The sequence below is a fragment of the Streptomyces sp. CB02980 genome, assembly GCF_014451325.2.
Lineage (GTDB): Bacteria > Actinomycetota > Actinomycetes > Streptomycetales > Streptomycetaceae > Streptomyces.
The window spans coordinates 400,542-458,212 of the sequence record NZ_JACSCH020000002.1 but is presented as its reverse complement, the minus strand read 5'-3'; the positions used below and the strand labels follow the sequence as shown (position 1 = coordinate 458,212).

Here is a 57,671-nt window from a genome sequence, read left to right as displayed (position 1 = left end):
GACCATCTCGACCTGCCCGCCGACCACCCCCGCCGCGCCGGCTCGGCAGCCCCCGCGGACCTGGTCGCCCTCGACCTCGACGCGGCCACCCACCGCCGCCTCGCCGAGCTCGCCCGTGCCACCGGCGCCAGCACCTTCATGGTCGTCCAGGCCCTCGTCGCCACCCTGCTGACCCGGCACGGCGCCGGGACCGACATCGCCCTCGGCACGCCCGTCACCGGCCGCCCCGAGGACTCCCTGGACGCCCTCGTCGGCTTCTTCACCAACACCCTCGTGCTGCGCACCGACACCTCAGGCGACCCCACCTTCGCCGAACTCCTCGCCCGCGTCCGCACGAGCAACCTCGACGCCTACGCCCACCAGGAGCTTCCCTTCGAGCGGCTGGTCGAGGTGCTCAACCCGGCCCGCTCCACCTCCCACCACCCGCTGTTCCAGGTCATGATCTCCATGGACAGCTCGGAGCGGTCACTGCCCGCCACCGAAGGGCTCGCGCTCGGACTGGTCGACGTGCCCACCGGCGCCGCCAAGTTCGACCTGTCGTTCAACATCCGCGAGCACCGCGCACCCGGCGGCGACGAGGCCGGCCTGCTCGTCGCCCTGGAGTTCCGCACCGACCTCTTCGACCGCACCACCGCCGAAGCGTTCCTGGCCCGCTTCGCCAGGCTCGCCGAAGCCGCCACGGCCGCCCCCGGCACCCGCATCGGCAGCGCCCCGCTCCTCTCGGACGAGGAGATCCACCGGCTCCTCGTCGCATGGAACGACACCGCCGCGCCGGAGACCATGACCGACGCCGTCGCCCGCGTCCGCGCCGTCGCCGCCGAGCACCCCGAGGCCGTCGCCGTCACCGACGACCATGGCGACGTCACGTACGCCGAACTCATGGACCGCGTCGACCGGCTCGCCGCCCGGCTGCGCGCCCGCGGCGCCCGGGAGAACACCGTCGTCGCCGTCCTCGCCGACCGGGGCGCCGCCGCGGTCACCGCCTTCCTCGGCATCCAGGCCGCGTCCGCCGCCTACCTCCCGCTGGACACCCGCGCCCCGTACGAGCGGTCCGCCTCCCTGCTCGCCGACGCCTCCGCCGTCTGGCTGCTCACCGGGCCCGGCCACGAGGAGACCGCCGCCGCCGTCGTCGCCGGAACCGGCGCGAGGGCCATGCCGGTCGACGACCCGGCCGACCCCGCTCCGGCCGCCGACGCCACCGCACCGGCCGGTGACCAGCTCGCGTACGTCATCTTCACCTCCGGCTCGACCGGCCGCCCCAAGGGCGCGATGGTGCACCACCGGGGCATGAACAACCACCTGCTCGCCAAGGTCGACGACCTCACCCTGACCGACGCCGACACCGTCGTCCTGAACGCACCCCTCACCTTCGACGTCTCCGTCTGGCAGATGATCGCCCCGCTGCTCACCGGCGGCCGCGTCCTCGCCGTGAACCAGCTCCTCGCCGCCGACCCGCTGGGCCTGTTCCGGCTCGTCGGCCACGACGAGGTCACCGTCCTCGAGGTCGTCCCCTCCCTGCTGCGTGCCGCCCTGGACATCTGGGACGAGGGCGCCGAGGTCCCTGCCCTGCCCGCCCTGCGCCGGCTCGTCGTCACCGGCGAGGAACTTCCCGCCGACCTGTGCCGCCGCTGGTTCGCCCGCTTCCCCGGCATCCCGATGATGAACGCGTACGGGCCCACCGAGTGCTCCGACGACGTCACCCACGCCGTCCTCACCCCCGACACCCTCGACGAGCGGCGGACCACCGCCCCCATCGGCCATGCCGTGCGCAACACCACCCTCTACGTCCTCAGCGACGAGAAGCAGCTCGTCCCGCCCGGCACCCCCGGCGACCTGTACGTGGCCGGCGTCGGCGTCGGCCACGGCTACCTCGGCGACCCCGAACGCACCGCCGCCGCGTTCGTCCCCGACCCGTTCGCCGACGACGGCAGCCTCATGTACCGCACCGGTGACCTCGTCCGCCACCGCCCCGACGGGCAGCTGGAGTTCATCGGCCGACGCGACTCCCAGGTCAAGATCCGCGGCCAGCGCATCGAACTCGGCGAGGTCGAGGCCCATCTGCGGGCCCTGCCCGGCGTCACCGACGCCGCCGCCGCGGTCGTCCCCGGCCCCGGCGGACACCGCCACCTCGTCGGCTACGTCGTCGGCGCCGACGACGTCCGCGGCCTGCGCGAGGCCCTCGCCGCCGCACTGCCCGAACACCTCGTCCCCGCCGTCCTCGTCGCCCTGCCCGTAATGCCGCTCACCCCGAACGGCAAGACCGACCGGAAGGCCCTGCCCGCCCCCGACTTCACCACCGTCGAACGCCGCACCCCGCGCACCCCGCAGGAGGAGATCCTGTGCGGCGTCTTCGCCGACATGCTCGGCCTCGACCGGGTCGGCCTCGACGACGACTTCTTCGCCCTCGGCGGCCACTCCCTCCTCGCCACCCGCCTCGTCGCCCGGATCCGCACCGCCCTCGACGCGGACCTGGAGGTCGCCGCGCTCTTCGAGACGCCGACCGTCGCCGGCCTGGCCGCCCGGCTCACCGACGCAGGACCCGCCCGCGACGCCGTCGCCCGCCGCGAACGCCCCGACAGGCTGCCGCTGTCGTACGCCCAGCGCGGCCTGTGGTTCCTCAACCGGATGGACCCGGCCGACGGCACCTACAACATCCCCCTGGTGCTGCGGCTCTCCGGCCCGCTCGACCACGACGCCCTGCGCCGCGCCCTCGCCGACGTCGCCGGCCGGCACGAGAGCCTGCGCACCGTCTTCCCCGAGACCGACGGCGTCCCCCGCCAGCTCGTCCTCGACCCCGAGCAGGCCCGCCCCGTCCTCGACGTCGTCGAAGCCGCCGGACGCGACGCCGACGCCCTCGTCGCCGACGCGGTCGGCCGCGGCTTCGACATCACCCGCGAGGCCCCGCTGCGCGCCCGGCTCGTCGTCGTCGGACCCGAGACGCACGTCCTCGTCGTCGTCGTCCACCACATCGCCGGTGACGGCTGGTCCACCGCGCCGCTCGCCCGCGACCTCAGCCTCGCCTACGCCGCCGCCCTCGAAGGCCGTGCCCCCGACTGGTCCCCGCTGCCCGTCCAGTACGCCGACCACACCCTGTGGCAGCGCGAGCGGCTCGGCGAGGAGAGCGACCCGGACAGCGTCGTCTCCGCCCAGATCGCCTACTGGAAGGACGCCCTCGCAGGCATCCCCGAGGAGCTCGCGCTTCCGACCGACCGGCCCCGGCCCGCGCTGCCCAGCCACCGCGGCGGCCTCGTGCCCTTCCACCTCGGCCCCGAGACCCACCGCGCGCTGCTGAGCCTCGCCCGCACCCACGGCGTCACCCCGTTCATGGTGCTGCACGCCGCACTCGCCGCCCTCCTCACCCGCCTCGGCGCCGGCACCGACATCCCGATCGGCGGCTCGGTCGTCGGCCGGGGCGACGAGGTCCTCGACGACGTGGTCGGCTTCTTCGTCAACTCCCTGGTGCTGCGCACCGACACCTCCGGTGACCCCACCTTCGCCGAACTCCTGGAGCGCACCCGCACCGCCGACATCGCCGCCTTCGCCCACCAGGACCTGCCGTTCGAACGGCTCGTGGAGGCGCTCAACCCGCGCCGCTCGCTCAACCGCCACCCGCTGTTCCAGATCAAGCTCGTCCTGCAGAACCTCGACCGCCCCGAGGTCGACTTCCCCGGCCTGCGCGCCGACGTCGCCCAGATCGACCCCGACATGGCCAAGTTCGACCTGCTCCTCTCCGTCGCCGAACGGTACGACGAGCACGGCGAACCGCAGGGCGTCGAGGCCGCCGCCGGCTACTCCGCCGACCTGTTCGACCGGCCCACCGTCGAGGCGCTCGCCGGCCGGTTCGTCCGGCTCCTCGAATCCGCCCTCAGCGACCCGCACCGGCCGCTCGCCCGGCTCGCCGTCATGGACGGCAGCGAACGGCACGACCTGCTCGTCACCCGCAACGCCACCGACCACGACACCCCGGACGCCACCCTCCCGCAGCTCTTCGAAGCCCAGGCCGCCCGCACGCCGGATGCCCCCGCGGTCCTCTGCGGCGCCGAACGGCTCAGCTACGCCGGGCTCGACGCCCGCGCCAACCGCCTCGCCCACCTGCTCCTGGAACACGGCGCCGGCCAGGACACCCTGGTCGCCCTCGCCCTGCCCCGCTCAACCACCGCCGTCGCGGCGATGCTCGCCGTCGGCAAGGCCGGCGCCGCCTACCTGCCGCTCGACCCCGAACACCCCGGCGAGCGCGTCACCCGGCTCCTCGCCGACGCCCGCCCCGCCCTCGTGCTCACCACCGCCGCCACCCTGGACGCCGCCCCGCACCTGGACGGCGCCGGCGCCCGCGTCCTCGTCCTGGACGCCCCCGACATCGCCGACGCGCTCGCCCGCGCCCGCACCGACGCCCCGGCCGAAGCCGACCGGACCGCGCCCGTCACCCCCCTCGACGCCGCGTACGTCGTCTACACCTCCGGCTCCACCGGCGCGCCCAAGGGCGTCGTCGTCGAGCAGCGGGCCCTGGTGGACTACGTGGTGCGCTGCGCCGCCGAGTACCCCGGCCTGAGCGGACGCACCCTCCTCCACTCGCCGCTCTCCTTCGACCTCGGCCTCACCACCCTGTACGGCACCCTCCTCGCCGGCGGCTGCCTCCATGTCGCCGACCTCGACGAGACCCTCGACGTCCCCGGCGGCCTGACCTTCCTCAAGGCCACCCCCAGCCACCTGCCGATCCTCGACACCCTGCCCGACGAACTCTCCCCGACCGCCGAGCTGATGACCGGCGGCGAAGCCCTGCACGCCGAACAGCTCGCCGCGTGGCGCGCCCGGCACCCGCAGGTCGCCGTCGTCAACCACTACGGCCCCACCGAGACCACCGTCGGTGTCCTCGACCACCGTGTCCCGGCAGGCGCCCCGCTTGCCGCCGGACCGGTCCCGCTCGGCCGCCCCATGTGGAACACCCGCGTCTACGTCCTCGACGCGGCCCTGCTGCCCGTGCCCGACGGCGTCACCGGCGAGCTGTACATCGCCGGAACCGGCCTGGCGCGCGGCTACCTCGGCCGCCCCGCCGGCACCGCCGAGCGGTTCGTCGCCGACCCCTACGGCCCGCCCGGCGCGCGCATGTACCGCACCGGCGACCGGGTCCGCTGGAACGCCGCCGGCGTCCTCGAGTACGTCGGCCGGGCCGACCACCAGGTCAAGGTCCGCGGCTTCCGGATCGAACTCGGCGAGGTCGAGGCAGCCCTGCTGTCCGCCCCCGGCGTCCGCCAGGCACTCCCGCTGGTCCGCGAGGACCAGCGGGACGACAAGCGGCTCATCGGCTACGTCGTCGCCGCCCCCGGCGAGCGGCTCGTGCCCGACCGCGTCCGCGCCCATGTCGCCGGGGTGCTCCCCGAGTACATGACGCCCACCGCCGTCGTCGTCCTCGACGCGCTCCCGCTCACGGCCAACGGCAAGGTGGACCGGGCCGCGCTGCCCGCCCCCGAGGCCGCCGGCGGGCCGGTGACCCGCGCCCCGCGCACCCCGGAGGAGGAGATCCTCGCCGGCCTGTTCGCCGACGTCCTCGGCGTCGCACGCGTCGGCGTCGACGACGACTTCTTCGCCCTCGGCGGCCACTCCCTGCTCGCCATGCGGCTGCTCAGCCGGATCGCCTCCACCCTCGGGGTCCGCGTCGGCGTCAAGGCGCTGTTCGACGCCCCGACCGTCGCCGGCGTCGCCGCCCGGCTCACCACCCCCGGCGAGACGCGCCCCGCGCTCGTCCCCGCCGACCGCGGCGACCGCGTCCCGCTGTCCTTCGCCCAGACCCGGCTGTGGTTCCTCAACCGGCTCGAAGGCCCCAACGCCACCTACAACGTGCCCCTCGTGCTCCGTCTCGACGGCACGCTCGACCGTGCCGCCCTGCGCGCCGCGCTCCGCGACGTCAGCGACCGCCACGAGAGCCTGCGCACCGTCTTCCCGGAGACCGACGGCGTCCCCCGCCAGCACGTCCTCGGCCCGGTCGAGGGCGCCGTCGTCCTCGACGAACGCGCCGTCCCGGCCGACGAGCTGGAGCAGGCGATCACCGACACCGTCCTCGGCGGCTTCGACCTGACCGTCCAGCCGCCGCTGCGGGCCCGCCTGCTCACCGCCGACGGCTCCGACAGCTCCGGCGCCTGCGTGCTCGTCCTCGTCACCCACCACATCGCCAGCGACGGCTGGTCCCTCACCCCGCTGCTCGCCGACCTGTCCCGGGCCTACACCGTCCGTGCCCGCGGCGCCGCACCGGCCTGGGAGCCGCTGCCGGTCCAGTACGCCGACTACACCCTGTGGCAGCGGACCGTCATGGGCGACGAGACCGACCCGGACAGTCAGCTCACCCGGCAGCTCGACCACTGGAAGGCCGCCCTCGACGGCCTCCCCGAGGAACTCGACATGCCCGCCGACCGGCCCCGGCCCGAGGTCGCCACCTACCGCGGCGACAACGTGCCGCTGGAGCTCGACGCCGAGACCCACGCCGCGCTCGCCGCGCTCGCCCGCGCTCACGGCGTCAGCCTCTTCATGGTCCTCCAGGCCGGTCTGGCCGCCCTTCTGACCCGGCTCGGCGCCGGCGGCGACATACCGATCGGCACGCCCATCGCCGGACGCACCGACGACGCCCTCGACGAGCTGGTCGGCTTCTTCGTCAACACCCTGGTCCTGCGCACCGACACCTCCGGCGACCCGACCTTCCGTGAACTGCTCGCCCGGGTCCGCGAGACCGACCTCGCCGCGTACACCCACCAGGACCTGCCGTTCGAGCGGCTGGTGGAGGAGCTCAACCCGGTACGGTCCCTGGCCCGCCACCCGCTCTTCCAGATCATGCTCATCCTGCACAACACCGACCGGCCCGAGATCGACCTGCCCGGACTGCGGATCGAGGTCGAGGGCGCCGACGCCCCGGTCGCCAAGTTCGACCTGTCCGTCAGCCTCTGGGAGCGGCACACCGCCGACGGCGCCGCCGACGGCATCCTCGGCCGGATCGAGTACGCCCTCGACCTGTTCGACCGCTCCACCGCGGAAACGGTCGCCACCCGGCTCCAGCGGCTCCTCACCGCCGCCGCGCACGCCCCCGAGTTGCCGGTCAGTGGCCTCGCGGTCCTCGACGACGCGGAACTCCACGACCTCCTCGTCGTCCGCAACGCCACCGGCCACCCGCGCCCCGAGGCCTCGCTGCCCGAGCTGTTCCGCCGGCAGGTCGCCCACACCCCCGAGGCGACCGCCCTCGTCCGCGGCGACCTCTCCCTCACCTACTCCGAACTCGACGCGCGCTCCGACCGGCTCGCCCGCGCCCTGCTCGGCCGGGGCGTCCGCCCCGAGGACCGGATCGCGCTGCTCCTCGCCGACCGGGCCGCCCACGTCGTGGCGACCCTCGCCGTCGCCAAGGCCGGCGGCGTGTACGTACCGCTCGACCTGCGCAGCCCCGAGGTCCGCACCCGCCGGATCCTCGACGGCACCGCGACCGTCCTCGTCCTCGCCGAGACGGCCACCGTCGCCCGCGTCCCGGACGGCTCCGCGCCCGTCCTGCTTCTCGACGACGCGCTCCCGCCGGCCGACGCGCCCGACTCCGAACTGCCCGCGATCCACCCGGACCGGCTCGCGTACGTCATGTACACCTCCGGCTCCACCGGTGAGCCGAAGGGTGTCGCCGTCACCCACCGCAACGTCGCCGGGCTCGTCCGCGACCGCTACTGGGGCCACGGCGCCGACGACCGGGTGCTCATGCACTCCCCGCCGTCCTTCGACGCCTCCACGTACGAACTGTGGGGCCCCCTCCTCAGCGGCGCCCTGATCGTCGCCTCCGACGGCGACGCCACCGACATCGCCTCCCTGGCCGCCACCATGACCCGGCACCGCGTCACCGTCGGCCTGTTCAGCGAGGGCGTGTTCCGGCTCCTCGCCGAGAACCACGCCGACGCCTTCCGCGACCTGCGCGACATCTACGTCGGCGGCGACACCGCCTCGGCGACCGCCGTCCGCAAGGTTCTGGAGCAGACCGCCGGAGCCCGCCTCACCAACAGCTACGGCCCCACCGAGACCACCCTGTGCGTCGTCCACCACGCCCTCACCGACGAGGACGTCGCCCGCAACGCCTTCCCCATCGGCCGCCCGCTCGACAACACCCGCGTCTATGTCCTCGACACGGCCCTGCGGCCCGTCCCCGACGGCGTCACCGGCGAACTGTACGTCGCCGGCGAGGGCCTGGCCCGCGGCTACACCGGCCGTCCCGGCCTCACCGCCGAACGCTTCGTCGCCGACCCGTACGGCCCGCCCGGATCGCGCATGTACCGCACCGGCGACCGGGTCCGCTGGCGGGCCGACGGTGCCCTGGAGTTCGCCGGCCGCGCCGACGCCCAGGTCAAGGTCCGCGGCTTCCGCATCGAGCTCGGCGAGGTCGAGGCCGCCGTCGCCGCCCACCCGGCCGTCGCCCAGACCGTCGTCGTGGTCCGCGAGGACCGGCCCGGCGACAAGCGCCTGGTCGCCTACGCCGTCCCGGCCGCCGGCCACCCGCTCGACGCCGACGCGCTGCGTGCCCACGTCGCGGCCCTGCTGCCCGACTACATGACGCCCGCCGCGTTCGTCGAACTCACCGAACTGCCCCTGACCCGTACCGGAAAGCTGGACCGCAGGGCCCTGCCCGTACCCCGGTACGAGGGCGGCGGCGGCCGCGCCCCGCGCAACGAGCGCGAGCAACTGCTGTGCACGCTCTTCGCCGACCTGCTCGGCGTCACCGAGGTGGCCGTCGACGACAACTTCTTCGCCATGGGCGGCGACAGCATCGTCTCCATCCAGCTCGTCAGCCGGGCCCGCGAGGCCGGACTCGTCCTCACACCGCGCGACATCTTCCAGCACCAGACCGTCGAGGCCCTCGCCCTCGCCGCGACCGCCCCGGGCGCCGACACCGCCGGCGCCCCCGACGACGGCACCGGAGCCGTGCCCGCCACCCCCATCATGGAATGGCTGCGCGGCCTCGGCGGCCCCGTCGCGGGCTTCAACCAGTCCGTCCTGCTCCGCACCCCCGCGGGCCTCGGCGAACGGGCCCTGGTCGCCGCCGTCCAGGCCGTCCTCGACGGACACGACCTGCTCCGCGCCCGCCTCGACCGGACCGGGGACGGCCCCTGGACCCTGGACGTCCCGCCCGCCGGCAAGACCGACGCCGCCGACCGCGTCACCCGGGTCGAGATCACCGCCGTCCCCGACGGCGCCCTCGCCCCGCTCCTCACCGACCACGCCGAGACCGCCCGCCGGTCCCTCGACCCCGACCGGGGCGACATGCTCCGCGCCGTCTGGTTCGACGCCGGACCCGACCGCGCCGGACGACTCCTGCTCCTCGCCCACCACCTCGTCGTCGACGGCGTCTCCTGGCGCATTCTCGTCCCCGAGCTCATGACCTGCTGGGCCGACGCCGAAGCAGGCCGCGAGACCGTGATCGCACCCGCCCGCACCTCCTTCCGCACCTGGGCCCGCCGCCTCGCCGACCGTGCCCTCACCGGCACCGTCGAGGCCGAACTCCCGCTGTGGGAAAGGATGACCGCGGAAGCCGACCCGCTCCTCTCCGACCGCCCCCTGGAACCCGCCGCCGACACCCATGCCACCACCCGCCGTCGCGCCCGCACCCTCCCCGCCGACCGCACCGAGCCCCTACTCACCGCGGTACCCGCGGCGACCGGCGCCGGCCCCGACGAGATCCTGCTCACCGCCCTCGCCCTCGCCCTCGCCGAATGGCGACGCGGTCGCAGGCGCGGCGCACCGGGCGCCGGGCCCGTGCTCCTCGACGTGGAGGGCCACGGCCGCACCGACGACGACGGCGCCGAACTCTCCCGCACCGTCGGCTGGTTCACGGCCATGCACCCGCTGCGCCTCGACCCCGGTGTCAAGTGGCACGAGGTCCGCGGCGGAGCCCCGGCCGCAGGCGAGGCCCTGCGCCGGGTGAGCGGCCAGATCCGCGCGATTCCCGCGAAGGGCGCCGGATACGGCCTGCTCCGCCACCTCAACCCGCGCACCGCGGACCTCCTCGCGGGCGGCGCCACACCGCAGATCGGCTTCAACTACCTGGGCCGCGTCCGCACCGACCACTCCGCCGGCCCCGCCGACTGGGGCGCCGCGCCCGAGGACGTACGCATCGCCCCGACCGACCCCGACCTGCCGTTCGCCCACAGCCTGGAGGTCAACGCGGTCACCCACGACCGGTCCTCCGGACCCGAACTGACCGTGACCTGGACCTGGCCCGGCGGCCTCTTCGACGAGGCCGACGTCGACGCCCTCACCGGCCTCTGGTTCGAGGCCCTCGACGCCCTCACGCGGTACAGCACCGCACACGCCGCCCCCGCCGGCGGCGCCCCCCGCAGTCTGACGACATCCGACCTCTCCCTGGCAGACCTGGACCAGGGCGAGATCGACGAGCTCGAGGCCGACCTGGCCGACCTGGAGGATCTGACGTGACGCACACCAGCCGACCGGCCCGCAAGCCGTCCGGACTCGAGGGCGTCCTGCCCCTGTCCCCCCTGCAGGAAGGCCTCCTGTTCCACTCCCTGCTCGACGACGGCGAAGGCCCCGACGTCTACGCCGTCCAGCTCGCCGTCGACCTGGAGGGACCGCTCGACGCGGCCCGGCTCAAGGAGGCGATGGCCGCCCTGCTGCGGCGCCACGCCAACCTGCGGGCCGGATTCCGCTCCGTACGCTCCGGAAAGCCGGTGCAGTTCATCCTCCGCGAGGTCGAACTGCCCTGGCGCGAGGCCGACCTCACCCACCTGCCCGCGGACGAGCGGGAGGCCGAACTCGGCCGGCTCGCCGACGAGGACCGCGCCGAGCGCTTCGACCTGGCCGCGCCGCCGCTGATCCGCTGCCTCCTGATCCGCCGCGAGGACGCGCTGCACCGGCTGGTCGTGACCAACCACCACATCCTGCTCGACGGCTGGTCCATGCCGGTCGTGCTGCGCGAACTGTTCACCGTGTACGAGAAGGGCGCACAGGCCCTGCCGCCGGTCACCCCGTACAAGAACTACCTCCAGTGGCTGGCCGCGCAGGACCGCACCGAGACCGAGCAGGTCTGGCGACGCACCCTCGCCGGCGTCGAGGAGGCCACCCGCCTCGCCCCGGCCGGCGCCGGCCGAGAGGCACGCATGCCGGAGCGCGTCGAGGCCCTGCTCCCCGCCGACCTCGGCGACGGCATCGCGGAACTCGCCGCCACCGGCGCCGTCACCCTCAACACCGTCGTCCAGCTCGCCTGGGCCGTCGTCCTCGGCCGCCTCACCGGCCGCGACGACGTCGTGTTCGGCACCACCGTGGCCGGCCGCCCGGCCGAGGTGCCCGGCGTCGAGTCCATGGTCGGCCTCTTCATCAACACCGTCCCGGTCCGCGTCGCCCTCGACCATGACGAACCGTGGTCCAAGGCCCTCGCCCGCGTGCAGAACGAACAGGCCGACCTCGGCCCGCACCAGCACCTCGGCCTCGCCGAGATCCAGGCGCTGGCCGGCGGCGGCGAACTCTTCGACACCACCGTCCTCGTGGAGAACTACCCCGTGGACCCGGCCGCCGAGGGCGCCCGGCTCGATTCCGGGCTGCGCCTCGTCGGCGCCAAGGGCCGTGACGCCACCCACTACCCGCTCACCCTCGTCGTCTCCCGGACGGCGGCCGGCGTGCAGATGCGCCTCGACTACCGCCCCGACCTCTTCGACCACACGGCGGCCGAACGGATCGTGCGACGACTGGAGCGTGTGCTGCGCGCGGCGGTCATGGACGCGGACCGGCCCGTGGGTGCGGTCGACGTCCTCGACGCCGTAGAGCGTGACCGGCTGGTGAGCGGTGTGAACGCGACGACCTCTGTGGTGCCGGTGGATGTGCTGCCGGTGTGGTTCGCGGAGTGTGCGGCGCGGGCGCCGGAGGCGCCGGCGGTGGTGTGCGGTGAGGTGCGTCTGTCGTACGGGGAGTTGTGGTCCCGTGCGGTGGGTGTGGCGAACGAGTTGACCGCTGCGGGTGTGGGTCGTGGTGCGGTGGTGGCGTTGGCGGTGCCGCGTTCGGTGGACACGGTGGTGGCGATGCTGGGCGTGGGTCTCGCGGGTGGGGCGTTCCTGCCGGTGGACCTGGACTTCCCGGCCGACCGTATCGCCTACATCCTCTCCGACGCCGAGCCCGCGGCGATCCTGTCCACCAGTGACACCGCGGACCGTCTGCCCTCCGAAACGACTGTGCCGCTGGTGCTGCTCGACTCCGTCGAGCCTGCCGCCGAGCTGGTGGGGGAGTGCCGGGTGTCGGCGGAGGACGCGGCGTATGTGCTGTACACGTCGGGTTCGACGGGCCGCCCCAAGGGCGTGGTCGTACCGCACGGCGCGCTGCGGAACTTCCTGTGGTCGATGGGCTCGCAGGTCGGGCTGTCGGCGGGGGAGAAGTGGCTGGCGGTGACGACGTTCGGCTTCGACATCTCGCTGCTCGAGGTGTTCCTGCCGCTGGTCTCGGGCGCGGTCGTGGTGATCGCGGACCGTGATGTGGTGCGTGATCCACAGCGCTTGGGCGCTCTGGTGCGCTCCGAGGGTGTGTCGGTGATGCAGGCGACGCCCAGTCTGTGGCGCGCGCTGGCCGAGACGGACCCGGAGGCCGCGGAGGGTCTGAAGATCCTGGTCGGTGGCGAGGCCGTGGACGCCGCTTTGGCGGGTGTACTGGCGCAGGCCGGCGTATCGGTGTGGAACATGTACGGTCCGACCGAGACGACGATCTGGTCGACGACTGCCCTTCTGACGGGTGACGGTGGTACGCCGATCGGCGCGCCGATCGCCAACACCCAGGTCTACGTCCTCGACAGCCGGCTCCGCCTCGTGCCGCCCGGCGTCTCCGGCGAGCTCTACATCGCGGGCGACGGTGTGGCCCGTGGCTACCTGGGGCGGCCCGGCCTCACCTCGGAGCGGTTCGTCACCGATCCGTTCGGTGAGCCTGGCGCGCGCATGTACCGGACGGGTGACCTGGTCCGTTGGACGGAGTCGGGTGTTCTGGAGTTCGTCGGCCGCGCCGACGACCAGGTGAAGGTGCGGGGCTACCGCATCGAGCTCGGCGAGGTCGAATCGGCACTGTCGAAGGTGGACGGTGTCGCCCGTGCCGTGGCCATGGTCCGTGAGGACTCCCCGAACGACCGCCGGCTCGTCGGCTACGTCGTCCCCGCCGAGGGAGTCTCCCTCGAACCGGAGTCGGTCCGTCGTCGAACCGCCGCGCTCCTCCCCGAGTACATGGTCCCCTCCGGTGTGGTCGTCCTGGAGTCCGTGCCGTTGACGCCGAACGGGAAGACGGACCGCAAGGCACTGCCCGCGCCCATCGCCTCGGGCGTCGTCCGCCGTGAGGCGCGTTCGGCTCAGGAGGACATCCTCTGCGGGCTGTTCGCCGAGATCCTGGGCCTGGCCCGGGTCGGGATCGACGACAGCTTCTTCGACCTCGGCGGGCACTCCCTGCTCGCGACCCGGCTCGTCTCCCGGATCCGCACCGTCCTGGGTGTCGAACTCCCCGTCCGCGCACTGTTCGAGACCCCGACCGTCGCCGCCCTCGCCCGTCACCTCGACGGCGGCGGCGCGGCGGCCGCCCGAACCGCGCTCGTCCCGCAGCGGCGGCCGGCCGAGATCCCGCTGTCGTACGCGCAGCGGCGGCTGTGGTTCATCAACCAGCTCGACACCGACAGCCCGCTCTACAACATCTCCCTCGGCCTGCGCCTGCACGGCCCGCTGGACGCCGTCGCGCTGGAGGCCGCGCTCGCCGACGTGGTGACCCGCCACGAGTCCCTGCGTACGGTCTTCCCCGCACCCGACGGCACGCCCACGCAGGTCGTGCTCGACGCCGAGACCGTCACGGGCCGCATCCTGCGGACCGCCGACGTCACGGAGGACGAGGTGGCCGCGCAGGTCGCCGCGACCGTCCGGCACGGTTTCGACCTGGCCGAGCAGACCCCACTGCGGGCCACGCTGCTCACCGTCGGTCCGGACGAGCACGTCCTCGTGCTGGTGCTGCACCACAGCGCCGGCGACGCCTGGTCCATGCGGCCGCTCGCCCGAGACCTGGGCGATGCCTACACCGCCCGGTGCGAGGGCGCCGAGCCGCAGTGGTCCCCGCTGCCCGTCCAGTACGCCGACTACGCGCTGTGGCAGCGTGAGGTACTGGGCGACGAGGCCGACCCGGACAGCGAGATCGCCCGGCAGCTCGCCCACTGGACGCAGACCCTGGCCGGCCTGCCCGACGAGCTGACCCTGCCCACCGACCGCCCGCGCCCCGACGCCTCCTCGCACCGGGGCGAGCGGATCCGCTTCGCCCTGGACGCCGCGCTGCACCGGCAGCTCCTGACCCTCGCCCGGGAGTCCGGCACCAGCCTGTTCATGGTCCTCCAGGCGGCCCTGGCGAGCCTGCTGACCCGCCTCGGCGCGGGTACGGACATCCCGATCGGCACCCCGATCGCGGGCCGCACCGACGACGCCGCGGAGGAGCTGGTCGGCTTCTTCATCAACGAGCTCGTGCTGCGCACGGACACCTCGGGGAACCCGTCCTTCCGTGACCTGCTGGCCCGGGTCCGGGAGACCGACCTCGCCGCCTACGCCCACCAGGACGTGCCGTTCGAGCGCCTCGTCGAGGCCCTGAACCCGCCCCGCTCCCTCGGCCGCCACCCCCTGTTCCAGATCGTGCTGGCCCTGCAGAACACCGCGCACCCCACCCTGGAGCTGCCGGGTCTGACCGTCGGAGCCGAGCCGGGCAGCGGCGGCGTGGCCCGCTTCGACCTGTCCTTCGGCCTCAACGAGCGCCTCACCGCCGACGGCGCGCCCGCCGGCCTCGACGCCCTCGCCGAGTTCGCCACGGACCTGTTCGACCGCGCGACGGTCGAGGCGATGGCGGACCGGTTCGTCACCGTCCTGAAGGCCGTGGTCGCGGACGCCGACCGGCGGATCGAGGACCTCGACATCCTCGACGCCGCCGAGCGCGAGCTGCTGCTGTACGGCTGGAACGACACCGCCCGCCCCCTGCCGGACCTGCTCGTGCCGCAGATGATCGAGGCCCAGGCCGCCCGCACCCCGGACGCAGCGGCCGTGACCGGCGGCGACGTCACCCTGACGTACGCGGAGCTGAACGAGCGCGCGAACCGGCTGGCGCATCTGCTGATCGGGCGGGGCGCGGGTCCCGAGTCGATCGTGGCGATCGCGGTGCCGCGGTCGGCGGAGATGGTCGTCGCCGTCCTCGCCGTACTGAAGTCCGGCGCTGCCTACCTGCCGGTCGACACCGAGTACCCCGCCGACCGCATCGCCTACATGCTGGCCGACGCCGCGCCCGCCCTGGTCGTCACCACCCGGGACGTCGTGCCGCACCTGCCCAAGGCCGCCACCAAGCCACTCCTGGCCCTCGACGCCCCGGCGACCGCCGCCGAACTCGCCGGGCAGCGTGCGGACGACCCCGCCGACGCGGACCGCACAGGACCGCTGCTGGCCGACCACGCCGCGTACGTGATCTACACCTCCGGCTCCACCGGCACCCCGAAGGGCGTCGTCGTCCGTCACGCGGGCCTCGCCGACTACGTCGCGGGCGCCGCCGCCGACTACCGGGGCGTCGCGGGAGCGGTGCTGCTGCACTCCTCGGTCTCCTTCGACACCACGGTGACCTCGCTGCACGTCCCGCTCACCGTCGGCGGACGCATCCGGCTCACCGACTTCCTCGAAGGAGCCGTCGAGCAGGACTTCAGCCTGCTGAAGGTGACGCCCAGCCACCTCGGCCCGCTCACCGACTCCGTCGAGCCGGCCGAGGTCGACGCCGAACTCCTCGTCGCCGGCGAGGCCCTCACCTCGGCCGCCGTCGCCCCCTGGCGCCGTCGGCACCAGGACGGCGCGGTCTTCAACGTCTACGGCCCCACCGAGACCACCGTCAGCGCCGTCCAGTTCCGCATCGCCCCCGGCGAGGAACTGCCGGACGGAGCCGTCCCGATCGGCCGTCCGTTGCGCAACACCCAGGCGTACGTGCTCGACCGGCGGCTCAACCCGGTCCCGGCCGGCGTCCCCGGCGAGCTGTACCTCGCCGGCGACGGCGTGGCCCGCGGCTATCTGAACCGCTCCGCGCTCACCGCCGAACGCTTCGTCGCCGACCCGTTCGGCCCCGTCGGCACACGGATGTACCGCACCGGCGACGTGGTCCGCCACCGCCACGACGGCGCCCTGGAGTTCGTCGGCCGCGCCGACGACCAGGTCAAGGTCCGCGGCCACCGCATCGAGCTCGGCGAGGTCGAGTCCGCGCTCTCCGCGGTCCCCGGCGTCGCCCGCGCCGTCGCCGCCGTACGCGAGGACACCCCCGGCAACCGTCGTCTGGTCGGTTACCTCGTCCCCGTCGAGGGCGCGGCCCCGGACGCCGAGGCGGTCCGCCGCCATGTCGCCGCCGTGCTGCCCGAGTACATGGTCCCCTCGGCGGTCGTCATCCTCGACGCGGTGCCGCTGACCCCGAACGGCAAGACCGACCGCACGGCCCTGCCCGCGCCGCAGCAGACCGCGGCGGTACGGGGCCGGGAACCGCGCACCCCGCAGGAAGCGATCCTGTGCGGTCTGTTCGCCGAGGTCCTCGGCGTCGGCCGGGTCGGCATCCACGACGGCTTCTTCGCGCTCGGCGGCCACTCGCTGCTCGCGACCCGGCTGCTCAGCCGCATCCGCTCGGTCCTCGGCGTCCAGCTCGGCATCCGGGCCCTCTTCGAGGCCCCGACCGTCGCCGGTCTTACCGAGCGCCTCGACGGCGCCGGCTCGGCCCGCCCGGCCCCCGCCCCGGCCGAGCGGCCCGACGCGGTCCCGCTGTCGTTCGCCCAGCGCCGCCTGTGGTTCATCAACCAGATGGACCCGACGAGCCCGCTCTACAACATCCCCATGGTCCTGCGCCTGTCCGGAGGCCTCGACCGGGCGTCCCTCGACGCGGCGCTCGCAGACGTGACACAGCGCCACGAGAGTCTGCGGACGGTCTTCCCGGCCACCGACGGCGAACCCCGTCAGGCCGTCCTCCACGGCGAGGCGCAGCCCGTCGGCCTCACCGTCCTGGACGCCTCCGAGGAGAGCTCCGCCGACGCCTCCGACCCGCAGAACAGGATCGCCGAACTCCTCGGCCGCGGCTTCGACCTGACCCGGGAGGTCCCACTGCGGGCCACCCTGCTCGCCACCGGCCCGGACGAGCACGTCCTCGTCCTCGTCCTGCACCACATCGCCGGTGACGCCTGGTCCCTCGCCCCACTCGCCACGGACCTCTCCACGGCCTACACGGCCCGCCTCCGGGGTGACGCCCCGCAGTGGACGCCGCTCCCCGTCCAGTACGCCGACTACACGCTGTGGCAGCGCGAGCTGCTCGGCGACGAGGCCGACCCGGACAGCGAGATCGCCCGCCAGCTCGCCCACTGGACCGACGTGCTCGCCGGTCTGCCGGAGGAGCTCGCCCTGCCCACCGACCGGCCCCGGCCGCTGACCGGCGCCCAGCGCGGCGCGAAGCTGCGCTTCGCCTTCGACGCCCAGTTGCACCGCCGGCTGCTGGCCCTCGCCGGCTCCACGGGCACCAGCCTCTTCATGGTCCTCCAGGCCGGACTGGCGTCCGTCCTCAGCCGGCTCGGCGCGGGCGACGACATACCGATCGGCGCCCCGATCGCCGGCCGCACCGACGACACCCTCGACGACCTCGTCGGCTTCTTCCTGAACACCCTGGTCCTGCGCACCGACACCTCCGGCGCCCCGTCCTTCCGCGAACTGCTCGCCCGCGTCCGGGACACCGACCTCGCCGCGTACGCCAACCAGGACCTGCCGTTCGAGCGGATCGTCGAGGCGCTCAACCCGCAGCGCTCGCTGACCCGTCACCCGCTCTTCCAGGTGACGCTGACCGTGCAGAACTCCCGCGACGCCGCGCTCGAACTGCCCGGCCTGACCGTGTCCGCCGAGGCCGGCGCTTCCTCCTGGGCGCGGTTCGACCTCTCCCTCGGCCTCGGCGAACGGCACACCGCGAACGGCGTCCCGAACGGCCTCGAAGGCGTCGCCGACTACTCCGCCGACCTCTTCGACCGCGACACCGTCGACACCGTCGTCGACCGACTGGAGCGCCTGCTGCGTGCCGTCGTCGCCGACCCCGACCGCTCCATCGGCGACATCGACATCCTCGACGCCGCCGAGCGTGGGCGGTTGGTGAGCGGGTGGAATGCGACGGGTGCTGTGGTGCCGGTGGGTGTGGTGCCGGTGTGGTTCGCGGAGTGTGTGGCGCGGGTGCCGGAGGCGCCGGCGGTGGTGTGTGGTGAGGTGCGGTTGTCGTACGGGGAGTTGTGGTCGCGTGCGGTGGGTGTGGCGAATGAGCTGACGGCTGTGGGTGTGGGTCGTGGTTCGGTGGTGGCGTTGGCGGTGCCGCGTTCGGTGGATGCGGTGGTGGCGATGCTGGGTGTGGGTCTTGCGGGTGGGGCGTTCCTGCCGGTGGATCTGGACTTCCCGGCCGATCGCATCGCCTACATCCTCTCCGACGCCGCTCCCTCGGTGATCCTGTCGAACCATGAGGCTGCTGACCGGCTGCCGGAAGGGTCCGCCGCCCCCGTACTGCTCCTGGACGGCATCGAGCCTGCCACGGAGTTGGTGGGGAAGTGTGAGGTGTCGGCGGGCGACGCGGCCTATGTGCTGTACACGTCGGGGTCGACGGGTCGGCCGAAGGGTGTGGTCGTGCCGCATGGCGCGCTGCGGAACTTCCTGTGGTCGATGGGTTCGCAGGTGGAGCTGTCGGCGGGGGAGAAGTGGCTGGCGGTGACGACGTTCGGCTTCGACATCTCGTTGCTCGAGGTCTTCCTGCCGCTGGTGTCCGGTGCCGTCGTGGTGATCGCGGACCGTGATGTGGTGCGTGATCCGGCGCGGTTGGGCGCTCTGGTGCGGTCCGAGGACATCGCGGTGATGCAGGCGACGCCGAGCCTGTGGCGTGCGCTGACGGAGACGGACCCGGAGGTTGCGCAGGGTCTGAAGATCCTTGTCGGTGGCGAGGCCGTGGACGCCGCCCTCGCCGATGTGCTGGCGCAGGCGGGTGCGTCGGTGTGGAACATGTACGGGCCGACGGAGACGACGATCTGGTCGACCAGCGCGCTGCTGTCGGGTGACGGTGGTACGCCGATCGGCGCGCCGATCGCCAATACGCAGGTCTACGTCCTCGATGGTCGTCTGCGTCTGGTTCCGCCGGGCGTGTCCGGCGAGCTGTACATCGCCGGTGAGGGAGTCGCCCGCGGCTACCTCGGTCGTCCGGGGCTGACCTCGGAGCGGTTCGTCACGGATCCGTTCGGTGAGCCGGGTTCGCGGATGTACCGGACGGGTGACCTGGTGCGGTGGACGGATTCGGGTGTTCTGGAGTTCGTCGGCCGTGTCGACGATCAGGTGAAGGTGCGGGGCTACCGCATCGAGCTCGGCGAGGTCGAGTCCGCACTGTCGAAGGTGGACGGTGTCGCCCGTGCCGTGGCCATGGTCCGTGAGGACTCCCCGAACGACCGCCGGCTCGTCGGCTACGTCGTCCCCGCCGAGGGAACGGCACTGGAAACGGAAGCGGTCCGCCGTGCGGTGGCCCGCCTGCTGCCGGAGTACATGGTCCCGTCGGCGGTCGTGGTCCTCGACGCGGTGCCGTTGACGCCGAACGGGAAGACGGACCGCAAGGCACTGCCCGCGCCCATCGCCTCGGGTGTCGTCCGGCGTGAGGCGCGTACGGCCCAGGAGGACATCCTCTGCGGGCTGTTCGCGGAGATCCTGGGCCTGGCCCGGGTCGGGATCGACGAGAGTTTCTTCGACCTCGGCGGGCACTCCCTGCTCGCGACCCGGCTCGTCTCCCGGATCCGCACCGTCCTCGGTGTCGAACTCCCCGTCCGCGCACTGTTCGAGACCCCGACCGTCGCCGCCCTCGCCCCGTACCTGGAGCGAGGAGGGGAGACCAGGCCCGCGCTCGTCCCGTGGCAGCGGCCGGCCGAGATCCCGCTCTCCTACGCGCAGCGCCGCCTCTGGGCGCTGAGCCGGCTCGGTGCGACGGCCGGCACGTACAACATCCCGATGGTCACCCGGCTCCGCGGCCCGCTGGACGCGGTCGCGCTGGAGACCGCGCTCGCCGACGTGGTGACCCGCCACGAGTCGCTGCGCACCGTCTTCCCCGCGACGTCCGACGGCACGCCCTCGCAGGTCGTGCTCGACCCGGCCGAGGCGCGTCCCTATCTGCACGTCGTCCAGGTCGAGGAGTGCGCCGTCGAGGCGGCCGTAACCGCCGCGCAGCGCACCGACTTCGCCCTGGACACCGATCTGCCGCTGCGCGCCCAGCTGTTGGAGCTCGGACCCGAGGACCACGTCCTCGTGCTGGTGCTGCACCACATCGCCGGCGACGCCTCCTCGATGGGGCCCCTGGTCCGGGACCTGGCCGCCGCGTACACCGCGCGCGCCGAGGGCGGCGCGCCGCAGTGGGCGCCGCTCCCGGTCCAGTACGCGGACTACGCGCTGTGGCAGCGCGAGGTACTGGGCGACGAGGCCGACCCGGACAGCGAGATCGCCCGCCGGCTCGCCCATTGGAAGCAGACCCTCGCGGGCCTGCCCGAAGTGCTGGCGTTGCCCACCGACCGGCCCCGCCCGGAGGAGGCAGGCCACGAGGGCGGACTCGTGCCGCTCACGCTCGACGGCGAGCTGCACGCCGGGCTGCTCGACCTCGCCCGCTCCAGCCGGACCACGGTCTTCATGGTCCTCCAGGCGGCGCTGGCGAGCCTGCTGACCCGCCTCGGCGCGGGTACGGACGTCCCGCTCGGCACGCCGGTCGCGGGGCGCGGCGACGAGGCGCTCGACGACCTGGTCGGATTCTTCGTCAACACGCTGGTGCTGCGCACGGACACGTCCGGCAACCCGTCCTTCCGCGAGCTGCTGGCCCGGGTCCGGGAGACCGACCTCGCCGCCTACGCCCACCAGGACGTGCCGTTCGAGCGGGTCGTGGACGCGGTCGCGCTGCGCCGGTCGACCGCGCACCACCCGCTGTTCCAGGTCATGCTCTCCCTGGACAACGTCTCGCGGGCCGATGTGCGCCTCGCCGGACTGACCGTCGACGCCGTCGGCGAGCCGGCCGGCGACGGGGCCGGGCGCGCCAAGTTCGACCTGTCGGTGCGGCTCTCCGAGCAGCGCTCCGACGAGGACGGACCGGCCGGTCTGCACGGCACCGTCGCCTACGCGGCGGACCTGTTCGACCGTGCGACGGTCGAGGCGATGGCGCAGCGTCTCGTCACCGTCCTGAAGGCCGTGGTCGCGGACGCCGACCGGCGGATCGAGGACCTCGACATCCTCGACGCCGCCGAGCGCGAGCTGCTGCTGTACGGCTGGAACGACACCGCCCGCCCGCTCCCGGACCTCCTCGTCCCGGAGCTGATCGAGGCCCAGGTCGCCCGCACCCCCGACGCGCCCGCCCTGTCCGCGGGCGACGTGACCCTCACGTACGCGGAGCTGAACGAGCGGGCGAACCGGCTGGCGCATCTGCTGATCGGGCGCGGCGCGGGTCCCGAGTCGATCGTGGCGATCGCGGTGCCGCGGTCGCCGGAGATGATCGTCGCCGTGCTCGCCGTGCTGAAGTCCGGCGCTGCCTACCTGCCGGTCGACACCGAATACCCGGCCGACCGCATCGCGTACTTCTTCGAGGACGCCCGGCCCTGCCTGGTCGTCACCAGCACCGACGCCGAGGAGCGCGTGCCGTCCGCGGTCGCCGCCGGGCGGATCGTCGTCGATGCGCCGGACACCGTCGCCGCACTCGCCGCCCAGCAGGCGCGGAACCCGGTCGACGCCGACCGGACCGCCTCGCTGACGGCCCGCACGCCCGCGTACGTGATCTACACCTCCGGCTCCACCGGTCGCCCCAAGGGCGTCGTCGTCGAGCACGGCGGCATCCCCAACATCGTCCTGGCCCGGACCGGTCCGTACGCGATGGGCCCGGGAAGCAGGGCGCTGCAGTTCGCGTCGCTCAGCTTCGACGCCGCGATGTCGGAGATCTGCACTCCGCTGTCCGCCGGCGCGTGCCTGGTGCTCGGCCCGGCCGACATGCTGCTCCAGGTCGCCGAACTGCCCGCGCTGCTGCGCGAGCAGGGCGTGACCCACGCGACGCTGCCGCCCGCGGTGCTCGCCCAGCTCTCGCCCGCGAGCCTGCGCACCGTCCGCACCCTTGTGACGGCCGGCGAGGCCGCCCCGGCCGGTCTGGTCGCCACCTGGGCGCCCGGGCGGCGCATGTTCAACGCGTACGGCCCCACCGAGACCACGGTCTCCTGCACCATGGCCGGACCGCTCGCCCCCGAGGCCGGGGTGCCGCCGATCGGCGGCCCGCTGCCCAACACCCGCGTCCACGTCCTCGACCACCGGCTGCGGCCGGTCCCGGTCGGCGTCCCCGGCGAGCTCTACGTCGCCGGGATCGGCGTGGCCCGTGGCTACCTCCGCCGGCCCGGCCTGAGCGCCGAGCGGTTCGTCGCCGACCCGTTCGGGCCGCCCGGCAGCCGGATGTACCGCACCGGCGACGTGGTCAGCCGGATGCGCGACGGCCGGCTGCGGTTCGTCGGCCGGGCCGACGGCCAGGTGAAGCTGCGCGGCTTCCGGATCGAACTCGGAGAGGTGGAGTCCGCCCTGACGGGCGCGCCGGGCGTCGACCGCGCCGTCGCGACCGTCCGGGAGGACCGTCCGGGCGTTCGGCAGCTCGTCGGCTACCTCGTCGCGGAGGCGGGTGCCGGACTCGACCTCGGAGCGGTACGGACGTACCTGCGGGCCGCCCTGCCGGCGCACCTGCTGCCGTCCGTCCTCATGGAGATCGACCGGGTCCCGCTGACCGTCAACGGCAAGACCGACAAGGCCGCGCTGCCCGCCCCCGAGCAGCCCGGGACCGCCCCGGCCGCCCCGGCGGCGGAACGGTCCCCGGAGCCGTCCGCCGACGACGACCCGCAGGCTCTGCTCTGCCGGATCGTCGGCGAGGTCCTCGGCCTGGCCGGAGTCGGCGCCGACGACAACTTCTTCGCCCTGGGCGGCGACAGCATCAACGCCATCCAGGTCGCCGGCCGGGCCCGCCAGGCCGGGCTCGTCCTCACACCGCGGGACATCTTCCGCCACCAGACCGTCGCGGAGCTGGTGTCCGCGATCCGCCCCGCCGCCGCGGAGGCCGCGCCCGTCGCCGACGACGGCGTCGGCGCCGTCCCCGGCACCCCGGTGGTCCGCTGGCTGCACCAGCTCGGCGGCCCGTTCCAGGGCCTCAACCAGTCCGTGCTGCTCCGGGTTCCCGGGGGCCTCGGACAGGACGAGCTGACCGGGGCCGTCCAGGCCGTCGTCGACCACCACGACGTGCTGCGCGCACGGCTCACCGGTGCCGCACTCGGCCTGCCGTGGAACCTGGAGACCGCGCCGCGCGGCACGGTCGACGCCCGTTCCTGCGTCAGCCGCGTCGACGTCCGGGACGCCGCGGCCGATGCCGGCGACGTCGCCGCCGCGGTCTCCGCGCACGGCGAGGAGGCCCGGCGCCGGCTCGACCCGGAGAACGGCGTCCTGCTCCAGGTCGTCTGGTTCGACGCCGGCCCGGACGAGCAGGGCCTCCTCCTCGTCCTCCTGCACCACCTCGTGGTCGACGGCGTGTCGTGGCGGATCCTGCTGCCGGACCTCGCCGCCGCCTGGCAGGCCGCCCGCGACGGCCGCGACCCGCGGCCCGCCCCGGTCGGCTCGACCTTCCGCCGCTGGGCGCAGGCCCTCGTCATGGAGGCGCAGAACCCGGCCCGGATCGCCGAACTCCCGCTGTGGCGGCAGCAGACGCAGGGCCGCGACCCGCTCCTCGGCGCGCGCCCTCTCGACCCCGCCGTCGACACCCGGGAGACCGCCGAGCATCTGACGGCCGCCCTCCCCGCGGACCTGACGACGGCGCTGCTGACCGACGTTCCGGCCCGGTTCCGCACCCAGATCAACGACGTGCTGCTCACCGGCCTGACCCTCGCGGTCGCCCGCTGGCGCCGCCGCTGGACCCAGGACGCGTCCCACGCGGTCCTCGTCGACATGGAGGGCCACGGCCGCGAGGAACTCGACGAGACCCTCGACCTGTCCCGTACGGTCGGCTGGTTCACCAGCCGCTTCCCCGTCCGGCTCGATCCCGGCCCGCTCGACCTGGACGAGGCGCTGGACGGCGGCGCCGCGACCGTCGCCGCGCTGGGGCAGATCAAGGAGCAACTGCGCGCCCTGCCCGACAACGGACTCGGCTACGGCCTGCTCCGCTACCTCAACGCGGACACCGCGCTCGCCCTGGCGGGCGCCGCCGCCCCGCAGATCGGCTTCAACTACCTCGGCCGGGTCGGCAGCGGCGGCGACACCCTCGGCGAGGCCGGACCCGCCGGCTGGTCCAGCGCGTCCGACCTGCGGATCCCGCTGCTCCCCGCCGACCCGGGCATGCCGTTCGGCCACTCCGTCGAGATCAACGCGGTCACCCGGGACGGCGACGGCGGGCCCCGGCTCCACGTCACGTACTCCTGGCCCGCCGGACTCTTCGACCGCGCCGAGATGGAGGAGCTCGCCGAGCTGTGGTTCACCGCCCTGCGCGCCCTCGCCGACCCCGGCCAGTCCGAGCGCGGTGACGGGCTCACCCCCGGCGACCTGCCGACGTCCGGGCTGACCCAGCCCGAGATCGACGACTTCGCCGCCGCACCCGGCGGACTGGAGGACGCATTCGCGCTCACCCCGCTCCAGGAGGGCCTGTTCTTCCACGCCCTCCAGGCGGACGACAGCGGCACGGACGTCTACACCGTCCAACTCGTCCTCGACCTCGAAGGCCCGCTGGACCCGGCCGCCCTGCGCACCGCCGGACAGACCGTCCTCGACCGGCACCCCAACCTGCGGGCGGGCTTCCACCACCGCGCGGACGGAGCGGCCGTCCAGGTCGTGCCGCGCACCGCCGCCCTGCCCTGGGACGAGGCCGACCTCGGCGCACTGCCCGACGACACCGCGCAGCGCGAACTCGCGGCGCTCACCGAGGCCGCCCGCGGCCACCGGTTCGACCTGAGCCGGCCGCCGCTGGTCCGCTTCCTGCTGATCCGCCTCGGCGCCGAACGGCACCGGCTGGTCATCACCAAGCACCACATCCTGCTCGACGGCTGGTCCATGCCGCTGTTCCTGCGCGAACTGGTCACCCTGTACGAGAACGGCGGCGACGCGGCCACGCTGCCCGTCCCCGCCCCGTTCCGCTCGTACGTCGACTGGCTCGCCGCGCAGGACCGCACGGTGAGCGAACGGGCCTGGCGCGACACCCTCGCCGGGATCGAGGAGCCCACCCTGCTCGCCCCCGGCCGGGAACCGGCCGGACCCGCGCTGCCCGAGCAGCTCGTGCACGACCTGTCGCCGGAGCTCACCGCGACCCTCCAGGCGCACGCGGCCCGGGCCGGCGTCACCATGAACACCGTGGTCCAGACGGCCTGGGCACTCGTCCTCGGCCGTCACCTCGGACGCGACGACGTCCTGTTCGGCACCACGGTCTCCGGCCGGCCGCCGGAGCTCCCCGGCGCCGAGAACATGATCGGCCTGTTCATCAACACCCTGCCGGTACGGGTCCGGTTCGACCGCTCCGAACGCTGGAGCGCCGCCCTGGCCCGCGTCCAGGACGAACAGGCCGCCCTGCGCACCCACCAGTACCTCGGCCTCGCCGACGTGCACCGGATCGCGGGCGTCCGGCCGCTGTTCGACACCGCCCTCGTGTACGAGAACTACCCGCTGCCCGAGGACACCGAGCGCTCCCCCTCCCGGCTGCGCGCCACCGCGGTCCAGGGCCGTGACGCGGCCCACTACCCGCTGCTGCTGGTCGCGTCGCTGCGCTCGCAGGGCCTGCGGTTCCGTCTCGACCACCGGCCCGAGGTGCTCGGCGCGACGACCGCCCCCACCCTGCTGGAGCGGCTGACCCGTGTCCTGGAGTCGGTGGCCGCCGACCCGGAGCAGCCGGTGGGGCGCGTCTCGGTGCTGTCCCGCGAGGAGCGCCGCGCGCTCGCCGAAGGCGGCACGCCGACCCCGCTCGCCGCCGGCGCGCACGGCGGCCCCGGCGACACGATCCATGGCCGGGTCGCCGCCCTCGCCGCCCGCACCCCGGACGCCGTCGCGGTGTCCCTGGGAGACGAGCGGCTCACATGGCGGGAACTGGACGAGCGGGCCAACCGGATGGCCCGGCTGCTGCACGAGCTGGGCACCGGCCCGGAGGACCGGGTCGGCATCCTGCTCGACCGGTCGCCGCTGCTGGTCGTCGCCTTCCTCGCCGTCCTCAAGGCGGGCGCGGTCTGCGTCCCGGTGGCGGCCGCCCACCCCGCGCAGCGGCAGCGGACCGTCCTCGACCGGGCCGGCGTGCGCGTGCTGCTCACCGACGCGGCCCGCGCCGCCGACCGGGCCGGTGCCCCGGACGACGGCGTCACGACCGTCGCCGTGGACACCGACCCGCGCCCGGCCCGCCAGGACCCCACCGACCCCGGCACGCCCGTCGAGCCGGACCGGCTGGCGTACGTGTTGTTCACCTCCGGCTCCACCGGCGTGCCCAAGGGCGTGGCGGTCACCCACCGCGACGTCGTCGAGCTCGCCGACGAGCCCTGCTGGGCCCCGGGCGCGCGGGAGCGGATGCTGTTCCACTCGTCGCACGCCTGGGACGCAGCCCTGCTGGAGCTGTGGGGGCCGCTGCTGAACCACGGCACGGTCATCGTCGCCCCGCCCGGTGAGACCGACCTGAGGGACCTGGCCCGGCTCCTGGTGGCCGAGCGCGTCACCGGACTCTGGCTGACGGCCGGTCTGTTCCGCTGGCTGGCCGAGGAGGAGCCGGACTGCTTCGCCGGAGTCCGCGAGGTGCGCACCGGCGGCGACGTCGTCCCCGCCGACGCCGTCCGCAAGGTCCTTGCCGCCTGCCCCGGCACCGTCGTCAGCAATGGCTACGGGCCCACCGAGACCACCGTGTTCGCCACCCACCACATCATGGGGGCGGGCGACCCGGTCCCGGACAACGTGCCGATCGGCGTCCCGCTGCACGGGATGGCGGCCTATGTGCTCTCCCCGGAGCTGGAGCCGGTCCCCGCCGGGGCCGTCGGCGAGCTGTACCTCGCGGGCTCCGGGCTCGCCCGCGGCTACGAGAACGACCCGGCACTCACCGCCCGTTCGTTCGTGGCCGACCCGTTCGGAGATCCAGGGACGCGGATGTACCGCTCCGGCGACCTGGCCCGCCGCCGCCCGGACGGCGCCCTGGAGTTCGTCGGCCGGGCCGACGACCAGGTGAAGCTGCGCGGTTTCCGGATCGAGCTCAGCGAGGTCGACGGCGCGCTCGCGGCCCTGCCCGGCGTGGCCCACGCGGTCTCCCTGGTCCGCGAGGACCGGCCCGGCGACAAGCGCCTCGTCGCCTACGCGGTGCCCGTGCCCGGCGAACCCGCCCCGGGCGCGGCGGAGATGCGTGCCCGGCTCGCCGAGACGCTGCCGGACTACCTCGTCCCGGCCGCGGTCGTCCTGCTCGACGCGCTGCCGCTCACTGCGAACGGCAAGCTGGACCGGGCGGCACTGCCCGCCCCCGCCGACGCTGCCGGGGGCACCGGACGCGGCCCGCGCACCCCCCGCGAGGAGCTGCTGTGCGGCCTGTTCGCCGACGTCCTCGGCGTCGACGCGGCCTGCATCGACGACGACTTCTTCGCCCTCGGCGGCAACTCGCTGCTCGCGGCAGGACTCGTCAGCCGGATCCGCGCCGTCCTCGGCGTCGAACTCGGCATCCAGGCGCTGTTCCTGGCGCCCACGGTCGCCGGACTCGTCGCCGCCCTCGACGACGAGGACGCGGACGCCGCCGGAGCGCTGGACGTCCTGCTGCCGCTGCGCACCCGCGGTGACCTTCCGCCGGTGTTCTGCTTCCACGCCGCCGGCGGCCTGAGCTGGCGGTACGCGGCCCTGCTGCGGCACCTGCCGGCCGGCCACCCGGTGTACGGCCTCCAGGCCCGCGCATTCGCCGAGCCCGGCCACCGCCCGGCGAGCCTGGAGGAGGCCGCCTCCGACTACGTGGAGCGGATCCGCTCCGTCCAGCCGTCCGGCCCCTACCACCTGGTGGGCTGGTCGCTCGGCGGCCTGGTCGCCCAGGCGGCCGCGGTCCTCCTGGAGGAGGCCGGAGAGGAGGTCGCGACCGTCGCGGTCCTGGACTCCTACCCGGCGCGGCCCGGCGACCCGGTGGTCGTGCCCCCGGCGGCGCAGGTCCTCGGCGCCCTCCTCGACGCGGCCGGCGTAGGCCCCGACCGCGGCGAGGAGGAGCTCACCCCCGAGGCGGGCGCCGCGCTGCTGCGGGCCCGCGGCGGACCGCTCGCGGCGCTGCTCGCCGACCGGGTCGGCGCCCTCGTGGACGCGTACCGCACCGGCGTCGAGCTGCGCGCGGGCTTCGCCCCGCGCCGGTTCACGGGCGACCTGCTGCTGTTCGTCGCGAACGGCGGTTCCGGAGGGAGCGGCTCCCGGCACGGTTCCGGGCAGGACCCCGCGGGCGCCGTCGGCGAGAAGGCGGACCGCTGGCGCCCGTACGTCGGCGGCGCGATCGCCGTCCACCCGGTCGACTGCCGCCACGAGGACATGCTGCGGCCCGAGCCGCTGACCGTCGTCGGCGGCGTGCTCGCCGCCCATCTGAACGCCCGCACCACACGGAAGGACAGCTGATGAAGAAGGAGTTGTACGCACTGGGGGAGACACCGCCCCTGGGCGAGGTGCCCCGTCGCATGCACGCCGGCGTGATCCGGCGCGAGCGGTACGGCCCGCCCGAGCAGTCGATCCAGGTCGAGACCGTGGACGTGCCGCCGGTCGGCCGCGGGCAGGTCCTCATCTGGGTGATGGCCGCCGGGATCAACTACAACGGCGTCTGGGCCGGACTGGGCACCCCCGCCGATGTCATCGCCGACCGTCAACGGGCCGGCGATCCGCTCGACTTCCACATCGCCGGATCCGAGGGCGCCGGAGTGGTCTGGGCCGTCGGCGAGGGGGTCAAGCAGCTCAAGGTCGGCGACCACGTCATCGTCGGCGGCGTCGCCTGGGACGAGTCGGCCCCCGACATCCGCCTCGGCACCGACCCGACCGCCTCCCGCTCCCAGCGGGCGTGGGGCTACGAGTCGAACCACGGCTCCTTCGCGCAGTTCACCGTGGCCGACGAGTACCAGTGCCACAAGAAGCCCCCGCACCTCACCTGGGAGGAGGCCGGCTGTTTCCTCGGCGGCGGCTCCACCTCGTACCGCATGCTCATGGGATGGCACCCGCACACGGTCCGGCCGGGCGATCCCGTCCTCGTCTGGGGCGGCGCCGGCGGTCTCGGATCCATGGCCATACAGATCGTGAAATACTTCGGCGGAATTCCGGTCGCCGTGGTTTCGGACGACGATAAATTCGACTACTGTAAGCGCCTGGGAGCGCACGGCGTCATCAATCGGAATGATTTCGACCACTGGGGTCGGCTGCCTGATTCGAGCGACACCGTCGCCTACCGGGAATGGCTCTCCGGGGTCCGCTCCTTCGGCCGGGCCTTCTGGGACGCGCTCGGCGAGCGCAGAGACCCCGCCATCGTCCTGGAGCACCCGGGCCGGGCCACCCTGCCGACCTCGGTCTACGTCTGCGACCGGGCCGGCATGGTCGTCACCTGTGCCGGCACCAGCGGCTACAACGGCGACATCGACCTGCGGTTCCTCTGGATGTTCCAGAAGCGGCTCCAGGGCTCGCACGCCGCGAACGTACGCCAGACCGCGGCGATCATCGAGCTCGTCGCGGCCGGCCACATCGACCCCTGCCTCAGCCTCGCCCTGCCGTTCGCCGAGATCGGCCGGGCGCACCAGATGGTCTACGAGAACAAGCAGCCGCCCGGCAATGTGGCGGTCCTCGTGAACGCGCCTGAGCCGGGCCTCACGGATATGCGCTGAAATCTTTTCGGAAAGGTTGCCGATCTCTCTCCTGTTGGTTAGAAAGAACGGCGACGGAATCAAGAAACCACCTCGGGAAATGGAAAAGGGAAAAGAAATGACGAACCCGTTCGAGAACGCCGAAGGCCGCTACCTCGTCCTCGTCAACGACGAGGGCCAGCACTCCCTGTGGCCGGACTTCGCCGAGGTCCCGGCCGGCTGGGAGGTCGCCTTCCCGGAGAACGACCGCCAGGCCTGCCTCGACCACATCGAGGCCAACTGGACGGACATGCGCCCCAAGAGCCTCGTCCGCGCGATGGCGGCCTGACCCGGTGACCGGCCCCGACGCCGTCACGGTGCTCTGGGGCCCCGTCGCCTCCGGCGAACGGCGCGCGGCGCACACCACGCTGCTGCGCGCCGCCGCGGAGCTGACCGGCAGCCCGCTCCACCGGATCGGGCTCGCCCACGAACCCGGCGGCCGCCCGCGGCTCACCGGACCCGCCGCCCGGCTCCACGTGAGCGTGAGCCACAGCCCGGGAGCCCGAGCCGTGGCGCTCGCCGGGACCCCGGTCGGCGTCGACATCGAGACCGTACGGCCGCTGCCCGCCCTCGCACTGGCCCGGCGCTGGCTCGCCCCCGCCGACGCCGACTGGCTCGGCCGCCTCCCCGCGGCGGACCGGGTCCCCGCCTTCTACTGGCTCTGGACCCAGAAGGAGGCCGTGGGCAAGGCCCGCGGTCACGGACTCGCCCACGGCGGGCTCACCCAGCCGCTGCCCCACCCCCCGCACTGGCCCCCGCCCTCCGCCGCAGAAAGGACGCCCGCCCTGAGCGCCCTGCCCGGCGGGACCGGGGCCGCCTGCACGGTCCTGCCGACCGGCGCCGGCCCGTACGGCTCACATGTCCTCGCGGTCGCCGGCCTCGGTGCCCCGGGCGCCCCGGTCGACCTGCGCCACTGCGACACATGACCCACCGCACCCCACCCACCACCCTCACGAGAGGAGGCCCGGAATGACGCACCCCACCGACGACATCGACCGGGGTTCCTGGACCGGGCGGCTGACCCGCCGCTGTCTGCGGCACCGGCGCAGCGTGCTCGTGGCGGTCCTCGCCGCGCTCCTCGGGACCGCGACCAGCGCCGTCGTCCCCCTCGTCACGATGGTGATCGTCGACGACGTCGTCCTGCGCCCCGCCCGCTCCGCCGCCCTGTGGGCCGGAGCGCTGGTCGCCGTCGCCGCGCTCGGCTACCTCGCCGCGTACCTGCGCCGCCTGTACGCCGGACGGCTCGCCGCCGACGTCCAGCACGACCTGCGGGTCGACCTGTTCCGCTCGCTCTCCCGCCTGGACGGCGTACGTCGCGACGAACTGAGCACCGGTCAGCTCCTGGGCCGGGCCTCCGGAGACCTCAACATGGTCTTCGGCCTCGTCTCCACCCTGCCCACCGCGATCTCCAGCGCGGCCCTGCTGGTGGTCTCCCTGGTCCTCATCGCCACGCTCTCCCCGCTGCTCGCCCTGGTCGCGCTCGCCCTGGTCCCCGCACTCTGGTTCATCGGCCGACGCAGCCGCACCTGGCTCTACCCCGCGACCTGGTACGCCCAGAACCAGGCCGCCGCCGTCGCCGGAGTCGTCGCCAGCTCCACCGCCGGCATCCGTGTCGTCAAGGGATTCGGCCAGGAACAGCGGGAGATGGACCGGCTGGCCCGCGCCGCCCGGCGGCTCTTCGCCGGCCGCATGCGCGCCGTACGGCTCAACGCCCGCTACGGGCCCGCGCTCCAGTGCGTTCCGTCCCTCGGACAGGTCGGAGCCCTCGCGGTCGGCGGCTGGCTGGCGGCCCGCGGCGAACTCAGCCTCGGCGCCCTCCTCGCCTTCTCCGCCTACCTCGCCCAGCTCGTCGGCCCCGTCAAGACCCTCGCCGCACTGCTCACCATGGGCCAGCAGGCCGGCGCCGGGATCGAGCGGGTCCTCGAAGTGATCGACACCCGCCCGCTGCTGACCGAGGGCGCGGGCCGACTGCCCGAAGACGCCCCCCTCGGCGTCGAGTTCGACCACGTCACCTTCGCGTACGCCCCCGGCCGGCCCGTGCTCACCGACCTCTCCCTCCGCATCGAGCCCGGCGAGACCCTGGCCGTCGTCGGCGCCCCCGGATCGGGCAAGTCCACCCTCGCCCTGCTGCTCTCCCGGTTCCACGACGTCTCCGAGGGCGCGGTGCGGATCGGCGGCGCCGACGTCCGCGACCTGACCTTCGACTCCCTGCGCGGCGCGGTCGCCGGCGTCCCCGAGGACACCGCCCTCCTCGCCGGAACCGTCCGCGAGACCGTCGCCTACGGCCGGCCGGACGCCACCGACGCGGAGATCCACGCCGCGGCCCGCACCGCGCAGGCGCACGCCTTCGTCACCGCCCTGCCCGACGGCTACGCCACGGTGCTCGGCGAACGCGGCGCCCTGTCCGGCGGACAGCGCCAGCGCATCGCCCTCGCCCGGGCGCTCGCCGCCGCGCCCCGCGTCCTCGTCCTCGACGACGCCACCTCCGCCGTCGACGCCCGCGTCGAGCAGGGCATCCACGACGCGCTGCGCGCCCAGGCCGACGGCCGCACCACCCTGATCGTCGCCCGCCGCCGCTCGACCCTCGCGCTCGCCGACCGGATCGCCGTCCTCGACCACGGCCGGATCATCGACCTCGGCACCCACCGCGAACTCACCGCCCGCTGCCCGCTCTACCGCACGATCCTCCAGCACCATCCCGCCGAGCCTCCGGCCGACGCAGCCGCCGCCACAGCCGCCGCCGAGCCTCCGGCCCCCGCAGGGGACCGGCGGCCCCCCGCCCCGAACACCCCGAAACCCGCCCCCGCCCCGCTCTCCGCAGCCGCGCGCATGCAGGCCCGGGTCGCGGCACTGCCGCCGGCCCTCGATCTCCCCCGCGTCGACGAGGCGGAGGCCGCCCGCGACCCCCGGACCGACGGCACCGGCGAGTTCGGGCTGCGCCACCTGCTGCGCGGCTACCGCCTGCCGCTCGCCCTCGGCCTCGCCCTGGTCGTCGCCGACACGCTCGCCGGACTCACCCTGCCCCTCGTGCTGCGGCACGGCATCGAGGGCGGCGCCCAGCACCTCGCCCTCACCGCCGTCGCCACGGCCTCCCTCGCCGCACTGGCCCTCGTCCTCGCCCAGTACGCCGTCCAGTGGGCCGCGGTCCGGGTCACCGGACGCACGGGGGAGCGGCTGCTGTACGGGCTGCGGATCCGGGTCTTCGCGCACCTGCACCGCCTGGGGCTCGACCACTTCGAGAACGAGGCGTCCGGCCGCACCCTCACCCGGATGACCACCGACGTCGACTCGCTCTCCTCCTTCCTCCAGACCGGCCTGCTCAGCGTCCTCGTCAGCGCCCTCACCCTGCTCGGCGTGCTCGTCGCGCTCGGCGCCGCCGACGCCGGAATGCTCCTCGTCGTCCTCGCGGTTTTGCCGCCGATCGCCCTCGCCACCGTCGTCTTCCGCCGGGCCTCCGCCCGCAGCTACGCCGACGCCCGGGAACGGCTCGCCGTCGTCAACGGCGCACTCCAGGAAGGCGCGGCCGGCATGCACACCGTCCAGGCGTTCCGCCGCGAGGAGTCCGTCGTCACCGCCTTCGCCCGGCACAGCGACGCCTACCGGCGCGCCCGGGTCCGCGGCCAGTTCCTGTCCGCCCGCTACTTCCCGTTCATCCAGTTCCTCGCCGCCTGCGTCACCGCCGTGGTCCTCGCCGTCGGCGCACAGCGGGTGGCCGCGGGCGCCATGACGGTCGGCGCCCTCGTCGCGTACCTCCTCTACCTGGACCTGTTCTTCGTCCCGGTGCAGCAGCTCTCCCAGCTCTTCGACGGCTACCAGCAGGCACGGGTGTCCCTGCTGCGGATCCGGGACCTGCTCCGGCTGCGCAGCACCACCCCGGCCGCCGCCGACGCGCTCCCCGTCCGCTCCCTGCGCGGCGAACTCGTCTTCGACGACGTCGACTTCCACTACCGAGATGGCCGCCCGGCACTGACCGGGATCCGGCTGCGCATCCCGCAGGGCCAGACCGTCGCCTTCGTCGGCACGACCGGCGCCGGCAAGTCGACCCTCGTCAAGCTCGCCGCCCGGTTCCACGACCCGACCCGCGGGGCCGTCCGCATCGGCGGGACCGACCTGCGCGACCTGGACCTCACCGGCTACCGGAAACGGCTCGGCGTCGTTCCCCAGGAGCCGTACCTCTTCGCCGGAACCGTCCGGGAAGCCATCGCCTACGGCCGGCCCGACGCCACCGACGCCGAGACGGCCGACGCGGCCCGTCGGGTCGGCGCCCACGACACCCTCAGCGCCCTCGACGGCGGCTACGACCACCGCGTGACCGAAGGCGGACGCAACCTCTCCGCCGGTCAGCGGCAACTGATCTCGCTGGCCCGCGCCGAACTCGTCCGCCCCGACGTCCTCCTGCTCGACGAGGCCACCGCCGCCCTCGACCTCGCCACCGAGGCGCTGGTCAACCGGGCGACCGAACGCCTCGTCAGCGGCCGCACCGCCCTGATCGTCGCCCACCGCCTCAGCGTCGCCTCCCGAGCCGACCGCATCGTCGTCGTCGACGACGGCCGGATCCGGGAGGACGGCGCCCACGACGAACTCCTCGCCCTGGACGGGATCTACGCCGCACTGTGGCGCGCCTCGCTGGGGCGCCCGCCCGCGGCCACCGTCCCGCGGCCCGCAACCCTCACCCACGACTCCTACGAACGGAACGCTTCATGAGCGCCACCATCCAGCCGGCCGGCCCGGACGCCCCGGCCGACGACCGGCCCCCGCGCGTCGTCCTCGCCCAGCCGCGCGGCTTCTGCGCCGGGGTGCGCCGTGCCATCGGCATCGTGGAACGCGCCCTCGACCTCCACGGCGCCCCGGTGTACGTGCGCAAGGAGATCGTGCACAACCACCACGTCGTGGCCGAGCTGGAGAAGCGCGGTGCCCGCTTCGTCGACAGCGAGGAGGACGTGCCCGAGGGCGCCGTCTGCGTCTTCTCCGCCCACGGCGTCTCGCCCGCCGTACGCGACGGCGCGGCGGAGCGCCACCTCGAAGTCATCGACGCCACCTGCCCGCTGGTCTCCAAGGTCCACCAGGCGGCCGTCCGCTACGCCCGCGACGGCCGGACCATCCTGCTGGTCGGCCACGCCGAACACGAAGAGGTCGAGGGCGTCCGCGGCGAGGCCCCCGAGCGCACCATCGTCGTCGAGAACGAGGACGACGTCGCCGCCCTGGACCTGCCGGACGACGCGCCGGTGGCCTACCTGACCCAGACCACCCTGTCCTTCGACGAGACCCGGCGGGTCGTCGACGCGCTGCGCGCCCGCTTCACCGACCTCGCCGGCCCCGCCGACGGCGACATCTGCTACGCCAGCCAGAACCGCCAGAACGCCGTCAAGGCCCTCGCCCGCCGCAACGACCTCGTCCTGGTCGTCGGCTCCCGCAACTCCAGCAACTCGATCCGCATGGTCGAGGTCGCCCGGGAGCACGGCAGCGCCGCGTACCTCGTCCCGGACGCCGGCCATCTCGACGAGACCTGGCTCGCCGGGGCGTCGAGCATCGGCGTCAGCTCCGGCGCCAGCGCTCCGGAGATCCTCGTCCGCGGACTCGTCGACCGGCTCGCCGCACTCGGCTGGCACGACGTCGAACTGGACGACGGCATCGCCGAGGACGTCGTCTTCTCCATGCCCGCCCGGCTCGCCGACCCCGTCACCGGCCGAGTACCCCGGACCCCCCTGGCCGATGAGGCCCTGTGACCAGAACAGGATCTGTCATGACGTCGATCGCATCGGTCCACGGACCCGAAGACCTGCGCGCGCTCACCCTCCCGCAGACCGAGGAGCTCGCCGCGGACATCCGGCGCCTCCTGGTCGAGGAGGTCACCCGCACCGGCGGCCACCTCGGCCCCAGCCTCGGCGTCGTCGAGCTCACCCTCGCCCTGCACCGGGTCTTCGAGTCCCCGCGCGATCAGATCCTGTGGGACACCGGGCACCAGACCTACCCCCACAAGATCATCACCGGTCGGGCGGCCGCCTTCGGCACCCTGCGCCAACCCGGCGGACTCTCCGGCTACCCCTCCCGCGCCGAGTCCGCGCACGACCTCATCGAGAACTCCCACGCCTCCACCGTCCTGTCCTACGCCGACGGCCTCGCCAAGGCCCACCGGCTGACCGGCGCCACCGACCGCGCCGTCGTCGCCGTCATCGGCGACGGCGCCCTCACCGGCGGCATGGCCTGGGAGGCCCTGAACAACCTCGCCGACGGCGCCGACCGCCCGGTGGTCGTCGTCCTCAACGACAACACCCGCTCCTACGCCCCCACCGTCGGCGGCCTCCCCGCCCACCTGGCGCAGCTGCGCACCGAGGACCGCCCCCCGCACTCCGTCTTCGAGAACCTCGGCCTCGCGTACGTCGGACCCGTCGACGGACACGACATCGCGGCCCTCGAAGAGGCCCTGCGCCACGCCGCCGGACTCGGCCGGCCCGTCGTCGTCCACTGCCTGACCGAGAAGGGCCGCGGCCACGCCCCCGCCGAACAGGACGAGGCCGACCGCTTCCACGCCGTACGCCCCCGCCCCGCCGCCCGGACCGCGCCGCGCCCCGCCCCGGAACCCGCCTGGACCGACGTGTTCGGCGAGGAGCTCGCCGAACTCGGCGCCCGGTGCCCCGACGTGGTCGCCCTCACCGCGGCCATGCTCGCCCCCACCGGCCTCACCGCCTTCGCCGAGCGCTTCCCCGACCGCACCTTCGACGTCGGCATCGCCGAACAGCACGCCGTCACCTCCGCCGCGGGCCTCGCCCTCGGCGGACTCCACCCCGTCGTGGCGGTGTACGCGACCTTCCTCAACCGGGCCTTCGACCAGTTGCTGCTCGACGTCGCCCTGCACCGCGCCCCGGTCACCTTCGTCCTCGACCGGGCCGGCGTCACCGGCGACGACGGCGCCTCCCACAACGGCATGTGGGACCTGTCGCTGTTCCAGATGATCCCCGGCCTGCGCGTGGCCGCCCCGCGCGACGCCGCCACTCTGCGCCGCGCCCTGCGCGAGGCCCTCGCGGTCCAGGACGGGCCCACCGCGCTGCGTTTCCCCAAGGGCTCCGCGGGCCACGACATCCCCGCCGTCGCCACCCTCGACGGCATGGACGTCCTGCGCCGCGCGGACTCGGATGCCCGGGACGTCCTGCTCGTCTCCGTCGGCGCGATGGCCGGGGTCTGCCTGGAGGCGGCCGACCGCCTCGCAGAGCACGGCTTCGGCGTCACCGTCGTCGACCCGCGCTGGATCGCCCCCGTCCCCGCCGCCCTCGTGGAGCTCGGCCTCGGGCACTCGATGGTCGCCACGGTCGAGGACGGCGGCCGCAGCGGCGGCGCCGGGGCCGCGATCGCCCAGGCCCTCGCCGACGCGGGCGCCCGCACCCCCGTCCGTACCTTCGGACTGCCCCAGCGCTTCCTGGACCACGGCCGTCGCGAGGACATCCTCGCCGCCCACGGCCTGACCGGCCGCCACATCGCCCGCGCCGTCGTCGAGGCCCTCGCCGGCCGCGACGACTCCGTCTCGATCGGCGACCTGGCAGCGCAGCCCGTCGGCGCCGATCAGTGAACAGCCCGGCCCTCACCCGTACCAGAGCAGGAGACACCCCATGACTGTCGCGCTCGGCATCCCGTCCATGCCCGCCCCGGTACTCGGCGCCCGCCGCCCCACCCGCCAGCTCCAGGTCGGCAAGGTCGGCGTGGGCAGCCGGTCCCCGATCTCGGTGCAGTCCATGACGACCACCCTCACCTCGGACGTCAACGCCACCCTCCAGCAGATCGCCGAACTCACCGCCGCGGGCTGCGACATCGTGCGGGTGGCCTGCCCCTCCCAGGACGACGCGGACGCGCTGGCCGCGATCGCCGCCAAGTCGCCGATCCCGGTGATCGCGGACATCCACTTCCAGCCGCGTTACGTCTTCGCCGCCATCGAGGCGGGCTGCGCCGCGGTGCGCGTCAACCCCGGCAACATCAAGAAGTTCGACGACCGGGTCAAGGACATCGCCCGGGCCGCCAGGGACCACGGCACCCCCATCCGCATCGGCGTCAACGCCGGCTCCCTGGACGCCCGGCTGCTGAAGAAGTACGGCAAGGCCACCCCCGAGGCCCTGGTGGAGTCGGCGCTGTGGGAGGCGAGCCTCTTCGCCGAGCACGACTTCCACGACCTGAAGATCTCCGTGAAGCACAACGACCCCGTCGTCATGGTCCGCGCCTACGAACTCCTCGCCGAGGCCTGCGACTACCCCCTGCATCTCGGCGTCACCGAGGCCGGTCCGGCCTTCCAGGGCACCGTCAAGTCCGCCGTCGCCTTCGGTGCGCTGCTGCGCCAGGGCATCGGCGACACGGTCCGGGTCTCGCTCTCCGCGCCTCCGGTCGAGGAGGTCAAGGTCGCCACCCAGATCCTCCAGTCGCTCAACCTGCGCCCGCGGAAGCTGGACATCGTCTCCTGTCCGTCCTGCGGCCGCGCCCAGGTCGACGTCTACAAGCTCGCCGCCGAGGTGAGCGCCGGCCTGGAGGGCATGGAGGTCCCGCTGCGCGTCGCCGTGATGGGCTGCGTCGTCAACGGCCCCGGAGAGGCCCGCGAGGCCGACCTCGGCGTCGCCTCCGGCAACGGCAAGGGCCAGATCTTCGTCAAGGGCGAAGTCGTCCGCACCGTACCGGAGTCGAAGATCGTCGAGACTCTGATCGAGGAGGCGCTGCGGCTCGCCGACGCCTTCGACACCACTGCCCTCGGCACGGGCATGCCCGAGGTGATGGCCGTGGGCTGACGCCGTGCACAGGGGCCCAGCCGCCGTCGCCCAGCTGGGACACGACCGCGGACAGCACCCCCGAGGACCATGAAGGGCCCTTCGACGTCAGGTGCGACTCCACGGAGGCGGGCCGCTCGCGCCGACGACAGCGAACAGCTCCCGGCACGGCCGGGCGGCGGCGGGGACGCCGAAGGGCCCACGGCTCCCGAGCCGCGGGCCCTCCTCCGGTGCCAGAAGCGGTGGTGCGTCGGCTACGGGGCGGCCGGCAGGTCCGGCGTCGGTGATCGGCGGCCGGTTCGTCGTGAAGCGCCGCGCGGTCAGGTGCTCTTGCTAGCCGAGTTTGCGGTATACGTCTCCGTCGAAGACGGTGTCGTAGATGTTCCAGCCGCCGCTGATCTTGTTTCCTCCGGCGCCGGCTGTCCAGTGGGCTGTGCCTTGCTGCCATCCGTCGTGGCGGTACCAGTGCAGGTCTCCGTTGGGCTTGATGGCGTAGATTCTGCCTTCGATGCCGCCGAAGACGGTGTTGTAGATGTTCCAGCCGCCGCTGATCTTGTTTCCTCCGGCGCCGGCTGTCCAGTGGGCTGTGCCTTGCTGCCATCCGTCGTGGCGGTACCAGTGCAGATCCCCGTTGGGCTTGATGGCGTAGATCACGCCCTCGCTGCCGCCGAAGACGGTGTCGTAGATGTTCCAGCCGCCGCTGATCTTGTTTCCTCCGGCGCCGGCTATCCAATGGGCTGTGCCCTGCTGCCATCCGTCGTGGCGGTACCAGTGCAGATCCCCGTTGGGCTTGATGCCGTAGATCACGCCCCCGCTGCCGCCGAAGACGGTGTCGTAGATGTTCCAGCCACCGCTGATCCTGATTCCTCCGGCGCCCGCTGTCCAATGGGCAGTGCCGTGCTGCCATCCGTCGTGGCGGTACCAGCGCAGATCCCCGTCGGGCTTGATGCCGTAGAGCGAACAGCCCACGGGGCGGGCGACCATGAGGGGTTGCTGTTGGGCAGGCGCGACGGTGTACTCGATCTTGTAGGTGCCTTCGGGGGAATCCGGGCTATGCGCCCACTCGGTGGCTCCCAGCTGAAAATCCTGTGCGGGATGAAGAGTGGTCTCGAGTCTCGGGAGAACATCGTTGGCTGACAGGGAGTCATGCTCGTACCCGCTGGCTGAGATGCTTATCGTCCCGTTGGGGGCGATTCGAACATTCGGGAAGACAAGCCCGAGCTGATAGTCCGTGTTGTCTTTCACCTCGTCGTGATCCCAGGTCTGCTGCTGACCATTGACGATGAACTTCATATGCCATTCTGCGGACGACCCTGGCTCATCGGTGGTGTTGACGCTGGAGTCGATCACGCCGATCTTGTTGAGTGTCACTGTTGCATGGGTTACTGCCATGGCTAACCACTCCCTGCGATCAGAAACCGCATGGCGATTGCACGCGTGCATTCCGAGCCGGGCGGTCGGTGGTAGCGCGTGACAGCCGGCGCGAAGAATTCCGTACCGCATGGCGCCGCCCCACCAGGCACCTGGCACTCGTGTTGCCACTGGGTCCTTCCCCCACCACCACCATGCGCTTGCCGGAAGCCTCCTGCAACGGCAGCCGCGGCTGATACCGAGGAGGACTCGTCGAGGTGCACCAGCTCTGCCACCGGCCACAGTTCCGGCTGACCTGCCGGACCTGCCGGACCTGCCGGGACGACGGGCGGCCCTTCGTCGGCGACTCTGAGACCGGGCCTTCCCGGCGGGCGATCGAATCCGACCTGTCGATCTTCGCGATCGGGTGACGTGCCACGTGGGCGGTCGCCGTCGAGCCGGGCGGCGAGATCAGGTACGGCGCACCGGGATCGCCGAACTTGTCGGCGACCTCCTCACGGGCCGGCCGCAGGGCATGCCGCTGATGCTCGCAAGGAACGCCCGGACCCCGGCGCCCAGTTGCGCTGCACCGACGCCGACGGCCTTCGGCCGGCCGCGTTCGCCACCGATACCGCCGGCGTCCCGATCGCCGTACTCGAACCGCGGCACCGCCGACGGCCCCGCGCCGAGGACCGCATCCGGGCCGCCGCGCCACACCCGTGCATTCCCGAGGAAGTCGCGCTCAACCCAAGGCCATTACCCACCTGAACGTGCTGCCCGAGGAGAACTCCTCCGTGCTGCGCCAGGCCCTCGACAGCAGGTGTGCCGGCGCGGGTGGCGTACTTCGCCCGCCATTCTCGGCATGTCTGCCGAGTGGGGGATCGGGTAAGGACGGCAGGTCCCCTTGTCGACTCGGCACCGCGATGGCCTTGGTGCCGCGATGGACGGCGGCGACTGTGAAGGCGGTGCGACCGAAGCAGGCACCGGAACGGGCCGGGGACGGGCTGTCCGGCAGGACCGGGACGGCGAGGGTGACGCCGAGGCCTGCTTGATGGCCACGATCAGCTCGGCGGATGGGCAGCCGGAGTCCGGAGAGTGCTCTGCGGCAGCAGGTTGCGCGCGGCGAGACGGTGCTGATCGACTGGGTCATCTCCGCGTCGGTCACGGTGGCGTGGGTGGCAGGTGCGTCGTGGTTCCACCGCGCTACTACGAGATCTCGGCTCGCGCATTTCGGGGGTACGACGATAATTGAAGGAGAGTCCCCTGCCGCTTGGTCGGCGCTCGGGCGCTCTCTGCGGGGGCAGGTCATACGAGTGACTGCATAGCGTCGCCCCTGACTTCCATGGCATCCGATGTTCTCACGCACGAGCGATGTCGCCACGCCGGAACGGCGCCGGGCAGAGATGCCATCCGAAGGGCTTCACCGGCTCGTTGCCTCTGGCCATCGACAGGCGCGGACGCGGTTCGGAAAGGTTATGTGATGTCAGATCGCATCCTGTATTACAGCGCGTCCAAGGGGCGTGGGGTCATCGGTACTGTCGACAGCAACAATGTTCTGAAGGATGTCACGGTCATCCCGGCTGGTTCGTTCGCCAAGGACTGGACGCAGATTACGGCGCTGAGTGGTGACCGGATTCTGTATTACAGCGCGTCCAAGGGGCGTGGGCTGATCGGCACCATCGACAGCAGCAATGTTCTGAAGGATGTCACGGTCATCCCGGCTGGTTCGTTCGCCAAGGACTGGACGCAGATTACGGCGCTGAGTGGTGACCGGATTCTGTATTACAGCGCGTCCAAGGGGCGTGGGCTCATCGGCACCATCAACAGCAACAACGTCCTCCAGGATGTCACCGTCATCCCCGACGGATCTTTCGCCAAGGACTGGGAGGAGATCATCTTCCTGCGTCCGCCGGGTAGGCCGTCATACCCGTGGGCCTTCCTGCTGGTCCAGTTCAGTGATGCCACGACCCCGACGCCCTTCACTCGTGAGCGCTTCGAAGAGATGTGCACGACCGCGGGCGCGGGCAAGTTCAACCTGGTCGACTTCTACCGGGACATGTCCCACGGGAATCTCGACCTCAGCACCTCACGCGTGCTCGGCTGGCACCGGCTCTCCCAGAAGGAATCCGACTACGTCGGGTCAGGAGGCAACCCGCAGGGACGCAGGGACCTGATCACCTGGGCGCGCCAGGCCGTGCTCAACGCGGGCGAGAATCTGGCGCCCTATGCGAACCGGATCTTTGTCGTCACCCATCCCCCCACGGACCTCTTCGGCATCCCGGAGGGCGCGGTTTCCGGCGACGGCAGGGATTCGCAGGGGATGACGTCGCTGGCCCCGAGTCTCGTCGGACACGAGATGGGGCATGTCCACGGTCTCGACCACTCCTGGGGCGGAGGTTACGAGTACGGGGACCACTGGGACGTCATGAGCAACCGCACCCCCTATATGGCGCCGCATCCCGTCTATGCGGAGCTGGACAGCGCCGGGCGGCCGATCTGGCGGATCGGTCCCGGTCTGAACGCCGCCTCCATGTGGGGCAAGGGCTGGCTCGACATGACGCGCGTCTGGCAGGCGGGAGCCACGGAGTCCGACGTGCTCGTCGACCTGCGACCGCTCCACCGGCATGACCTTCCTGGCCACCTCTGCGCGCGCGTCGGCCCGTACTTCTTCGAGTTCCGTGTCAAGGAACGCTGGGACGCGGCGATTCCGGAGCCTTGCGTTCTGGTGCACGAGCTCACCTACAGCAGGTCGTTCCTCCTCACCGCGACCGAGAGCGGCGGTCGGCAGGACCTCCGGGAGGGCGACGAGTTCCTCCGCGGGGACCCCGACGATCCGACGGGGTCGGCTCCTCTGATTCGGGTGAAGGTGCTGGACATCGACGCCGCCGCGCGGACGGTGCGGCTCAGTGTGACGCAGCGGCCGGATCTCCGGTTCATGGCCGGACCCGAGACACGGCTCTTCGGGGCGGAAGGCGTGGACGGTGGGCTGATCGTCATCGGTGGGAAGGTCGTGGACGTACCACCCGGCTCACCGCTCTCCGCCACGATCGAGGAGATCGCTCAGCAGCTCCAGGAGACAGGGGTGGCCCCCTCCGCGGACGGCGACGGCTATCTGCACCGGGACCTCCTGCGCGCGATTGCCTCCTTGACGGACCTCGTCTCACGGATGGAATCGCCCTGTGTGCCCCATGACCTGGTGCGGACCGACGAGGTCCCGGCGTCCTCGTCCGCCGCCGCGCACGCGGGCAGCGACTGAGGACGGCGAGCCGACGTCCTGAAGGGGAGCACGCACGCGTTCCGTCTCCGTCGCCACGTTCCGACCGGCGTTCACCGCCTACGCCGACGTCGAGCTCACGAAGGCTCGCGCCGGCGCAGGTCGGTTCGTCATCAACACTCTCGGGCCGTCGGTCGAAGCCGACGCTGCATTACGGCAGGCACTCCTGACCGGCGTGCAGCGTGGCTTGAACACCACCCGGGCGGCCGCCGGCCTCTATGCGCGCCGAAACACCGTCGAGCGGCGGGTCTCGCGCGCCAAACCTGATTATGCGTCAGGCAGGTCGCATTCGGTCAGCAGCGGTCCTCAGGTCGTTCGAGACGGAGGTCGGCTGGGCGGTGCGACGACCGCGCGACCACCTGCGGAACGCCTGACGGCGGACTCCTTTCGGGTCCGATCGATCTTCCTGGGCTTCTTGGTGTGCAACGCCCCTGTCGGTACAGTGAGCAACGCCCTTGACCTGCAAAAAGCGGGCAGGGAGCCGTCTTCCGGGAGTCCAGAATGCTGCGCACCATGTTCAAGTCCAAGATCTGACTACTTGGCGTCGCCGCAGGCCAGGGGCATCATGTGCCCCCCTCAGGTCAGCAAACGGTCAGCATGCGTCCCAGCCGTGTCCCCGCTTGCTGACCTTCGACCCGCAGCAGGCGCCTGAGCACGATTCTTGGGCTGGATCGGATGGTTCGCGACATGGCCCGACAGGACCGTTCATCTCTCACGCAATCACGCACCAGCTTGTCAGCGCCGGACAGTTCCCATGCCTTGCAGTCGTTGTACGGCTCCTGATCCCTGCGCCGGCTCCGGCGCGGGGATCACGGATTCCGGGGCCCGCCGGGTGGGGCTGCCCGGCTCTCGGCGGTGCCGGGTGGACCCGGCGAGGGCTCGCCCGCCGTGAGGTGCTCCAGGACCTCCGCCAGTTCCTGGCAGGCGCGGCGCACCGACCGGCGGGTCGCACGCTGCTCGGTGATGACGGAGGAGAGAAGCAGGGCGGTCAGGGCGGCGGAACCGTTGAACGCCTGCAGCTTGGCCATGATCTCGACGTCCGTCAGGCGGAGGAACGCGCCCCGCCCGGAGGTCGCCTCGAAGGTGGTGAGCACGGAGGCGAAGAGCGCGCACAGCATGCTTCCGGCGAGCTGGAAGCGGAGTGCTGCCCAGATCAGCAGGGGGAAGACGAGGAAGAGCATGCTCATCGGGCTGAGCACGGCGATGGGCATGAGGACCAGGGTCGTCAGCCCCAGAAAGGCCGCCTCCTTCCAGCGCCGTACCCGGAACCGTCCGGCCGGCCCCGCGAGGACGAGCAGGAGCGGGGCGACCAGCAGCACCCCCATCGTGTCGCCCACCCACCAGGCCAGCCAGACGGGCCAGAACTCGCTCTTGTCCAGGGAGCCCTTCGCCACCTGTAGTCCGACCCCCGCGGTCGCGCTGATCAGCATGGCGCCGAACCCGCCGAGGAAGACCAGGGAGAGTCCGTCCCGTAGCCGCGCCATGTCGCGCCGGAAGCCGGCCCGTCTCAGCAGCAGGAAGGCGCAGAGCGGCGCGACGGTGTTGCTCACCACGGTGACCACTGTGGTGGGCCCCGGAGCGGTGAGGGAGGTGATGACGAGGAAGGAGCCGAGGGCGATCCCAGGCCAGACCCGCGCGCCGAGCAGCAGCAGGGCGGCGACGGCGACGCCGGTGGGAGGCCAGATGGGGGTGGCCACCACGTCTTCGACGACGAGGCGCCCCATCAGGCCGAGTCGTCCGGCCGCGTAGTAGCAAACCGTCACGGCCAGCGACATCAGAGCCGCCTCCGTAGAGGGCCGGAACTGCCGAGTGTCCAACACGTCAGCCATCAGACACCGGCCGGGCCGCCACGACCGGGCAAGGACCCCTGCGTGTCGGGCGCCGCCGTACGGCACGGGCCGGGCCGGTCCGAGGACCGACCCGGCCCGAGGAGAGCCCCCTCCCCTCACTCCTCGGCCGCCGACCGCGCCGGACCGCCGTCATGGCCGACGACCAGGACGGCCGCGTCGTCCTCGTGTCCCACCGTGGCCGCCAGCTTCATGACGGCGGTGGCGAGCGCGTCGACGTCCAGCCCGGCGACGGCGGTGATCCCGGCGAGCCGCGTCACCCGGTCCAGACCCTCGTCGACGTGGAGCGAGGGCCCCTCCACCACCCCGTCGGTCAGGAGGACGAAGACACCGTCGGCGGTGAGCCGGTGGCGCGTGGCCGGGTAGTCGACGCCGCGCAGCACACCGAGCGGAGGCCCGCCCTCGCTGTCGTCGATACCGGAGCGGCCATCGGTGGTGGCCCAGATGTAGGGGATGTGACCGGCCCGGGCGCACTCCAGGGTGCCGGCAGCGGGGTCGAGCCGCAGGAAGGTGCAGGTGGCGAAGAGGTCGGCGCCCAGAGAGATCAGCAGGTCGTTGGTGCGACCGAGCAGCTCTCCCGGGTCTCCGGTGACGGAGGCCAGCGCGCGCAGTGCCACGCGGACCTGTCCCATGAAGGCGGCGGCCTCGATGTTGTGCCCCTGCACGTCACCGATGGACATGCCGATCTGCCCGCCGGGCAGGGAAAAGGCGTCGTACCAGTCACCGCCGACATTGAGCCCGTGATTGGCGGGCTCATAGCGGACGGCCAGCCGGGCGCCGGGAAAACTGGGCAGGTCCGAGGGCAGCATGTCGCGCTGCAGGGCCACGGCGAGCTCGACACGGGAACGCTGCGTCTCGGCCAACTCCCGCGCCCTGGCGGTCAGCGACCCGAGCCGGACCAGAAGGTCCTCGCTGTTGTCGGCCGGCCGTCTGCGGAACATCGATCACTCCGACGTCACGACAATCCTCGCATCACTCCGTCCCGTCTCCAGCACGCGGGACCACAGGGGACCACCTCGGTACGAACAGGTCCTTCCCCACTCTGCCCGGAGGGGACGGCGTCCGCATCTCATCGGCGGAGAACGCGGCGGCGTCCGCATCTCATCGGCGGAGAACGCGGCGGATCCCCAGCGGGGCCACCCCACACCGCCGGAAACGAACAGCGGTTCGGCGAGATCGAAGGCATCGCCCCGCCCCTGACCTCTGTCCGGACCGAGCACGCCGACGCCGCGAGACTCGCCCGGAGGTCACCCGCCGCACCCGCCGCCCGGTGCCTGCCTGACCTCGCGGCAAGGCACCGACGGCCCCAAGGACGCCGGGCACGACCACGAACCACACCCTCGTCCCCCGGGCGCGCCGGCCGGTCTCGCGGGCGCCGCTCAGCAACCTTCCGGTAGGGGATGCCTGGCAGGTACGTCCGCCACTCGGCGGGCGAGAGCGCTTCTCCGGCGCGGCGGCACACCTCGGTGACCGCCCGCGCCGGGTCGATGTCGTACGTCTGGACGGGGACGCGCGCCCCCGCCGCGTGCGGGGTGCGGCCGTCCGCGCCGAACGCGAGCGACAGGACTCGGCCTAGGCGGACAGGCATTGTGGCCCGCACTTGATCATGACGGCGGTCCGGCACTCAGCCGGGGCGCCCGAAGCCGACGAGATTCCGCGAGCGTCCACAAGGGGCTGCGCTGCGGTTAGAGAATCCCGCCATGGCAAGCAAATCCCAAGCGCGATCTACGGACAGCGCGAAGCTCCGACTGACCTCACCCCTCCGTGAGAAGCTCAAGGCAGTGGTCTTCGACGCGAACGCCTACGGTCATGCCCGGACCGATCTCGACCACCTTGAGCGCTTGGCTCAGCGACTGGCAGGCATACGCGTCGAGACCTGGGTACCCGAGCCCGTCGCGTGGGAGTGGGCTGAGCACCTGGCCAGCGACTGGCAGGTCCTGAAGAACGCGGCGTCCACCGAGCGCAAGCGACTACAGGACGCCGGCCTCAATGCCCCGCGGCGACTGGCTACGCCGACCGGGACGAAGTGATCGCGGCGGCGCTTGCCAACCTGGAGGCTCCGGGCAATGTCCGTGCGCGTCGGCACCGTCTCGCAGGTGGCCCCCGTCCCAACCAACCTGGCCGGAGGCGCTGGCCGCGGTCCTCGACACCGACCGGCGCGCCCCGCAGCACGAGCCGGCCCCGGTCTGGGGCTCCGCACACCCCCGTCGCTACCTCGGGGCCAGTGCGTCCCGCGCCGTGGCCGGCTCGAGGACGTCGCGGCCCTGGTGGCATTCCTTGTGGGCCGGTCCGCCTCTCTCGTCACGGGGCAGTCCGTCCACGTCGACGACGGCTGGCTGCTGCACTGAACACCGTCAACAAGCAAGGAGACGAACCGAAATGATCGAACGAGTCCGCGCCGTCCTCATCACCCCCGACGACACGATGCTGGTCATCCGCCGCACCCGGCCCGGCATCCCCGAGTACTGGGTCCTTCCCGGCGGCGGCGTCGAACCCGGCGACGCGACCCGGGAGGCCGCCCTCCACCGTGAGATCCACGAGGAGATCGCGGGGAAGCCCAACATCGTCCGCCTCCTCCACACGATGGAGTCCGACGACGAGCGCCAACTCTTCTACCTCGCCCGCATCGCGACCTGGTCCTTCGACGCCCGCACCGGCCCCGAGTTCAGTGCCGAAGGCCGTGGCGAGTACGCGCTGGAGGAGGTCCCGCTGACTCTGGAGGGGCTCGACGGCATCGACCTCAAGCCCGAGGAGATTACCAACGTGTTGAGGGGAGCCATCGGCGCCGGGAGCCTTGGAGCCGGGGTACCGGTCTGAGCCTGCAAGCAGATCGACATCCCGTCGGGGCCGGCTCCGAGGAGGGTCGGCCCGGACGGCGATCCCCGGTCCTACCGGGGCTTCTCGTCCTGCCCCGGCAGCAACCGCAGGGCGAAGACGGAGCCGTCGGCGTGGACGGCGACGGGGCCTCCCCAGCTCTTGTCGAAGGTGAGCCGGGGGCGGGTGTCGCGGCCGGCGTGGACGACGGCGCGGTACTCCTCGACGTCGCCCCTGGCGAGGAGACGGAAGAGTGCCTGGTCCACGCCGGAGAACGCCTCGACGCGAGGACCGTTCAGGCGGAAGACGTGGTCGGTGCCGACGTACTCGGTCCCCAGGAGCGTGTGGGCAGCGTCCTGCACACTCGTGCTGGCCGCGTGTTCGAGGCCGGTGAAGCGTTTGTGACCCTGCCGCTCGGTGAGGTGGCGGGCGGTGGCGTGGCCGGAGCCCGTAAAGGCCATGAGGCCCGCCGCGGTGGTATGCGCCAGGGACTCCTGGAACCAGGCGAAGTCCTTCGGCTGCACGTGGCAGCCCCGCACTGGATCGGGAGCCACCAGGCCCTTGGCCGGCGGGTGGATGTCCGGCATCACGTTCGCCTGCGTCGGAGACGCGTTCAGGTTCGGCTCCCGGCCCTCTGTCGGGGACAACCGGCCGCCGCTGCCCGGCGCCTCAAGGGCCTGGACGGCCATCGTGCCTCCGTCCGTCGGGATCTCCGTGCTGAACAGCAGGGCCGGGGTCTCGTTCCACGCGTGAAGCGGCGTCGCGCGGAGGGCGGACGGCGTCCGGCGCGGTTGGTTGACGGCGCGGCCGTGGAGGGGGCGGCATGAGGGACGTACAGGATGCTCCGTACGGTGACGGCGGCTGGGCCGTGCCCGGCTACGTCGCCGTCCGCACGCTCGGCGAAGGTGCCGGGGGCCGCGTCGTACTGGCGCGGCACGAGGCGACGCGCGTACCCGTGGCGATCAAGTACCTGAGCGAGCGGCTCCACTCCGACCAGGAGTTCCTGGCCCGCTTCCGCGCCGAAGCACGGCTGCTCGGCGAACTGCGGCACCCGTGCGTGGTGCGGCTGTACGAGTATGTGGAGGCCCGCCTGGGCGCCGCCATCGTCATGGAGGCGGTGGACGGGGTAAGCCTCCGCGAACTGCTGCGCGCGCACCGGGCCACCGGCCCGGAGGCGGCTCTGGTCCTGCTCAAGGGCTCGCTCCTCGGGCTCGGCGCGGCCCACACGGCCGGGGTGGTACACCGCGACTACAAGCCGGAGAACGTGCTGGTCCGCAGCGACGGTTCGAGCACGCTCGCCGACTTCGGCATCGCCGTACGCACCGGCCGCGAGACGGAGGCCGCCGGCACGCCCGCCTACATGGCTCCCGAGCAGTGGGACGGCGAGCCCGCTGGGCCCGCGAGCGACGTGTACGCCGCGGCAGCCGTGTTCTTCGAGTGCCTCACCGGCCGGCGGCCGTTCCGCGGCGACGACGTGACGGCCCTGCGGCTCCAGCACCTGCGAGCGCCCGTCGCCGTGGACGACGTACCCGAGGCGGTACGCGACCTGGTGCGCAGGGGCATGGCGAAGGACCCGGCGGAGCGGCCCGGCATCGACGCGTTCCTCGCCGACCTCGAACGCACCGCCACCGACGCGTACGGCGCGGACTGGGAGGAGCGGGGACGCCGCAGAGTCGCCGAACTCACCACCCTGCTCGCCTTGTTGTTCCCGTTCGCGACGACGTCGGCCGTCTTCGAAGCCACACCGGCGCTGACCGTACTCGGGCGGCTCAAGCCCCACATCTGGAAGGCGGCCGTCGGGGTGGCCGGGCTCGCGGTGGTCGCCGGAGGGGTGACGGTCGTGACAGCCCGTACGCCCGACACAACGACGACGACCGCCACTTCCGTACCGTCCTCGACTTTCGCCTCCGGCTCGCCTTCCGGTCCTTCCGCATCCCTCGCCCCCTCGCCGAGTGCGACCACGCCCACACCGACCGGATCACCGTCCCGCACCGCCTCGGCCGACCCCTCGCCGAGCGCCTCCCCGACCGACAACTCCACGGGCACCACTCCCCCCGTGACCACCACCCCTCCCTCAGGCGGCAAACCCGGACCAGCCCCCTCGACCCCCGCTCCGCCCCCGACGGCGAGTTCCCCCGTACCGCCGACACCGGGCACGATCACCATCGCCATCGCCTCCTTGCGCCGGGGACCGAACAGCACGCTGATCGCCGACGTGACCGTCCGTACCACGGGCACCGGGACGCTGACGCTCACCGCGGATTTCTACGCCAACACGCCCGCCGAACCCCACGGTTCGCAGAGCCGGCGGCTGTCGGGAGGCACGGAGTACTCCGTCACCTTCACGGGCGACTTCTCGAACCACCCGTGCAGAGGCACCTGGAACATCGCCGTCAGCAGCAGCCCGCAGTCCGCGAGCGGACGTCAGACGGCCTCGGCGGACGCGCCGCCGTGCTGAGCGACAGCGACCACCGAGGAGAACAGAACGCGATGACGACACCCGCGGCATCTGCGACATCGGCGACGCCCGCTACCGTCGCCGGGCGTGCCCTGTCGGACTGGTCACGTGACGGGCGGTTCGGCACCTGGCACGCCCTGCTGCCCGGCCCCGCCGGCGATCCGCCGCTCGGCGTGCTGCGGATCGACCGCGCCCTGCTCGCTCCCGAGGGTGCACGGTCACGCCTTGCGACCGCGGTGGTCGCCGTGGCGAAGCTCCGGCTGCCGGGTGTGCCGGCCACGGTCGACCTGGTGGAGGAAGCCGGGGACGTGTGGCTGATCGTCGCCCGCCCGCCGTCTCCCACGGTCGCCGATGTACTGACCGCCAACCGTGCACAGGCGGATGCGGGCAGCGCGGCGAGCATCCTCAACGAGACCGCGCAGACACTGCTCGCCCTGCACGTGGCGGGGCTCGCCCACGGATCGCTCACGTCGTACTCGCCCCGGACGGCACCGCCCTGCTCGCCGAGGTGGCGCTGAGCATGGCACTGTCCGGCACGCCGACGGCCTCCGCGTGTCACGACGACATCACCGCGTGGGCGGCTCTCGCCCGTATGCTCGGCAACGCCTGGACCGCGGTCGGCACCGAGGCAGCGGACCTGTTCGCCCGCTGCTCTGGCACCGCCGAGTCCGACGGCCTCGGAGCCGCCCGCGCGACCCTCGTCTCGGGGCGCGCGGCACTTCCCGCGGACTTCCTGCGCCGGACCGCGCTGCGCGCGGCGGCAGCCGCCGCCTTGACGGACCTCACCGTGTCGCAACCGGGCCGCAGGTGACGGGCGGTGGGGCGGCGGGCTCCGAGCCCGTCGGCCCGAAGGCGGCGGGCCGGGGAGCGATGGGTGCCGACGCGAGCGACCGAGGAGAGGCGCCCGCGCCGGAGGCGACGGGCCGCACGGCTGTGAACCGCGAGGCGCCCGGCCCGGTGACGCCCGGCTCCGAGGCCCCTGGCCCGGAGGCGAAGCACGGCGAGACGGGGGACCGTGAGCCGGGGGACCGCGCCGCGACCAGCCCCGCCACGACCGGCATCGAGGCGACCAGCCTTGACACGACCGATCCCGCCGCTACCGGCACCGAGGGGACCGACCTTGAGGCCACCGCCCTCGGCCGCCGTGGTCGGGCTTCGCGGTCCGCCGCTGCCACCGACGAGCAGGCGACCGTCCTCAGCAAGAGGAATCGCCGTCCCGGATCGTTTCCTGCCCCGGCGCCCGCCGGAGTCGGCGACCGCGACATTCTGCTGCGCTTCGGCCCCGGAGTTCCCCGCGGCGGGCAGGAAAGCCTCCGCGCCGTGTGGCCGGTTGCCGCGCCCGTCCCCAGACGCCGTCGCCTTCGCCGACGGCGAGCCGGTCGGCTCGGGGCGGCCGCGGTGCTGACCGCGCTCGCCGTCGTGCTGTGGCTGCTGCTGCGCCCGACGTCCGGCCCGACTGTCGCCACGGTCGAAGTCAAAGCACCCACGCAGCGGTTGAGCTGCGGCCAGACAGCCGACCTGATCGGCATCATGACCACCGACGGCAGTGGCGGGCCGATCACCTACCGCTGGCTGCGCAGCGACGGGCAGGAGTCAGGTGAGCTGACCCACACAGTCCGCCGCGGCGACCACAAGGTCACCGTCCATCTCCAATGGACGGTCCGCGGCCCTGGCCTGTTCCGGGGTACCGCCCGGCTCCAGGTCCTGGGCCCCGCAGGCTCACCGATCGAGGGCGAGGGCACCTTCAGCTACTCCTGCGTGTGAGGCGAGGGACGGTCGCCCAATTCACGTACGCGAGCCGTCCGCCGGTGCGGACAGCGGCCCGAAGGGCTGATCATCCGCAACGTCAGCCGGACGTGGCGGGAGCCGGCGGCTGGGTCGAGGTCGGGAGCGTGCAGAACTCGGCCGAGACGACGTTCTTGCCGCCGCCGACCCAGTCGCCGTTGCAGTTCAGGGCGATCACCTGCCCGCCGTCCTTGGTGCCGAAGGCTTGGGTCGAGGGGCCGTGGATGCCGCCGGAGTGTCCCCAGACCTTGATTCCGCAGCTCGTTTCGTACTCGATGAGGGTCGGAGGAGTTGGTGACCGTCTCGCCCGCCGCCCGGGCCCAGGACGGCGGGCAGGCCGAGGTCGGCCCGACCACCCGCCGCCCCGACGGGCCGCCCCGGAGGGCTCCTGCCGTCGGACCGTCCGGCCGGGCGTACCTGCCCCGGAGGGCAGGCGGATTTCCATGGCTTGGCGCGGCAGGAAAGGTGCGCGCCTGGCCGTGTGGATGTCCGGGCCCCGCTTCAATTTGCATGCTCGTGAGAAGGGGGGACTTCAGGGCTGGATGGGTAGACGAGTTCGAGTGTTGGTACCCGATGGAGAAGGATCTGCGCGGCCATGACGAGAAGCTCGGCTGGCTCCATGGGGTCGCGCACGGCGCGGACACACTGGGCCGCTTCGGTTGCCACTCCGAGGTTGGCCGGCGCGGATGCCGGACATCGCAGCCGCGCGACTGACGGCTCCTGCCGGTCACGTATTCGACCAGTTGGAGGACGACCGCCTGGGCGGGGCGGTCGCCCGCATCCTCACTCGACCCGACATGGGCGAACGCGACGTGACTACGCGATCGCCGCCCGCCTCGGAGCCGAGCGCTGAGTCGGCACCGGACGCACACCACCGCGAGGCGGTCAGGAGCCGTCTCGCCGAGGTCCTCGATCTCATCGCCAAACGGTGAGCATGGCCTGCAGTCTGGGCCGGGCGGCAGCCGCGAGTGCTGTGGCCAACGGTGTGAGGCCGGGGCGGGCGCACGCCCGGCCAGGACCGCCCCCGGTCCTCAGCCCGGGACGGCCTCGGCCCAGCCGCGGTTGACGGTCTCTCTCGCCTTCTCTGTCTGTGCCTCTGTCGGAAACGTCGGCGTGCCCTCGACCGTCGGCAGTTTCTCCGCGGCGGCCTTGTCGAGTGTGCCGTCCTTCTCCATGGCGTCCATGAGGACGGGGCGCGCATAGGCGCCGAGCCGGATGTTCTGGCCTTCCGGGCTGAAGACGTACTCCTGCCACAGACGTGCCGCCGCGGGGTGCGGGGCGTCCTTGTTCACCGCGTGCGCGTAGTACTGGGCGAAGCTGCCGTCGAAGGGGATGGCGGTCCGCCAGTCGACGTCCACGCCCTTCTCGCGGAATTCGTCGGCGTATCCGAGGTTGAGGAAGTCCCAGTCGATGCTGATCGGGGTCCGGCCGTTCGCGATCGTGGCCGGGGTAGATTCGACGGGGATGAAGTTGCCGTTCTTGCTGAGCTCGGCGAAGAAGTCGATACCGGGCTGGATGTCGTCGAAGGAACCCCCGTTTGCCAGGGCCGCCGCATACACGCCGGCGAAGGCGGAACCGGATCTGGTGGGGTCGCCGTTGAGCGTGACCTGACCCTTGTACTCGGGCTTGCGCAGATCAGCGAAGGTCGAGGGACAGGTCTTGACGCGTTTGGCGTCACAGCCGATCGAGATGTAGCCGCCGTAGTTGTTGTACCAGCGGGCCTTCGGGTCCTTCTGTTCCTTGGGGATCTGGTCGTACAGGGCGACCTCGTACGGAGCGAGCAGACCCTGCCGGGCCGCGGACTGCGCGAACGAGCCCCCCACGTCGATCACGTCGGGGGCGCGGCCTTCGCCCCTGCGCTCCTTCAGAGCGTTGATCTCGTCCTGGCTGGTACCTTCCGGGTTCTCCACCAAGACCTTGATCCCGTACTTCTTCTCGAAGCCGTCGATCAGTGCGCCGTAGTTGGCCCAGTCGCTCGGGAGCGCGATCGTGTTGAGCGAGCCCTCTCTCTCCGCCGCTGCGGTGAGTGCTGCCATGCCCCCGGCGTCTGCGGCGGAGGTGGCCACCGCGGGTGCTCTGGGCCCGGCGGTGGGCTTGTCTCCGCAGGCGCCGAGGGGCGCCGCCGCGAGGGCCAGACAGGCGGCGACGGAGGCTGTCCGGAGACGGGGTACGGGCACAAAGGCTCCATAACGGGCGGTCGCGTACTGATCGAGACCAGCGTACGTTCGGTGGCCTCGGCAGCGCAGTCCCAGCCGGTGGTGCCCAGCTGCCTTCCCTGCGGCTGCCGTACCGGCGCGTTCTCAGAACGCCTCGTCGTCCCACTCGGCCAGGAGCGCATCCCCCAGATCCATCACGGGCGGTGCGGCCCCGTCGTGGAGGGCCTGCTCGCTCCAAATGATCTTGCCTCGAGCGGTGTAGCGGGTGCCCCAGCGCTCGGCGAACTGCGCGACGAGGAACAGGCCGCGGCCGCCCTCGTCGGTGGCCTCGGCCCGGCGCAGGTGCGGGGAGGTGCTGGAACCGTCGGAGACCTCGCAGATCAGGCTGCGGTCGTACAGCAGCCTCACCCGGATGGGCTCGGTGCCGTAGCGGATGGCGTTGGTCACCAGTTCGCTGAGGATGAGTTCCGTGGTGAAGGCGATGTCCTCGAGGCCCCAGTCCGCCAGTCGGCGGGCGCAGGCGTTGCGCACCGGGGACACCGCCGCGGGGTCGGGGGATACGTCCCACTCGGCGATCCGCGTGGGGTCCAGTCGGCGGGTGCGCGCCACCAGCAGCGCGACGTCGTCGCTGGGCCTGGTGGGCAGCATCGCGTCGATCACCACGGTGCAGGTTTCCTCCGGGGTGCGCCCGGGCCCGGCCAGAGCGGCGCGTAGCGCTGCCAGGCCCGCGTCCGGATCGCGGTCGCGGCTCTCGATCAGCCCGTCGGTGAACAGTGCCAGCCGGGAGCCTTCGGGCAGGGTGACCGTCATGGTCTCCATGGGCAGGCCCTCGCCCAGGCCCAGCGGCGGGGAGACCGGCACCTCGGGGAAGGACACGGTGCCGTCGGGACGGACCAGAGCGGGGCCCGGATGGCCGGCGGTGGCGGCCGCTACCTGCCCCGAGACGGGATCGTAGATGGCGCACAGGCAGGTGGCTCCGGTGATCCCCTGCCATTCCTGCTCGTCGGCGTCGATGTGGGTGACCAGCTCGTCCAGGTGGCTCAGGAGCTCGTCCGGAGGCAGGTCGAGGGTGGAGAAGTTGTACACGGCGGTGCGCAGGCGGCCCATGGTGGCGGCGGCGTGCAGACCGTGGCCGACGACGTCGCCGACCACCAGGGCCACCCGGGCGCCCGGCAGCGGGATGACGTCGAACCAGTCACCGCCCACCCCGGCCTGGGCGGCCAGATAGCGGTGCGCGACCTCGACGGCGGACTGCTCCGGCACGCCGCGGGGCAGCAGGCTGCGCTGCAGGGTGACGGCCATGGTGTGCTCGCGGGTGTAGCGGCGGGCATTGTCGACGGACAGGGCCGCCCGGGCGGTCAGCTCCTCGGCGAAGGACACGTCCTCCTCGTCGAACGGCGGGGAGTCCTGCCCCCGCCAGTAGCCGGCCATCCCCAGCACCACACCCCGGGCCCGCAGGGGTACGGCGATCAGGGAGTGGATGCCGCGCTCCAGGATCCGCACGGCGTTGGCCGGGTCCTGGGCCCGCCAGCCGCGGGTGGCGCGCAGGTCCGCCTCCAGGACCCCGTGGCCGCCGGCCAGCCCGGCGGCCATGGGACTGGTGGGAACGAACCGGATCAGCTTGCCGACGGGGTAGAGGGGGTGGGCGCCCTGAAGGCCGACGGCGGCGGTGCGGCGCATCTCGGTGCTCGCTTCGGGCGGCTCCTCGCCGCGCAGCACCGGTTCCAGGAGGTCGACCGTGACCACGTCGGCGAACCGCGGGACCGCCACCTCCGCCAGTTCCTCCGAGGTGCGCTCCACGTTCAGCGTCGTTCCGACCTGCACCCCCGCGTCGTAGAGCAACTTCAGCCGCTCGCGGGCCACCTCGGCCCTGCCCGTGAGTGCCCGCAGCTCGGTGGTGTCCCGCAGCGTGACGACGGTCCCGGCCTGCCCGTAGGGGGCGGTGGGCCGGACGTTCACCGCCAGCAGCCGATCGGCCGCCATGTGCAGCTCGTCGGTCGCGGAACGGCCCGATGCGATCGGCTCGGCGATCCCCTCCTCCAGACCCAGGTCCGTAATGGGGCGTCCTTCCGCGTCCGCCGGCAGATCCAGCAGCCGCCGCGCCTCGTCATTGGCCAGCAGCAGCCGTCCGCCGTCGCCGACGATCAGTACGCCCTCCCGCACCGCGTGCAGCACCGCGTCGTGGTGCTCGTACATCCTCGTCATCTCGGCCGGTCCCAGGCCATGCGTCCGGCGCAGCAGCCGACGGCTCACCAGAGCCGTCCCGCCCGCGGAGAGGGCGAGCACCGAGGCTGCGCTGCCGAGGACGACCGGCAGCTGCCGGTTCACCATGCTCTGGACGTTCTGGACCGTGACCGGGGAGGAGACGATGGCGATGACGGAGCCGGAGGGGTCCTTGACGGGGACCACCGAGACCACGGACCGCCCCAGGGACCCCTCGAACGTCTCGGTGAAGGACTTGCCGGCCGCAGCCTTGGAGAAGGGGCCGACGACGTGTTTCCCGATCTGTTCCGGGTCGCTGTGGGTGAGGGTGACCCCGTCGAGCGTGTACACGTTGATGCCGTCGACCCCGGCGATCTTCCGGGCCGCCTCGGCGCTCGGCTGTAGCACCGCGCTCGGATGGGGGCTGCGCAGGGCCGCGACGATTCCCGGAGACTCGGCGAACGTTCCGGCGGCGGCGAGCGTACGGTGCCGGGCGTCCAGCATGCCTGCGCTCCGGGCCTGCACCACGAGCGCCACCACCGCGGCGGCGACGAGAAGGACTACGACGGCCAGCTGCAGAAGGAACACCTCGCCGGCCACGCTGCGCACGCTCAGCAGGGAGGACAGACGCTGCGGCCGCCGCGCCCTTCCCTTGGGGGACGGGGGGTGCTCCTGACGCTCCTGGTGGTGTCCTGAGGGAGGAGGCCGAGGGGGAGAGGAAGAGCTCGTGGTCCAGCCGAGCAGCCAACGCCGGAAATGTTCAAGTAGGTTGCTCATACTCCATTTTCTAACCTCTATGGGTCGTAGGCAGCGGGGAGCGACGGTCGCCGAGCAGGAGCGATCACCGATTCCGGCAGCGACCGGACGCCCACGGGGACCGGTGAACCGGAGTGGCGGCCATACGTCCGGGTGAGGCAGGCTGTACTCATGAGAGCGCCTTTGCGCTCGCCCCCGGGACCGGGAGCTGACGGCCACCACCAGGTCCTTTTCGTCCTCGCGGAGTGCCTGCCCTTCGCGGTCGCCCTGCTGGTGCTCCTCGTCGAGCTCACGCCGGCGCACGTCGTGTACACCGGACCCCTGCTGGTGGCGACACCCGCTCTGGCAGCGGTGACGATGGGTCCCAAGGGCACGCTCGCGGCGACGGGAGT

At 73.0% G+C, this 57,671-nt stretch carries 26 protein-coding genes and 1 pseudogene (2 of these 27 cut by a window edge); 21 read left to right on the top strand and 6 right to left on the bottom strand.

Annotated elements, in window-relative coordinates; all coding sequences use genetic code 11:
- From E0F75_RS05555 to ispG, 9 genes are all read left to right on the top strand, one after another.
- Positions 1-10,440 carry the 3' portion of a non-ribosomal peptide synthetase gene (locus E0F75_RS05555; RefSeq protein WP_187621332.1) on the top strand. 3,792 nt of this gene lie to the left of the window's left edge, so 10,440 of the gene's 14,232 nt are visible here — the last part of the coding sequence; its start codon lies beyond the left edge, outside the window; the stop codon is at positions 10,438-10,440.
- Complete coding sequence (locus E0F75_RS05550) at positions 10,437-28,634, top strand: non-ribosomal peptide synthetase (protein WP_187621331.1); 18,198 nt, start codon at positions 10,437-10,439, stop codon at positions 28,632-28,634. Before E0F75_RS05555 ends, E0F75_RS05550 begins: the two co-directional genes overlap by 4 nt.
- Complete coding sequence (gene ccrA / locus E0F75_RS05545) at positions 28,634-29,878, top strand: crotonyl-CoA carboxylase/reductase (RefSeq protein ID WP_187621330.1); 1,245 nt, start codon at positions 28,634-28,636, stop codon at positions 29,876-29,878. The genes E0F75_RS05550 and ccrA overlap by 1 nt, the downstream gene beginning before the upstream one ends.
- A 97-nt stretch (positions 29,879-29,975) precedes the next feature.
- Positions 29,976-30,185 carry an MbtH family protein gene (locus tag E0F75_RS05540; protein WP_187621329.1) on the top strand — a complete coding sequence of 70 codons (210 nt, stop codon included), beginning with the start codon at positions 29,976-29,978 and terminating at the stop codon, positions 30,183-30,185.
- A 4-nt stretch (positions 30,186-30,189) separates the two neighbouring features.
- Positions 30,190-30,822, top strand: coding sequence for a 4'-phosphopantetheinyl transferase superfamily protein (locus E0F75_RS05535; RefSeq protein WP_187621328.1), 633 nt, complete (start codon positions 30,190-30,192; stop codon positions 30,820-30,822).
- Positions 30,823-30,865: 43 nt separating this feature from the next.
- The gene (locus tag E0F75_RS05530) at positions 30,866-34,600 is read left to right on the top strand and encodes an ABC transporter ATP-binding protein (RefSeq protein WP_187621327.1); all 3,735 of its coding nucleotides are present in this window, start codon (positions 30,866-30,868) and stop codon (positions 34,598-34,600) included.
- Complete coding sequence (ispH, locus tag E0F75_RS05525; protein ID WP_187621326.1) at positions 34,597-35,622, top strand: 4-hydroxy-3-methylbut-2-enyl diphosphate reductase; 1,026 nt, start codon at positions 34,597-34,599, stop codon at positions 35,620-35,622. Before E0F75_RS05530 ends, ispH begins: the two co-directional genes overlap by 4 nt.
- A 17-nt stretch (positions 35,623-35,639) precedes the next feature.
- A complete protein-coding gene (locus tag E0F75_RS05520; protein ID WP_187621325.1) occupies positions 35,640-37,460 on the top strand; it encodes a 1-deoxy-D-xylulose-5-phosphate synthase in 1,821 nt (606 codons plus the stop codon).
- 40 nt (positions 37,461-37,500) lie between these two features.
- Positions 37,501-38,658 (top strand): flavodoxin-dependent (E)-4-hydroxy-3-methylbut-2-enyl-diphosphate synthase, encoded by a 1,158-nt coding sequence (ispG, locus tag E0F75_RS05515; protein ID WP_187621324.1) that lies wholly within the window; start codon positions 37,501-37,503, stop codon positions 38,656-38,658.
- A gap of 312 nt (positions 38,659-38,970) precedes the next feature.
- Here ispG and E0F75_RS05510 read toward each other — a convergent pair whose 3' ends face one another.
- On the bottom strand, positions 38,971-40,029 hold the full coding sequence (locus E0F75_RS05510; RefSeq protein WP_187621323.1) for a tachylectin-related carbohydrate-binding protein: 1,059 nt from the start codon (positions 40,027-40,029) through the stop codon (positions 38,971-38,973).
- 392 nt (positions 40,030-40,421) lie between these two features.
- On the opposite strand from E0F75_RS05510, the pseudogene E0F75_RS05505 reads away from it, so the two are divergent.
- Positions 40,422-40,695, top strand: a pseudogene (locus E0F75_RS05505) (IS1380 family transposase); the annotation flags it as partial.
- Positions 40,696-41,329: 634 nt separating this feature from the next.
- Positions 41,330-43,243: a hypothetical protein gene (locus E0F75_RS05500; protein ID WP_187621322.1), complete on the top strand. Its 1,914-nt coding sequence runs from the start codon at positions 41,330-41,332 to the stop codon at positions 43,241-43,243.
- A gap of 827 nt (positions 43,244-44,070) precedes the next feature.
- On the opposite strand, the gene E0F75_RS05495 is transcribed toward E0F75_RS05500, so the two are convergent.
- Both E0F75_RS05495 and E0F75_RS05490 read right to left on the bottom strand, forming a co-directional pair.
- A complete protein-coding gene (locus tag E0F75_RS05495) occupies positions 44,071-45,090 on the bottom strand; it encodes an MASE1 domain-containing protein (protein WP_187621321.1) in 1,020 nt (339 codons plus the stop codon).
- Between the two features lie 116 nt (positions 45,091-45,206).
- On the bottom strand, positions 45,207-46,049 hold the full coding sequence (locus tag E0F75_RS05490; RefSeq protein ID WP_141293870.1) for a PP2C family protein-serine/threonine phosphatase: 843 nt from the start codon (positions 46,047-46,049) through the stop codon (positions 45,207-45,209).
- Between the two features lie 759 nt (positions 46,050-46,808).
- On the opposite strand from E0F75_RS05490, the gene E0F75_RS05485 reads away from it, so the two are divergent.
- From E0F75_RS05485 to E0F75_RS05475, 3 genes are read left to right on the top strand one after another with little or no spacing between them, the layout of a single operon-like run.
- Positions 46,809-47,138, top strand: a complete 330-nt coding sequence (locus E0F75_RS05485; protein WP_187621320.1) for a hypothetical protein — start codon at positions 46,809-46,811, stop codon at positions 47,136-47,138.
- A 36-nt stretch (positions 47,139-47,174) separates the two neighbouring features.
- Positions 47,175-47,456 (top strand): SDR family oxidoreductase, encoded by a 282-nt coding sequence (locus E0F75_RS40685; RefSeq protein WP_374115371.1) that lies wholly within the window; start codon positions 47,175-47,177, stop codon positions 47,454-47,456.
- Between the two features lie 31 nt (positions 47,457-47,487).
- The gene (locus E0F75_RS05475) at positions 47,488-47,925 is read left to right on the top strand and encodes an NUDIX domain-containing protein (RefSeq protein WP_187621319.1); all 438 of its coding nucleotides are present in this window, start codon (positions 47,488-47,490) and stop codon (positions 47,923-47,925) included.
- A gap of 71 nt (positions 47,926-47,996) precedes the next feature.
- Here E0F75_RS05475 and E0F75_RS05470 read toward each other — a convergent pair whose 3' ends face one another.
- Positions 47,997-48,611, bottom strand: a complete 615-nt coding sequence (locus E0F75_RS05470; protein WP_187621318.1) for a hypothetical protein — start codon at positions 48,609-48,611, stop codon at positions 47,997-47,999.
- Between the two features lie 134 nt (positions 48,612-48,745).
- On the opposite strand from E0F75_RS05470, the gene E0F75_RS05465 reads away from it, so the two are divergent.
- The 6 genes from E0F75_RS05465 (at position 48,746) to E0F75_RS05445 (ending at position 53,097) form a co-directional block, all read left to right on the top strand.
- Positions 48,746-50,380 carry a serine/threonine-protein kinase gene (locus E0F75_RS05465; RefSeq protein ID WP_187621317.1) on the top strand — a complete coding sequence of 545 codons (1,635 nt, stop codon included), beginning with the start codon at positions 48,746-48,748 and terminating at the stop codon, positions 50,378-50,380.
- Positions 50,381-50,412: 32 nt separating this feature from the next.
- Positions 50,413-50,898, top strand: a complete 486-nt coding sequence (locus E0F75_RS05460) for a hypothetical protein (protein WP_187621316.1) — start codon at positions 50,413-50,415, stop codon at positions 50,896-50,898.
- 2 nt (positions 50,899-50,900) lie between these two features.
- A complete protein-coding gene (locus E0F75_RS05455; protein WP_187621315.1) occupies positions 50,901-51,191 on the top strand; it encodes a hypothetical protein in 291 nt (96 codons plus the stop codon).
- A gap of 59 nt (positions 51,192-51,250) precedes the next feature.
- Positions 51,251-52,144, top strand: a complete 894-nt coding sequence (locus E0F75_RS05450) for a hypothetical protein (protein ID WP_187621314.1) — start codon at positions 51,251-51,253, stop codon at positions 52,142-52,144.
- Positions 52,145-52,675: 531 nt separating this feature from the next.
- Positions 52,676-52,879 (top strand): DUF2785 domain-containing protein, encoded by a 204-nt coding sequence (locus E0F75_RS40680; protein ID WP_374115370.1) that lies wholly within the window; start codon positions 52,676-52,678, stop codon positions 52,877-52,879.
- The gene (locus E0F75_RS05445) at positions 52,852-53,097 is read left to right on the top strand and encodes a hypothetical protein (RefSeq protein WP_187621614.1); all 246 of its coding nucleotides are present in this window, start codon (positions 52,852-52,854) and stop codon (positions 53,095-53,097) included. Before E0F75_RS40680 ends, E0F75_RS05445 begins: the two co-directional genes overlap by 28 nt.
- 99 nt (positions 53,098-53,196) lie before the next feature.
- Here the strand turns inward: E0F75_RS05445 and E0F75_RS05440 are convergent, their stop codons facing one another.
- Both E0F75_RS05440 and E0F75_RS05435 read right to left on the bottom strand, forming a co-directional pair.
- Positions 53,197-54,342, bottom strand: a complete 1,146-nt coding sequence (locus tag E0F75_RS05440; protein WP_187621312.1) for an ABC transporter substrate-binding protein — start codon at positions 54,340-54,342, stop codon at positions 53,197-53,199.
- Between the two features lie 123 nt (positions 54,343-54,465).
- Positions 54,466-57,132, bottom strand: coding sequence for a SpoIIE family protein phosphatase/ATP-binding protein (locus E0F75_RS05435; protein WP_187621311.1), 2,667 nt, complete (start codon positions 57,130-57,132; stop codon positions 54,466-54,468).
- Positions 57,133-57,450: 318 nt separating this feature from the next.
- Between E0F75_RS05435 and E0F75_RS05430 the strand changes: the two genes are divergently transcribed.
- Positions 57,451-57,671: the 5' portion of a PP2C family protein-serine/threonine phosphatase gene (locus E0F75_RS05430; protein ID WP_187621310.1), read on the top strand. 952 nt of this gene lie beyond the right edge of the window; only the first 221 of its 1,173 coding nucleotides appear in the window; its start codon is at positions 57,451-57,453; its stop codon lies off the right edge, out of view.

What these genes read in the sequence shown, in the direction of transcription:
- E0F75_RS05540 (WP_187621329.1), top strand. Translation starts at nt 29,976, where the DNA reads ATGACGAACCCGTTCGAGAACGCCGAAGGCCGCTACCTCGTCCTCGTC.
- E0F75_RS05530 (WP_187621327.1), top strand. Translation starts at nt 30,866, where the DNA reads ATGACGCACCCCACCGACGACATCGACCGGGGTTCCTGGACCGGGCGG.
- E0F75_RS05500 (WP_187621322.1), top strand. Translation starts at nt 41,330, where the DNA reads ATGGCATCCGATGTTCTCACGCACGAGCGATGTCGCCACGCCGGAACG.
- E0F75_RS40680 (WP_374115370.1), top strand. Translation starts at nt 52,676, where the DNA reads ATGCTCGTGAGAAGGGGGGACTTCAGGGCTGGATGGGTAGACGAGTTC.
- E0F75_RS05460 (WP_187621316.1), top strand. Translation starts at nt 50,413, where the DNA reads ATGACGACACCCGCGGCATCTGCGACATCGGCGACGCCCGCTACCGTC.
- E0F75_RS05520 (WP_187621325.1), top strand. Translation starts at nt 35,640, where the DNA reads ATGACGTCGATCGCATCGGTCCACGGACCCGAAGACCTGCGCGCGCTC.
- E0F75_RS05450 (WP_187621314.1), top strand. Translation starts at nt 51,251, where the DNA reads ATGGGTGCCGACGCGAGCGACCGAGGAGAGGCGCCCGCGCCGGAGGCG.
- ispH (WP_187621326.1), top strand. Translation starts at nt 34,597, where the DNA reads ATGAGCGCCACCATCCAGCCGGCCGGCCCGGACGCCCCGGCCGACGAC.
- E0F75_RS40685 (WP_374115371.1), top strand. Translation starts at nt 47,175, where the DNA reads ATGTCCGTGCGCGTCGGCACCGTCTCGCAGGTGGCCCCCGTCCCAACC.
- E0F75_RS05465 (WP_187621317.1), top strand. Translation starts at nt 48,746, where the DNA reads ATGAGGGACGTACAGGATGCTCCGTACGGTGACGGCGGCTGGGCCGTG.
- E0F75_RS05445 (WP_187621614.1), top strand. Translation starts at nt 52,852, where the DNA reads ATGCCGGACATCGCAGCCGCGCGACTGACGGCTCCTGCCGGTCACGTA.
- E0F75_RS05495 (WP_187621321.1), bottom strand. Translation starts at nt 45,090, where the DNA reads ATGGCTGACGTGTTGGACACTCGGCAGTTCCGGCCCTCTACGGAGGCG.
- ccrA (WP_187621330.1), top strand. Translation starts at nt 28,634, where the DNA reads ATGAAGAAGGAGTTGTACGCACTGGGGGAGACACCGCCCCTGGGCGAG.
- ispG (WP_187621324.1), top strand. Translation starts at nt 37,501, where the DNA reads ATGACTGTCGCGCTCGGCATCCCGTCCATGCCCGCCCCGGTACTCGGC.
- E0F75_RS05485 (WP_187621320.1), top strand. Translation starts at nt 46,809, where the DNA reads ATGGCAAGCAAATCCCAAGCGCGATCTACGGACAGCGCGAAGCTCCGA.
- E0F75_RS05490 (WP_141293870.1), bottom strand. Translation starts at nt 46,049, where the DNA reads ATGTTCCGCAGACGGCCGGCCGACAACAGCGAGGACCTTCTGGTCCGG.
- E0F75_RS05470 (WP_187621318.1), bottom strand. Translation starts at nt 48,611, where the DNA reads ATGGCCGTCCAGGCCCTTGAGGCGCCGGGCAGCGGCGGCCGGTTGTCC.
- E0F75_RS05475 (WP_187621319.1), top strand. Translation starts at nt 47,488, where the DNA reads ATGATCGAACGAGTCCGCGCCGTCCTCATCACCCCCGACGACACGATG.
- E0F75_RS05510 (WP_187621323.1), bottom strand. Translation starts at nt 40,029, where the DNA reads ATGGCAGTAACCCATGCAACAGTGACACTCAACAAGATCGGCGTGATC.
- E0F75_RS05455 (WP_187621315.1), top strand. Translation starts at nt 50,901, where the DNA reads ATGGCACTGTCCGGCACGCCGACGGCCTCCGCGTGTCACGACGACATC.